This is a genomic window from Aquabacterium sp. (assembly GCF_034003525.1).
Taxonomy (GTDB): Bacteria; Pseudomonadota; Gammaproteobacteria; order Burkholderiales; family Burkholderiaceae_C; genus Aquabacterium.
In genome coordinates, this window is the sequence record NZ_JAVEYN010000013.1 from 56248 (window position 1) to 97522 (window position 41275).

The 41275-nt window shown below is 67.1% G+C and carries 35 protein-coding genes and 1 pseudogene (1 of these 36 cut by a window edge); 16 read left to right on the forward strand and 20 right to left on the reverse strand.

Annotated features, from left to right (window positions below; genetic code table 11):
- From RBT42_RS09545 to RBT42_RS09590, 10 genes are all read right to left on the reverse strand, one after another.
- On the reverse strand, positions 1-267 hold the beginning of the coding sequence (locus tag RBT42_RS09545; protein ID WP_320364496.1) for an NADP-dependent isocitrate dehydrogenase. It extends 1974 nt beyond the left edge of the window; 267 of the gene's 2241 nt are visible here — the first part of the coding sequence; it begins with the start codon at positions 265-267; the stop codon falls past the left edge of the window.
- Between the two features lie 223 nt (positions 268-490).
- Entirely contained in the window at positions 491-3622 is a 3132-nt protein-coding gene (locus RBT42_RS09550) for a putative bifunctional diguanylate cyclase/phosphodiesterase (protein ID WP_320364497.1), read from the reverse strand.
- Position 3623: 1 nt separating this feature from the next.
- The gene (locus RBT42_RS09555; RefSeq protein ID WP_320364499.1) at positions 3624-4526 is read right to left on the reverse strand and encodes a patatin-like phospholipase family protein; all 903 of its coding nucleotides are present in this window, start codon (positions 4524-4526) and stop codon (positions 3624-3626) included.
- A 65-nt stretch (positions 4527-4591) separates the two neighbouring features.
- Positions 4592-4993, reverse strand: a complete 402-nt coding sequence (locus RBT42_RS09560) for a Na+/H+ antiporter subunit G (RefSeq protein WP_320364500.1) — start codon at positions 4991-4993, stop codon at positions 4592-4594.
- The gene (locus tag RBT42_RS09565) at positions 4990-5268 is read right to left on the reverse strand and encodes a K+/H+ antiporter subunit F (RefSeq protein ID WP_320364501.1); all 279 of its coding nucleotides are present in this window, start codon (positions 5266-5268) and stop codon (positions 4990-4992) included. Before RBT42_RS09565 ends, RBT42_RS09560 begins: the two co-directional genes overlap by 4 nt.
- Positions 5265-5756: a Na+/H+ antiporter subunit E gene (locus RBT42_RS09570; RefSeq protein ID WP_320364503.1), complete on the reverse strand. Its 492-nt coding sequence runs from the start codon at positions 5754-5756 to the stop codon at positions 5265-5267. The genes RBT42_RS09565 and RBT42_RS09570 overlap by 4 nt, the downstream gene beginning before the upstream one ends.
- The gene (locus tag RBT42_RS09575) at positions 5753-7474 is read right to left on the reverse strand and encodes a monovalent cation/H+ antiporter subunit D (RefSeq protein WP_320364505.1); all 1722 of its coding nucleotides are present in this window, start codon (positions 7472-7474) and stop codon (positions 5753-5755) included. The genes RBT42_RS09570 and RBT42_RS09575 overlap by 4 nt, the downstream gene beginning before the upstream one ends.
- Positions 7471-7815 carry a Na+/H+ antiporter subunit C gene (locus RBT42_RS09580; RefSeq protein WP_320364507.1) on the reverse strand — a complete coding sequence of 115 codons (345 nt, stop codon included), beginning with the start codon at positions 7813-7815 and terminating at the stop codon, positions 7471-7473. Before RBT42_RS09580 ends, RBT42_RS09575 begins: the two co-directional genes overlap by 4 nt.
- Positions 7815-10790 (reverse strand): monovalent cation/H+ antiporter subunit A, encoded by a 2976-nt coding sequence (locus RBT42_RS09585; protein ID WP_320364563.1) that lies wholly within the window; start codon positions 10788-10790, stop codon positions 7815-7817. The genes RBT42_RS09580 and RBT42_RS09585 overlap by 1 nt, the downstream gene beginning before the upstream one ends.
- Before the next feature lie 67 nt (positions 10791-10857).
- Positions 10858-11349 carry an Lrp/AsnC family transcriptional regulator gene (locus RBT42_RS09590; RefSeq protein ID WP_320364509.1) on the reverse strand — a complete coding sequence of 164 codons (492 nt, stop codon included), beginning with the start codon at positions 11347-11349 and terminating at the stop codon, positions 10858-10860.
- Positions 11350-11461: 112 nt separating this feature from the next.
- Here RBT42_RS09590 and leuA point away from each other — a divergent pair, with 112 nt between their 5' ends.
- The 4 genes from leuA to RBT42_RS09610 all read left to right on the forward strand — a co-directional run bounded on the left by leuA (position 11462) and on the right by RBT42_RS09610 (position 18208).
- Positions 11462-13141 (forward strand): 2-isopropylmalate synthase, encoded by a 1680-nt coding sequence (leuA, locus tag RBT42_RS09595; RefSeq protein WP_320364511.1) that lies wholly within the window; start codon positions 11462-11464, stop codon positions 13139-13141.
- 12 nt (positions 13142-13153) lie between these two features.
- Positions 13154-13765, forward strand: coding sequence for a methyltransferase domain-containing protein (locus RBT42_RS09600; protein ID WP_320364513.1), 612 nt, complete (start codon positions 13154-13156; stop codon positions 13763-13765).
- A gap of 416 nt (positions 13766-14181) precedes the next feature.
- Positions 14182-15999: an ATP-binding protein gene (locus RBT42_RS09605; RefSeq protein ID WP_320364514.1), complete on the forward strand. Its 1818-nt coding sequence runs from the start codon at positions 14182-14184 to the stop codon at positions 15997-15999.
- A complete protein-coding gene (locus RBT42_RS09610; RefSeq protein ID WP_320364517.1) occupies positions 15992-18208 on the forward strand; it encodes a putative bifunctional diguanylate cyclase/phosphodiesterase in 2217 nt (738 codons plus the stop codon). Before RBT42_RS09605 ends, RBT42_RS09610 begins: the two co-directional genes overlap by 8 nt.
- Positions 18209-18238: 30 nt before the next feature.
- On the opposite strand, the gene RBT42_RS09615 is transcribed toward RBT42_RS09610, so the two are convergent.
- On the reverse strand, positions 18239-19849 hold the full coding sequence (locus RBT42_RS09615) for a methyl-accepting chemotaxis protein (RefSeq protein WP_320364519.1): 1611 nt from the start codon (positions 19847-19849) through the stop codon (positions 18239-18241).
- Between the two features lie 196 nt (positions 19850-20045).
- On the opposite strand from RBT42_RS09615, the gene RBT42_RS09620 reads away from it, so the two are divergent.
- Complete coding sequence (locus RBT42_RS09620; protein WP_320364521.1) at positions 20046-22622, forward strand: cation-translocating P-type ATPase; 2577 nt, start codon at positions 20046-20048, stop codon at positions 22620-22622.
- On the opposite strand, the gene RBT42_RS09625 is transcribed toward RBT42_RS09620, so the two are convergent.
- Both RBT42_RS09625 and RBT42_RS09630 read right to left on the reverse strand, forming a co-directional pair.
- Positions 22595-23866, reverse strand: coding sequence for a ferredoxin reductase family protein (locus RBT42_RS09625; protein WP_320364523.1), 1272 nt, complete (start codon positions 23864-23866; stop codon positions 22595-22597). The two genes, RBT42_RS09620 and RBT42_RS09625, sit on opposite strands and share 28 nt — an antisense overlap.
- Positions 23867-23878: 12 nt before the next feature.
- Positions 23879-24268 carry a PepSY domain-containing protein gene (locus RBT42_RS09630; RefSeq protein WP_320364525.1) on the reverse strand — a complete coding sequence of 130 codons (390 nt, stop codon included), beginning with the start codon at positions 24266-24268 and terminating at the stop codon, positions 23879-23881.
- 149 nt (positions 24269-24417) lie between these two features.
- On the opposite strand from RBT42_RS09630, the gene RBT42_RS09635 reads away from it, so the two are divergent.
- The 3 genes from RBT42_RS09635 to RBT42_RS09645 are packed head-to-tail and all read left to right on the forward strand — an operon-like array spanning position 24418 to position 27388.
- Complete coding sequence (locus tag RBT42_RS09635; RefSeq protein WP_320364528.1) at positions 24418-25077, forward strand: response regulator transcription factor; 660 nt, start codon at positions 24418-24420, stop codon at positions 25075-25077.
- Positions 25074-26441: an ATP-binding protein gene (locus tag RBT42_RS09640; RefSeq protein ID WP_320364529.1), complete on the forward strand. Its 1368-nt coding sequence runs from the start codon at positions 25074-25076 to the stop codon at positions 26439-26441. Before RBT42_RS09635 ends, RBT42_RS09640 begins: the two co-directional genes overlap by 4 nt.
- 56 nt (positions 26442-26497) lie before the next feature.
- Positions 26498-27388: an endonuclease/exonuclease/phosphatase family protein gene (locus RBT42_RS09645; RefSeq protein ID WP_320364531.1), complete on the forward strand. Its 891-nt coding sequence runs from the start codon at positions 26498-26500 to the stop codon at positions 27386-27388.
- A 56-nt stretch (positions 27389-27444) separates the two neighbouring features.
- On the opposite strand, the gene RBT42_RS09650 is transcribed toward RBT42_RS09645, so the two are convergent.
- Complete coding sequence (locus RBT42_RS09650; protein ID WP_320364533.1) at positions 27445-27897, reverse strand: HPP family protein; 453 nt, start codon at positions 27895-27897, stop codon at positions 27445-27447.
- A gap of 46 nt (positions 27898-27943) precedes the next feature.
- Between RBT42_RS09650 and RBT42_RS09655 the strand changes: the two genes are divergently transcribed.
- Positions 27944-28594, forward strand: a complete 651-nt coding sequence (locus tag RBT42_RS09655) for a TetR/AcrR family transcriptional regulator (RefSeq protein WP_320364535.1) — start codon at positions 27944-27946, stop codon at positions 28592-28594.
- Positions 28595-28730: 136 nt separating this feature from the next.
- On the opposite strand, the gene infA is transcribed toward RBT42_RS09655, so the two are convergent.
- Positions 28731-28997, reverse strand: coding sequence for a translation initiation factor IF-1 (infA, locus tag RBT42_RS09660; protein WP_320364537.1), 267 nt, complete (start codon positions 28995-28997; stop codon positions 28731-28733).
- Between the two features lie 850 nt (positions 28998-29847).
- Here infA and RBT42_RS09665 point away from each other — a divergent pair.
- From RBT42_RS09665 to RBT42_RS16505, 3 genes are all read left to right on the forward strand, one after another.
- Positions 29848-30060 (forward strand): cold-shock protein, encoded by a 213-nt coding sequence (locus RBT42_RS09665; RefSeq protein ID WP_320364539.1) that lies wholly within the window; start codon positions 29848-29850, stop codon positions 30058-30060.
- Between the two features lie 98 nt (positions 30061-30158).
- A complete protein-coding gene (locus tag RBT42_RS09670; RefSeq protein ID WP_320364541.1) occupies positions 30159-31172 on the forward strand; it encodes a trypsin-like peptidase domain-containing protein in 1014 nt (337 codons plus the stop codon).
- Positions 31173-31280: 108 nt separating this feature from the next.
- Positions 31281-31922 carry a DUF4124 domain-containing protein gene (locus tag RBT42_RS16505; protein WP_413785880.1) on the forward strand — a complete coding sequence of 214 codons (642 nt, stop codon included), beginning with the start codon at positions 31281-31283 and terminating at the stop codon, positions 31920-31922.
- Here RBT42_RS16505 and RBT42_RS09675 read toward each other — a convergent pair.
- Together RBT42_RS09675 and metE are read right to left on the reverse strand one after the other, a co-directional pair.
- Positions 31834-32745, reverse strand: coding sequence for a bifunctional GNAT family N-acetyltransferase/nucleoside diphosphate kinase regulator (locus RBT42_RS09675; RefSeq protein ID WP_320364543.1), 912 nt, complete (start codon positions 32743-32745; stop codon positions 31834-31836). The two genes, RBT42_RS16505 and RBT42_RS09675, sit on opposite strands and share 89 nt — an antisense overlap.
- Positions 32746-32979: 234 nt before the next feature.
- Positions 32980-35271 (reverse strand): 5-methyltetrahydropteroyltriglutamate--homocysteine S-methyltransferase, encoded by a 2292-nt coding sequence (metE, locus tag RBT42_RS09680; RefSeq protein ID WP_320364545.1) that lies wholly within the window; start codon positions 35269-35271, stop codon positions 32980-32982.
- Between the two features lie 105 nt (positions 35272-35376).
- On the opposite strand from metE, the gene RBT42_RS09685 reads away from it, so the two are divergent.
- The 3 genes from RBT42_RS09685 (at position 35377) to RBT42_RS09695 (ending at position 39004) form a co-directional block, all read left to right on the forward strand.
- Complete coding sequence (locus tag RBT42_RS09685) at positions 35377-36270, forward strand: LysR family transcriptional regulator (protein WP_320364547.1); 894 nt, start codon at positions 35377-35379, stop codon at positions 36268-36270.
- Positions 36271-36308: 38 nt separating this feature from the next.
- Positions 36309-36773 carry a nickel-responsive transcriptional regulator NikR gene (gene nikR / locus RBT42_RS09690; RefSeq protein WP_320364550.1) on the forward strand — a complete coding sequence of 155 codons (465 nt, stop codon included), beginning with the start codon at positions 36309-36311 and terminating at the stop codon, positions 36771-36773.
- A gap of 119 nt (positions 36774-36892) precedes the next feature.
- Positions 36893-39004, forward strand: coding sequence for a TonB-dependent receptor (locus tag RBT42_RS09695; protein ID WP_320364552.1), 2112 nt, complete (start codon positions 36893-36895; stop codon positions 39002-39004).
- A 69-nt stretch (positions 39005-39073) separates the two neighbouring features.
- Here RBT42_RS09695 and RBT42_RS09700 read toward each other — a convergent pair.
- The 3 genes and pseudogenes from RBT42_RS09700 to RBT42_RS09710 all read right to left on the reverse strand — a co-directional run.
- Positions 39074-39486, reverse strand: a pseudogene (locus RBT42_RS09700) (DDE-type integrase/transposase/recombinase); the annotation flags it as partial.
- A gap of 346 nt (positions 39487-39832) precedes the next feature.
- Positions 39833-40498, reverse strand: a complete 666-nt coding sequence (locus tag RBT42_RS09705) for a LysR substrate-binding domain-containing protein (RefSeq protein ID WP_320364554.1) — start codon at positions 40496-40498, stop codon at positions 39833-39835.
- 54 nt (positions 40499-40552) lie between these two features.
- Positions 40553-40759, reverse strand: a complete 207-nt coding sequence (locus RBT42_RS09710; protein WP_320364556.1) for a LysR family transcriptional regulator — start codon at positions 40757-40759, stop codon at positions 40553-40555.
- A 110-nt stretch (positions 40760-40869) separates the two neighbouring features.
- On the opposite strand from RBT42_RS09710, the gene RBT42_RS09715 reads away from it, so the two are divergent.
- The coding region (locus RBT42_RS09715) for an acyl-CoA dehydrogenase family protein (RefSeq protein ID WP_320364558.1) at positions 40870-41275 on the forward strand (406 nt) is incomplete at its 3' end.

Sequence of the window (41275 nt, forward strand, 5' to 3'; positions counted from 1 at the left end):
GCTGATGTTGGGCAGCTTGATGATGTTGGTCTCGGGCTGCAGGGTCAGGCGGCCGAGCTCGGCCAGGTTGTCGGGCACGCGCTGGGCTTCGGTCAGGAAGTCGGGGAACTCGCCCAGGATGCGGGCAGCCACCGAGATGTCGCTGGTGGTGACGTTGATGCCGGCCGGGGCGGCAAAGGTGCGGACGATCGGCAAGAAGGAACTCGTCGCCAGCAGCGGCGCCTCGTCGGTCAGGGTGTAGATGATGGTGGGCTGCTGGGTACTCATATCTTGCTTTCCGGATAGGGACAAAGGAAATGCCGCCGGCTGGATCGCAGCAACGGCGGGCATCACAGGGCCATGGTTTTGGCAAAGGCGTAACGATATCGCTACTTGAGGCAGATTGCCCGTTTCAGATCAATAAGTCGACTGATGGCCTCGGCCGTTGCAGGGGCAAGCACGGGGCGTGCCTGCCCGGTGGCGGGCCGGACGGCGGCTGTGGGGAGCGCCGTCAGACCCGGGTCAGCAGGGCTTGGCAGGTCTCGGCCGGCACGGGACGGCCGATCAGGTAGCCCTGGGCCTCGTCGCAGCCGATCTTGGTCAGGGCCAGGCGTTGCGCCTCGGTTTCCACGCCCTCCGCGATCACGGTCAGCTGCAGGGTGTGCCCCAACTGGACGATGGCCTGGACGATGGAGGCGCCGTCGGCGTCGGTCAGCATGTCGTGCACGAAGGACTGGTCGATCTTGAGCTTGTCCACCGCCAGGCGCTTCAGGTAGGACAGGCTGGAGTAGCCCGTACCGAAATCGTCGATCGAGAGCTTGACCCCCAGGGCTTTGAGCCCCTGCAGGGTGGCGATGGTGCTGTCCACGTCCTGCAGCAGGATGGATTCGGTCAGCTCCAGCTCCAGTAGGTGGGCGGGCAGGCCGGAGGACTGCAGGGCGTCGCGCACCAGGGCCAGCACGTCGCCGCGCTTGAACTGCAGGGCCGAGAGGTTGACGGCCACCACCGGGGGCTGGGCCAGGGCATCGGCCCACAGGCGGCCCTGGCGGCAGGCCTCGCGCAGCACCCACTCGCCCATCGGGATGATGTGGCCGCTGCGCTCGGCCAGTGCGATGAACTGCCCCGGCGGCAGCAGGCCGGCTTCGGGGTGTTGCCAGCGCACCAGGGCTTCGACGCCGACGATGCGGCCGGTGCGCAGGTCGAGCTGGGGTTGGTAGTGCAGGCGGAACTCCTGACGGCGCACGGCCTGCGCCAGCGCCCCGGTCAGGCGGATCTGGTCGACCAGGCCCGCGTTCATCTCGTGCGAGAAGAAGCGGTAGGCGTTGCGTCCGGCCTCCTTGGCGCTGTTGACGGCGGTGTGGGCGTGGCGGAACAGGGTGTCGAAGTCGCCCCCGTCGGCGGGGAAGAGGGCGATGCCGATGGAGCAGGACGCGTTGAGCGCGTGCTCGCCCACCTGGAAAGGCTCGGCGAAGGCCTTGCTGACGGTGTCGGCCAGGCCGGCGATGCGGGCGAGGTCGTCCGGGCCGGTGAGCAGCACGACGAACTCGTCGCCGCTCATGCGGCTGATGGTGGCGCTGGGCGGCAGGCACTGGCGCAGGCGTTCGACACACAGCACCAGCACCTGGTCGCCCACCGCGTAGCCCAGGCTGTCGTTGATGTGCTTGAAATGGTCCAGGTCGAGGTAGAGCAGGGTCAGCGTGCGGTGCTCGCTGCGGGCCACGTTGGCGGCGTGCGCAAAGCGGTCGCCCAGCAGCAGGCGGTTGGGCAGGTGGGTCAGCGGGTCGTAGTGCGAGAGGAAGTCCACCCGGGCCTTGGCCTCGGCGTGTTCGGCGCGGGCGCGCAGCGCGCTGATGCCGTAGGCCAGATCGTTGGCCAGCTCCATCAGCAGGTTCAGCTCGTCGGTGTCGAAGGCATCGGGCTCGCGGGCGTACAGCGTCAGGGCACCCAGCACACGGGCATCGCAGATCAGGGGCAAGGCCACGCACGATTGCAGCGCCAACTCGGCCGCCTTGGCCGCCCAGGGCTGCATGCGTGGGTCGTGCGGGATGTCGGTCACCAGGCTGGGCTGGCCGGTGCGGATGGCCGTGCCCACCACGCCGCGCCCTCGGGCCGTGTCGGCCCAGCTGATGTTGACCTGCGCCAGGTAGCCGCTGCGGTCGCCACATTCGGCCGCCACGCGCACGCTGCGTTCCTCGTCCTGCTGGGCAAAGCCGACCCAGGCCAGGCTGTAGCCGCCGCGCTCCACGCTGAGGCGGCAGATCTCGTTGAGCAAAGTGGGCTCGTCCTGGGCGTGCACCAGGGCCATGTTGCAGTCGCTCAGCAGGCGCAGGTCGCGGTTGAGGCGCTGCAGCGCGCGCTCGGTCTGCTTGCTGTGGCTGACGTCCTGCATCGTGCCGATGATCTGGGGGGCCTGTCCCTGCTCGTCGAACAGGGGCTCACAGCGTTGGTGGATGAACTTCACGCGCCCGTCGCGGTGCTGCAGGCGGTAGGCGATCTCGCAGGGCGTGCGGCTGCGCAGGGCGGCCTGGAAGTCGCGGTCCACGCGCTCGCGGTCGTCGGGGTGGATGAGGGTGAGGATGGTCTCGCAACTGGGCACGAAGCGCGCCGGGTCCTGCTCGAAGATGCGGTAGACCTCGTGAGACCACTGCATGGCGTGAGTGCGCAGATCCAGCTCCCAGTGGCCCAACTGGGCCAGGCGCTGGGCTTCGAGCAGGCGGGTCTCGCTGCGGTGCAGTTCGGTCTGGGTGTGTTCGCGCTCGGCGCTCAGGTCCTGCAGCTTGCGCTGGGTGTCGATCAGGCGGGCCAGCAGCGAGCCTTCCGGGGCGTCCTGGGCTGAGCGCGTGGGCGTGAAGTGGCCCTGACCGATGCGGGCGATCTGGGCGTGCACATCGTCCACCGAGCCGCCCAGCACGCGGCGTAGCATCTGGGCCGCGCGAAACAGCATGGCCATCAGGATGAGGCCGCAGGCGATCAGGGCGCCGCGGGCGTACAGCGCACGGCGCTCGGCCTGGGCCACGGCCTGGTGGGTGCGCGCGCGCATCAGGGTGTTGACCCGGTCGATGGGCGCCAGGATGGCGGCTTTGGCGGCCAGGTAGCGCGCATCGTGCAGCATCTGCAGGGCCTGCGCACGGCGCGCCTCCGCGCCGGGGCCTTCGATGTCACACAGGGTCATGGCTTTGCGCTCGATCTGGGAGAGGCGGTCGGAGTGCGCCTTGGCATGGATCAGGATGTCGAGCTCTTCAGACGGGAAGCCGGCCTGGCGCATCAGCTCCATCAGGGGGATGCGCTCGGTGCTGTCGGGGCGAGGCGCCTGGCCATCGACCAGCACCAGGTCCCAGTAGATGCCGCTGTAGCCCTGCGGACGAGGGTGGAGCCCGTCGCGGATGTCGAGGATGCGCTGGTAATGCTGGCGCGCCTGGGGGTGCTGGCTGGCCACGTAGAGGCGGGCCATGCGGGTGAGGTCGTCCGAGGACTGGTGCAGTTCGTCGGCCAGCAGGAAGGCGCGCAGGCGGGCCTCGTTGGCGCCATCGATGGCCTTTTCTGCGTTCGTGTAGACCGCGAAGGCCACGATCATCGCGCTGAGCGTGGCCAGGGTGTAGCCGATCTGGCGTGCGAAGGAGCGGGGGGCGCGTGCGTGGGTCATCTCAGTTCAGCAGGTCGCGGATGAGGGGCAGCACGGCCTCGGCGGCCCGCTCGCCTTCGGCGATGGCGGACTCGGCGCGGTGAAAGTCCATGGCGGCGATGTGCGACAGGCGCGGCCGGATCATGGCGTCGGCGGGCTCGCCTGCCAGGCGGCTGTGGGTGATGCGCACCTGCATGATGTTCAGGCTGGTGGTGAGCACGTCCAGCATGGACGGGTGGTCGGCCTGGGAGGCGGGCACCTCGTCGCTGCGAAAGCGCGCCAGGATGGCGTCGAGCAGGCCGTTGTCGGCGCTCTCGGGCTCGGCCGGTGCATCGCCCTCGGGGACCTGGGCGCGGGTGCGCCGACCGATCAGGTCCCAGTTGAGATCCACCGCGATGACGATGTCAGCCCCCAGGGCCCGGCACAGCGAGACGGGCACCGGGTTGACCAGGCCGCCGTCCACCAGCAACTGGCCCTCGCGCACGGCCGGCGTGAAGAGGCCGGGCAGGGCGATGGAGGCGCGCACGGCGTCGATCACCGGGCCCTCGCGCAGCCAGAGCTCGCGGCCGCTGCGCAAGGCGGTGGCCACGCAGCCATAGGTCTTGGGCAGGTGCTGGATCTCGGGGCCGCTGTAGTGGCGGCGAAAGAAGTCCACCAGCTCCCCGCCTTCGATCAGGCCGCCGCCCATTTTCAGATCGAGCAGGCCGAGCACGGCCGGCCAGGTCAGGCCGCGCACCCAGGGCTCGAGGCGATCGAGCTCGCCAGCGGCATAGGCCGCGCCCACCAGCGCCCCGATCGAGGTGCCGCAGACGATGTCGGGCGAGATGCCTGCCCGCTCGAGCACCCGGATCACCCCGATGTGCGACCACCCGCGCGCCGAGCCACTGCCCAGTGCCAGGCCGATGCGGGGGCGCGAGGTGTTCATGGGGTGATCTGGGGTGGAAAGTTCACAATCTGACAAGCATGACACAAGACCCGCCGGCGTGGGGCTCAGTCGTGCGTCTGTTTGGACGCGCCGTCTGCCCCTGTGGGCGGCGGCAGGATGTGGCTGAGGGCCGGCGGGATATCGGGGCTGGGGGCGCCATGCGTGCGGCGGCGGAACAGCTCGGTGCGCGACAGCAAGATGGTGGTCACCGGCACCGTGATGGACAGCAAGATGATGATCAGCCAGGCGTGCAGGGCCAGCTGTTCACGGCGCGCCGAGAAGTACAGGATGGTGGCCAGGGTGACGCACCACGACGAGAAGCTGAAGGCCAGCGCGGGTGGGTGCATGCGCTGGAAGAAGTTCTGAAAACGCACGATGCCCACGGCCGCCGCGAGCGTGAAGAGGCCGCTGAGCATCAGCAGCAGCGCCACGATGACCTCGACCCAGCCAAACAGCTCGGGGTTCATTCGATCACCTCCCCGCGCAGCAGGAACTTGGCCATCGCCATCGAGCTGACGAAGCCGAACAGTGCGATCAGCAGCGCGGCTTCGAAGTACACCGAGCTGCGGTAGCGGATGGCCAGCACCATCAGCACCAGCATGCCGATGGTGTAGATCAGGTCCATGGCCAGCACGCGGTCTTGCGCCGAGGGGCCGCGGTACAGGCGCAGCAGGGCCAGCGCCATGGCCAGCACATAGCAGCCCAGGGTGAACACGATGGCGCCAAAGAGGAAGGGGCTCATTCGAAAATCTCCATCAGGGGGCGCTCGTAGCGGGCCTTGATCAGGCGGATCTCCTCGTCCGGATCGTCCAGGTCGAAGATGTGGACCAGCAGAGCGCTGCGGTCCAGGGCCATCTCCGACCAGATGGTGCCGGGGATCACGCACATGATGGCGGCGAGCACCGCCAGGCCGTTGGGGTCACGCAGGTCGAGCGGCACCGTGATGAAGCCGCCTTGCGGCTGCTTCGCGGGGGCGGCCAGGGTGCCGCGCAGCACTTTCCAGTTCCACACGATCACGTCCCAGCCCACCATCATGAACAGGCGAAAGGCCAGGCCCAGATGGCGGATGCGCACGGGGGTGGGGCGCAGCGAATGGGTCATCACCGGCACGATGGTGGCCACGACAGCCCCCAGGATCCATTGGCCCAGGCTGTAGTCGCGATTGAGTACCAGCCACATCGCCAGCAGGGCCAGGGACAGCAGCGGGGCGGGAAACAGGCGTCGCATCATGGCTGGACCGGGGCAGTCGGTGCCCGCAGGCGCTCGACGTTGGTGGGGGTGGCTTTGGGCTGAGCCGACAGCACGGCGTGGATGTAGCCCTGCGGCTGGTACAGCGCCTGGGCCGTGTCATGCGCGTAGCGCATCAGGGGCTCGGCGCGCACCGTGAAGAACACGCACAGGCCCATCAGCACGACCACCGGCAGGTACTCGACGCTGCTGAGCATGGGGGCGGCGCGCCCCACCGGCGCCCAGAAGAAGCGGATGCCGGTGCGCGACAGCGCAATCATCGCAAACAGGCCCGAGAGCACGACCAGGGTCAACAGCGTCCAAGTGATGTGGGCCAGTTCGCCGCCGGTGTCGGGCGTGCTCAACAGGGCCGAGAGCATCGCGAACTTGCCGATGAAGCCCGACAGCGGCGGCAGGCCGGCCACCAGCAGGGTGCAGCCGATGAAGGCCAGGCCCAGCAGGGCGATGGAGGCCGGCATGGGCCGCCCCACCAGCAGCTCTTCGTCGTCGTCGAGGTTGGCGCCTTGCTGCAATTCCAGATCGGCCAGGGCGAAGGGCAGGTGGTCTTCCTCGTCCTCCGGGCGTCGGTGGGCGCCGGGGTCGGCGCTGCGCGAGCGGTCCATCAGCTCGGTCAGCAGAAAGAAGGCGGCAATCGCGAAGGTGGACGTGGGCAGGTAGTACAGCGCACCGGCGGTCACCTCGGGGCGACCCAGGCCGATCATCGCCATCAGCGTGCCCGAGGACACGATGACGGCATAGCCGGCCAGGCGTGCCGGCCGCTGCGAGGCGAGCATGCCCAGGGCGCCAAAGGCCAGCGTGGCCATGCCGCCCCACACCAGCCAGGCGCTGCCAAAGCCGGCCGATTCGCCCGCCTGCGGCGAGAACCACAGCGTGGACAGGCGCAGCAGCACATAGATGCCCACCTTGGTGAGCAGCGCAAAGATGGCCCCCGAGGGCGCGCTGGCGCTGGAGTAGGCCGGCACCAGCCAGAAGTTGAGCGGCCACATCGCCGCCTTGGCCAGGAAGGCCACGCCCAGGATGGCGCAGCCCGCGTGCAGCAGCGGCCGGTCGATGGCGGACACCTGCGGGATCTTGGCGGCCAGGTCGGCCATGTTGAGCGTGCCGACCACGCCGTAAATCATGGCCGCACCGATCAGGAACAGCGAGGACGCCACCAGGTTGATGCTCAGGTAGTGCAGGCCGGCCTTCACCCGCGCCGGGCCCGAGCCGTGCAGCAGCAGGCCGTAGGACGCGGCCAGCATCACCTCGAAGAACACGAAGAGGTTGAACAGGTCGCCCGTGAGGAAGGCGCCGTTGAGCCCCATCAACTGGATCTGGAACAGCGGGTGAAAGTGCGCCCCCGCCTTGTGCCAGCGCGCCACCGCGAACAGCAGCGCCATCAGCCCGACCAGGCCGACGAGCAGCAGCATCAGGGCCGAGAGCCGGTCGAGCACCAGCACGATGCCGAAGGGCACGTCCCAGTTCGACGGCAGGTAGACGCTGTAGGTGCCTTGCACGTCGCCGCGCGCCGTCCACTGGAACAGCAGCACCGCCAAGATCAGGTTGAGCAACGTCGCCAGTAGGCTGACGCCGGTCTTGGCGCGCTGGCGACGCTCGCCCAGGAACAGCATCAGGCAGGCGGCCAGCAGCGGCAGCAGGATGGGGGCGATGCTCAGGTGCGGCATCAGCGCCTCGGTGAGCGGGTAGGGGGACCACCTCATTCGGCATCCCCCTGGCCGTCCACATGGTCATTGCCCCAGAAGCCCCGCTGCGCCAGCAGCACCACCAGGAACAGTGCCGTCATGGCAAAGCCGATGACGATGGCCGTCAGCACCAGGGCCTGCGGCATGGGGTCGGTGTAGTTCTGCAGGGTTTCGGGCACGCCGGGGATGAGCACGGGCTCGCTGTCCACGGCCAGGCGGCCGGTGCTGAAGATGAAGAGGTTGACCCCATAGCTCAGCAGGCACAGACCCATGATGACCTGGTAGGTCCGCGGGCGCAGCAGCAGCCACACGCCGCTGGCGGTCAGCACCCCGATGGCGATGGCCAGGACGATTTCCATCAGTGTTCTCCTTGGGCGCCGTCGGCGGCGATGGGGGGCGCCACAGGGATGCCGCTTGGCGCCGGCATGCTGCGTGGCCGCCGGTGACCGCGCACGGCCTGGTGGCCCAAGGCGGTGAGGATCAGCAGCGTGGCCCCCACCACCAGCGCGAAGACGCCGATGTCATAAAACAGCGCACTGGCCACATGGAAGTCGCCCACCAGCGGCAGGTGCACGTGGGCTGTGTGCGTGGTCAGGAAGGGGTAGCCCAGCGCGAAGGCGCCCAGGCCCGTGGCCGTGGCGATCAGCAGGCCGGTGGCGATCCAGCGCTGCGGGCGCAGGTGCATGTGCGCCTCCACCCACTGCGTGCCCGAGACGATGTACTGCAAGATGAAGGCGGTGGACAGCACCAGGCCGGCCACGAAACCGCCGCCCGGCGCATTGTGGCCACGCATGAACAGGTACACCGCCACGACGGCGGCCAGCGGCAGCACCAGGCGCACCAGCACGGCGGGCACCATCAGGTAGCCCTGGGCGGGGTCGGCCACCATGTGGGGGTTGATCAGGTCGGTGGCCAGGTCGGCGGGCAAGGCCTGCTGCTGCGGCGGCAGCACGGTGCTCTCTGGGGCTGGGCGGAAGCGGCGCAGCAGCGCGTACACCGTCAGCGCCACCACACCCAGCACGGTGATCTCGCCCAAGGTGTCAAAGCCGCGGAAGTCCACCAGCATCACGTTGACGACGTTGCGGCCACCGCCTTCGGGCAAGGCCCGCTCCAGGAAGAAGGGCGAGATGGTCTGCTCGAAGGGCCGCGTCATCAGGGCGTAGGACAGGGCGGCCATGCCCAGGCCGGACACCCCGGCCAGCGTCAGGTCGCGGGCGCGGCGGGTGCGCACCTTCAGGCGGCCCCACCAGTTGCGACGCGGCACCTGCTCTTCCAGCCGCTTGGGCAGCCAGCGCAGGCCCAGCAGGATCAGCACCGTGGTGACGGCCTCGACCGAGAGCTGCGTCAGCGCCAGGTCAGGCGCCGAAAACCAGGCGAAGGTCACCACCGTGACCAGGCCCGAGACGCTCATCAGCGCCAAGGCGGTGAGCCGGTGGTACTTGGCCTGCCAGACGGCGCCCAGCGACGCACCAATGCCCACTGCCCACAGCAGCGCGAACATGGGCGAGAAGGTCAGCGGCGCGCGCGTGCCCGTGCTCACCACCGGGCCCAAGCCATGCAGCCACAGCGTGGCGGTGGCGCTGGCCACAGTCACGCCCACCAACAGCAGCAGTTGCGGCTGCAGTCGGCGCGTGCCGAACAGGCGCAGCGCGCGTCGGCTCAGGGCCGTGAGCCAGGCCAGCACATCCTGGAAGATCTGCTTGCTGCGGATCTGGCTGAGCAGAGGGGTGCGTTGCAGGTGCCCGCCGTGCATGGGGCCGCGCAGCAGCCAGTAGAGCACGATGCCACCCGCCAGGGCCACGAAGCTCATCATCAGCGGCAGGTTGAAGCCGTGCCACACCGCCAGGTCGAAGGCTGGCAGGTGCCCGCCCACCACCGGGGCGGCGGCCGCGTTGAGGATGTCCTGCACCGCCCATTGCGGCGCCATGCCCACCAGCAGGCAGGCCAGCACCAGCACCTCGATGGGCACGCGCATCCAGTGCGGCGGCTCATGCGGGCGTTTGGGCAGGGTGGCGCAGGTGTCGGGGCCGAAGAACACATCGGCCGTGAAGCGCAACGAATAGACCACGCTGAACATGCCCGCCACCGTGGCCACGATGGGCAGCAGGCGCTCGAACAGCGGGGTGGCGGTGACGAACACCGCCTCGGTGAAGAACATCTCCTTGGAGATGAAGCCGTTGAGCAGCGGCACGCCCGCCATGGCCGCGCTGGCCACGCACGCCAGCGTGGCTGTGATGGGCATGGCCCGTCGCAGGCCGCTCAGGCGTCGGATGTCGCGCGTGCCGGTTTCGTGGTCGATGATGCCCACCGCCATGAACAGCGAGGCCTTGAAGGTGGCGTGGTTGAGGATGTGGAACACCGCCGCCACCGCGGCCAGCGGGCTGTTGAGCCCCAGCAGCGTGGTGATCAGGCCCAGGTGCGACAGGGTGGAATAGGCCAACAGGCCTTTGAGGTCGTGCTGGAAGATGGCCGCAAAGCCGCCGATCAGCAGCGTGGCCAGTCCGGCACTGGTCACCAGCCAGAACCACTCGTCGGTGCCGGCCAGCACCGGCCACAGGCGTGCCATCAGGAAGACGCCGGCCTTGACCATGGTGGCCGAGTGCAGGTAGGCCGACACCGGGGTGGGCGCCGCCATCGCGTGCGGCAGCCAGAAGTGGAAGGGGAACTGCGCGCTCTTGGTCAGCGCCCCCAGCAGCACCAGCACCAGCGTCACCGTGTAGAGCGGGTGGGTGCGCACCTGCACGCCGGAGGCCAGCACCACGTCAAGGTCATAGCTGCCCACGATGTGGCCCAGCACCAGCATGCCCGCCAGCAGGCACAGGCCGCCGGCTCCGGTCACCGTCAGCGCCATGCGGGCGCCGCGCCGGGCGTCACGGCGGTGGTGCCAGTAGCCGATCAGCAGGAAGGAGAACAGGCTGGTCAGCTCCCAGAACAGCACGATCTGGATCAGGTTGCCCGACAGCACCACCCCGCTCATCGCACCCATGAAGGCGAGCAGGAAGGAGAAGAAGCGCGGCACCGGGTCAGCGGGCGACATGTAGTAGCGCGCGTACAGCATCACCAGCGCGCCAATGCCCAGCACCAGCATCGAGAACATCCACGCATAGCCGTCCATGCGCAGCACGAAGTTCAGGCCCAGGCTGGGCAGCCAGTTGAACTCCTGACGGATCACGCCACCGGCGGCCACCTCGGGGAAGTAGAGCGCGGCCTGGACCGCACAGAAGAGCGCAATCACCCCCGCGAGGGTCGATTCGGCATTGCGCGCGTTCGCAGGCAGGAACGCCGCCAGGAGGCTGCCCACGAAGGGCAGGGCGACCAAGAGGAGCAGGGGCAGGGTCGTCATACCCGTTCGAGTTTAATCGGTATCAAATTTGTACCAATGTGATCGCGGGCGGGGGCATCTAGCCGGCCCCCACTGGCAAGGCGGTGCGGTCCACCACGCGGCGCAGCACGAAGCTGGTGTGCACCCCGGTCACGCCCGGGATGCTGGTGATCTTGTTGAGCAGCAGGTCCTGGTAGGCGTCCATGTCGGCCACCACCACCTTGAGCTGGTAGTCGGACTGCTGGCCGGTGATCAGCAGGCATTCGAGCACCTCGGGCAGGGCGGTGATGGCCTGCTCCAGGCTGGCGAAGCGCTCGGGCGTGTGCTGGTCCATCGAGATGCCGATCAGGGCCATCAGCGACAGGCCCAGCTTCTTGGCATCGAGCAGTGCCCGGTAGGCGCGGATCAGGCCGGCGTCCTCCAGCGCGCGCACGCGGCGCAGGCAAGGCGAGGGCGACAGGCCGATGCGGTCGGCCAGGTCCTGGTTGCTGATGCGGCCGTCTTCCTGCAAGACGGCCAGAATTTGCCGGTCGTAGCGGTCCAACTCAATGAGATTGCCAGTCGGATTCATGTTTGCGCAACTTTCTGCCAAATGGGTGCCAAATCATGGCACACAACGCAAGCACCTGCCAGCGCTTCTTTCCTAAAATTTGGGCATTGAGATTCACCACGAGATGCCCGCCATGTCTGCCTCCTCCAACGTCAAGTACCGCGCTTTTGCCCCGATCGCCCTCACCGATCGCCAGTGGCCCAACCGCGTGATCGACCGCGCGCCGATCTGGATGAGCACCGACCTGCGTGACGGCAACCAGGCCTTGTTCGAGCCCATGAACGTCGACAAGAAGATGCGCATGTTCCAGATGCTCTGCGACATCGGTTTCAAGGAGATCGAAGTGGGCTTCCCCTCGGCCTCGCAGACCGAGTTCGACTTCGTGCGCAGCCTCATCGAAGAAGACCGCATTCCTGAAGGCGTGAGCATCGAGGTGCTCACCCAGGCCCGCGAGCCCCACATCCGCCGCACCATCGAGTCGATCAAGGGCGCCAAGCAGGCCATCGTGCACTTCTACGCCGCCACCGTCGACAGCTTCCGCGAAACCGTGTTCAACATGGACCGCGCCGAGGTTTTGAAGATGACCGTGGCCGCTGTCGAGTTGATCAAGTCGCTCGCCGCCGAGATGCCCGAGACCCGCGTGATGCTCGAATTCAGCCCCGAGCACTTCTCGTCCACCGACCTCGACTTTGCCCGCGAGGTGTGCGATGCCGTGACCGCCACCTGGGGCGCCACGCCCGAGCGCAAGGTCATCCTCAACTTGCCCGCCACCGTCGAAGTGGCCTCGCCCAACATCTACGCCGACCAGATCGAGTGGATGCACCGCCACGTGGCCCGCCGCGACAGCGTGATCATCAGCTTGCACCCGCACAACGACCGCGGCACCGCCGTGGCCGCCGCCGAGTTGGGCTTGATGGCCGGCGCCGACCGCGTCGAAGGCTGCTTGTTTGGCAACGGCGAGCGCACCGGCAACGTCGACCTCGTCACCTTGGCGCTCAACATGCACACCCAGGGCGTCGAGCCCGGCTTGGACTTCGGCGACATCAACGCCGTTGCCCGCACCTACGAGTACTGCACCCAGCTCCCGATCCACCCACGCCAACCCTATGTGGGCGATCTCGTGTTCACGGCCTTCTCCGGCTCCCACCAGGATGCCATCAAGAAGGGGTTTGCTGCCCACAAGGCAGAAGAGCGTTGGGCGGTGCCCTATCTCCCCATCGACCCGGCCGATGTGGGCCGCGCCTACGACTCGGTCATCCGCGTCAACAGCCAGTCGGGCAAGGGCGGCATTGCCTACTTGATGGAGACCGAGCACGGCGTGGTCATGCCGCGTCGCATGCAGGTCGAATTCTCGGGCGTGGTGCAGCAGCACACCGACACGCACGGGGGCGAGGTGACGGCCGACGACATCTGGGGCTTGTTCGCCCAGACCTACGTCGAGCCGGTGACGCCCGTGCGCTACCGCGAACACCACCTCTATGAGAACGGCGAGGCCCAGGGCATCCGCCTCACGGTGGACATCGACGGCCAGACCCGCATCCTCAATGGTGAGGGCAACGGCCCGATCCAGGCGGCGGTGCACGCCTTCGCCAGTGCCGGCATCGCGGTCGAGGTGCGCAGCTACGAAGAGCGCTCGATGAAGAGCAGCAGCGTGGACGGTGGTGCCCAAGCCTGTGCCATCATCGAAGTGGCCGTCAATGGCAAGGAGCACTTCGGCGTGGGCATCGATGGCCACATCGTGACCGCCTCGCTCAAGGCCTTGGTCAGCAGCCTCAACCGCGCTGGCGTGGTGCCGATGCGCAACGCGGCCTGAGGGGAGCACCGCATGGCAGGCCCCACCGCCGATTTCTGGCAAGAGAAGTTTGACAAGAACGAGATCGCCTGGGACCGTGGGGCGACCAGTCCACAGTTGCTGGCCTGGCTGGACAGCAGCGCGCTGCAACCTTGCCGCATCCTGGTGCCGGGTTGCGGCAGTGGCTGGGAAGTGGCCGAACTGGCCCGTCGCGGCTTCGAGGTCGTGGGCCTGGACTACACCCAGGCCGCCGTGGACCTGACCCAGGCCCTGTGCGCCCAGCAAGGCGTGAAGGCCGAAGTGGTGCGCGCCGACGCGCTGACGTTTGAGCCCAGCGCCCCGTTTGACGCCATCTACGAGCAAACCTGCCTGTGCGCCATCCACCCGGACCATTGGCAGACCTACACCGCCCAACTGCACCGCTGGCTCAAGCCCGGCGGCCAGCTGTGGGTGCTGTTCATGCAGATGCTGCACCCGGCGGCCAGCCAGGAAGGTCGGGTCTATGGCCCGCCCTACCACTGCGACATCAATGCGATGCGCGCGCTGCTGCCCGCGTCACAGTGGGACTGGCCCAAGCCCCCTTACGTGATGGTGCCGCACCCCACGCTGCAGCACGAGCTGGCGCTGACCCTGACGCGTCGCTGACCTCGGCTTGAACGGGGGCTGAGTCGGCTCCCATGCGCTCGGCGGACTGGCGGCACACGCGGCGGTGGTCGCAGGGGTGGGTTTCCGTGTGATGCCCAGGCGGGGGCTCAGAGTAGGATAGCGAGGCCATCCTGCCAGATTTCCTGACAACGAGCTTGGGCCGCACCCATGTCGACGCCATCCCCCGATCCGCACCCTGTGCCGGCGCCCGACGAGGTGACGCCGGGTGACTGGCTTTTCGAGCATGCCCCGCTGCCACAGACCTGTGCGCGCGTCGCCCCGGATGGGTCGCTGTCCGCATGGCGCGGCAATGTGGCCTGGCACCATCTGTTTGCCAGTGCGTCCCCTGGCTCGAGCCCTGGGTGCATGCCGGCTTTGTCCAGAACCTGATCAGCCAGGGCCCCTCGGAGGGGGCGATGGCCGAGCCTCAGGTGCTGGAAATGGCCCTGACCGACCGAGCAGGCCGGGTGCGCCAGATGCTGGTGGCCGGGCGCGTGCTGCGCATCGCGGGCCAGATGCAACTGCTGGCCAGCTACCAGGATGTCACGGCTCAGCGCGCTGCTGCGCAGGCCTCGATCGGTGAATACCGTGAGATGGTCGAAAGTGCGAACGACACCATCTTGCTGGTCGAGCACAACCGCATCATCGAGTGCAATCCGGCCGCGACCTTGCTGTTCGGCCGCTCGCGAGCCGACCTCATCGGCCAGCACCCCGGCGACCTGTCTCCGGCCTGCCAGGAAGGAGGGATCCCTTCCATGGAGCTGGCCCAGCGGCGCATTGCCGATGCGCTGTCAGGCGTGCGACGCCGCTTTCTGTGGCGCCACCTGCGTCCCGATGGCAGCGAGTTCACAGCCGAGGTCGTGCTCAATCCCGCCCACAATCTGACGGATGACCGCGGGCAGCCACACCAGGGTCGCTTCGTGTCTATCATGCGCGATGTGACCGAGCGGCTGCAGGCCGAGCAGGCGCTCAAGGACAGTGCCGAGCGCTTTCAGCGTTTGTTCGAGCTCGCCCCGGTGCCGCTGGCGCTGCTGGAGCCGCGCGGGCGGGTGCTGGCCGTCAACCGCCAGTGGACCCAGTTGCTGGGCTACACGCTCGACGAGGTGCCCGACATCCCGAGCTGGGTCGCGCTGGCCTACCCGGACGAGGCCTACCGTGCCATGGCCTTGTCCCTGTGGGAGCAGGCCTTGGGGGCGGTGATGGACGATGGGCGCGAAATGCAGCCCACCGAGGTGCAGGTGCGCTGCAAGGACGGGCAGATGCGCAACGTGCTGGTGGGTGGGGCCATGGTGGGCAAGGAGCTGATGACCAGCTTCGTGGACGTGACGCCGCAGCGCCGCGCCCAGGCGGAGCTGGAGGCGCTCAACGCCTCGCTGGAAACCCGTGTGCAGGAGCGCACCCAGGCCCTGCAGTCGGCGATCGATGACCTGCGGCGCACGCAGGAAGAGCTGGTGCGCTCCGAAAAACTGGCCGGCCTCGGGGCCCTGGTGGCCGGGGTGGCCCACGAGCTCAACACCCCCATCGGCAACGCCGTGATGGTCTCCAGCACCTTGCGCGACCTGCAGCAGGAGTTTGACAACAGCGTGGCCCAAGGCCTCAGGCGCAGCGCGCTGCAGCAGTTCCAGAGCCACTGGCGCGAGGCCACCGAGGTCATCGAGCGCAACCTGCTGCGCGCGGCCGAGCTCATTGCCAGCTTCAAGCAGGTGGCGGTGGACCAGTCCAGCTATCAGCGCCGGCCGTTCGAGCTGGGCGAGGTCTTGCACGAGTTGCACCTCACCCTCAGCCCCACGCTGCGCCGCAGCCAGGTCGAGCTCCTCGATGAGGCGCCGCCTGGCTTGCGCATGGACAGCTACCCCGGCCCGCTCACGCAGGTGCTGATGAACCTGGTCAACAACGCCGTGGTGCACGCCTTCGAGGGCTGGCCCCATCCGCACCAGGTGCGCATCCGCGCCGAGGCCCTGACCGCGCAGCGGGTGCGCCTGACCGTGACCGACAACGGCTGCGGGATTGAGCCTGCCCACCTGTCGCGCCTCTTCGATCCTTTTTTCACCACCAAGCTGGGGCGCGGCGGCTCCGGCCTGGGGCTGCACATCGTCTACACCCTGGTGACCGGCCTGCTGGGCGGCACGGTGCAGGTGAGCAGCCAGTCCGGTCAGGGGTGCACCGTCACCCTGGACCTGCCTTGCGAGGCCCCCCACGCCGCCTCTCCTTCCAACATGGTGCAACATGGTTGACGACGACGACCTGATCCTCATTGACGAGGACGACGCTCCCGCGAGCCCCGATGCCGGCGATGCGATGCAAGCCTGGCGCGTGCTGGTGGTCGACGACGACCACGATGTGCACCGCGCCACCGAGCTGGCCTTGCGTGGCCTGTCGGTGGAAGGCCGCCCCCTGAGCCTGGTGCATGCCTATTCGGCGGCCGAAGCGCGTGCCGCGGTCGAGGCCGTGCCCGACCTGGCTGTCATCCTGCTCGACGTGGTCATGGAAACCGAGGACGCCGGCCTGCAACTGGTGCGCCATGTGCGCCAGGACCTGCAGCGCGAGGCGGTACGCATCATCTTGCGCACCGGCCAGCCGGGCTACGCCCCCGAGCTCGACACCATCCGCGACTACGACATCAACGACTACAAGACCAAGTCGGAGCTGACGCGGGTGCGCCTGTTCACCAGCCTGACCACGGCGGTGCGCTCGTACCGGCAGATGCGGGCGCACGAAGAGATCCGTCGCGGCTTCGAGATGGTCATCCAGGCCAGCACCGCGCTGACCAAGATGCACGGCATGCAGATGTTCGCGCAAGGCGTCGTCAGCCAGCTGTGTGCCTTGTTGAACGTCGAGCCCACCGGTCTCATCTGCGCGCAAGATGGTCTGCATGGTGAGGACGAGCCGGCGCGCGTCATCGCGGCGGCGGGACGTTTCAGTCACCTCATCCACCGTCCCCTGGCGGAGCTGGAGTTGCCCACGGTGCAGGAGGCGCTGGCGAACTGCCTGGCCCAGCGTCGCAGCAGCTTCGAGCCCCACATGTTGCTGTACTTCTCCATGGAGAACGGGCGCGGGCTCGCCGCCTATGTGGACGTCCGGCGCGCGCTCAACGACATCGACCGCCAACTGCTGCAGGTCTTTTGCGCGAGCATGGCGGTGGGCTTCGAGAACGTGCTGCTCTACGACCGCCTGGTGGACCAGGCCTATGTGGACCCGCTGCTGCGCATTCCCAACCTGAACCGCCTGCTGGAGATGCTCGACGCGCGCCTGTTCGAGCGCGCCGACAGCACGCTGGCCTTGATCGACATCGACGACTTCTCGGCGCTCAACGACACGCTGGGCCATGAGTTCGGGGACGCCGTGTTGCAGGCGGTGGCGCACCGGCTGGGCCAGGGCCTGCCGCGCAGCCACCTGGCCCGGCTGGGGCCGGACATTTTCGGCGTGCTGGGGCCTACTGAAGAGGTGGCCGCCGGGCATCTGCAGCTGCTGCACGACGCGATACAGGTCCACGGCCAGCACGTGCGCGTGTCGGCCACCATGGGGCTGGTGCCGCTGGCCGATCGCATCGATGCCGGTGTGGCGGTGCTCAAGGATGCGCATGTGGCGCTGAAGCAGGCCAAAGTGCGCCAGCGCGGCAGTGCGGTTTACTTCTCGGCGACCATGGGCCAGGATGCGCGCGAGCGCATGCGCTTGCTGTCCGGCTTGCGCCAGGCCTTCGATGCCCAGCACATGTTCCTGGTCTACCAACCCAAGGTGTCGCTGCACGATGGTCGGCCCCAGGGGGTCGAGGCGCTGTTGCGCTGGCGCATGAGCGACGGCCAGCTGGTGCCGCCCGATCGTTTCATCCCGCTGGCCGAGCAGTCGGGCCTCATGGGCGCGCTGGGCACTTTCGTGCTGCGCAGCGCCTGTCAGCAGCTGGCGCGCTTGCGCGCGGCGGGTGAGCGTGAGCTGGTCATGGCCATCAATGTGTCGCAGGCGCAGTTGCGCGAGCCCGATTTCGTGGCCACGGTGCAGCACGCGATCGACGATGCCGGCGTGCCCGCCTCACATGTGGAGCTGGAGATCACCGAGTCCATGGCCGCAGACGACCTGGCGGTGATCCGGCCGCTGCTCGATGCCGTGCGCGCCATGGGGGTGAGCGTGGCGGTCGACGATTTCGGGACGGGCTTCTCGTCGCTGAGCGTGTTGCGCCACCTGCCGGCGCAGCGCCTCAAGATCGATCGCTGCTTCATCAACGAGCTCGACTACGACGACAGCATTGCCCGCATGGTGATCAGCCTGGGGCACAGCCTGGGGCACAGCCTGGGCATGCACATCACGGCCGAGGGCGTCGAGACCGAGTCGCAGCGCCAGGCCTTGTGTGAACTGGGCTGCGAAGAGGGGCAGGGCTGGCTGTTCGCCCGCCCGCTCGACGAGGCCGCTTTGCTGGCCTGGTTGACCGAGCGTCGCCTGGGGGCCTGACGGGGCCAGGCCCTGGCGGGGGGGGGGGGCTCAGTGGCCCTTGGCCTCGCGGCGCAGGGCCACGGCGTCCAGATCGGTCAGGGTGTGTTCGCCGCGCTGCAGGCGGAACAGGCGCATCGAGTGGCTCACGCCTTGCGCCTGCCCAGTCAGCGAGCGCGCCGTCGAGGCCAGCTCTTCCACCATGGCCGCGTTCTGCTGGGTGATCGAGTCCATGTGGGCCACGGCCTCGTTGATCTGGCCGATGCCCAGTTGCTGCTCGCGCGAGGCGCCGCTGATGGCATCGAGCACGCCGCTGACCTTTTGCACCGCGGCGATGGCCTCCTGCATGCGTGCGCGGGCCTCATCGGTGCGCTCACCGCCTTCGCGCACGCGGTCGGCCGACTCCTGGATGAGCTGCTTGATCTCGCGGGCGGCCTCGCTGGTGCGGTGGGCCAGCGAGCGCACTTCGGAGGCGACCACGGCAAAGCCACGTCCGGCCTCGCCAGCTCGGGCGGCTTCCACCGCCGCGTTGAGCGCGAGGATGTTGGTCTGGAAGGCCACGCCTTCGATCAGGTGAATGATCTCGCCAATGCGCGACGACGACTCGGCGATGCCGCCCATGGTCTCCGTCACGGCCAGCACTGCCTCGTTGCTGCGCTGCGTGATGTGCGAGGTTTCCTGCGCCAGCTGGGCGCCTTGCAGGGCCGCGTCGGCACTGTGTTGCACGGTGCCGTTGATCTCTTCCATCGAGGCGGCGGTCTGCTCTAGGCTGCTGGCCTGCGACTCGGTGCGCGAGGCCAGGTCCTGGTTGCCCGCGGCGATCTGGGTCACGGCGGCGCTGAGGTGCTCGACTTCCTGTCGCACGTCGGCCACCACGGTGCGCAGGTTCAGCGACATCTGCTGCAGCGCCTGCTGTAACTCGCCGACCGCCCCGCCGGCCCCGGTGCTGACCGTGTGCGACAGATCGCCGGAAGCCAGCCGGTTGGCGTCGACCACCAGGCGGCGCACGGGCAAGATCGTCAGAGTGCGGGTGGCCCAAAAGCCGCAGGCGCCTGCCAGCACGGCCAGCACGGCGGTGAGCGGTGCCGGGGCGCCCCACAAGGCTGCGCCGGCGGTGACCGCCGCGCCCAGGCCCTGCACCGCCAGCAGGCGCGTTCGCGTGCTGGCCTGAGTCAGGTGCCGCACACCGCCCAGCCAGCCGGTGCGGATCACCTGGCCCGCCTTCAGCACATGCTGCAGTCGGCCTTGCGCGGCCTCCTCGCGCATGAGGGCGTAGAGGGCATCCGCTCCCTGAATGGCTTCACGGCTGGGCTCGTGGCGCACCGACAGGTAACCGGTGATGCGATCGCCGTCCATCATCGGGGTGGCGCTCGCCAGCACCCAGTAGTGGTCGCCGTTCTTGCGGCGGTTCTTGACCACGCCTGACCAGGGACGGCCCGATTCGATCGTGGCCCACATGTCCCGGAACGCCTCGGCGGGCATGTCGGGGTGGCGCAGGATGTTGTGCGGCTGGCCCAGCAACTCCTCACGGCTGAAGCCGCTCACCTCGATGAAGGCCGGGTTGCAGTACGTGATGCGGCCTTTCAGGTCGGTCACGGACACCAGGGTGCGGCCGGGCGGGAACGGGTACTCGCGTTGGGTGATGGGCAGGTTCTGTCGCATGTCAAAGGAGGCGGAGTCAGGGGGTGTGCCGACATCCATCATTGAAATTGATTTGTATCAATTTTGATTGGGCCACACAAGACGGGCGAGCTTGTCACAAGGGGCGCTTTTGTGTTGACAAGTGCCGCATTGCCCCCCTTTCCCGCTCGGATAGGATGGCGATTGCCCCACTTTGCAGCTTGGCTTCATGGCGCCGATGTCCACTTTTGACGATGCAGGCTTGAGCGAGCAGGTCGCGGGCGAGCTTCTGCGCACGCACGGCCCCAACGAATTGCCTCAGGCCCGCCCCCGCTCGGTGTGGCGCATCGCAGCCGAGGTGGTGCGCGAGCCCATGCTGCAGCTGCTGATCGCCGCCGGGCTGATCTACCTGGTGCTGGGCGACGTCGCCGAGGCGCTGGCGCTGCTGGCCTTCGTGGTGCTGTCGCTGTCGATCAGCCTGGTGCAGGAGACGCGCACCGAGCGGGTGATGGAGGCCCTGCGTGACCTCAGCAGCCCGCGCGCGCTGGTGATCCGCGATGGGCGTCGCCGCCGCGTGGCCGGGCGCGAGGTGGTGCCGGGCGACCTGATCGTGCTGGCCGAGGGCGACCGCGTGCCCGCCGACGCCGTGCTGTGTGAGGCGCAGGAGCTGCACACCGACGAGTCGCTGTTGACCGGCGAGTCGGTGCCGGTGCGCAAGCAGGCCTGCCCTCCGGAAACCTGGCTCCAGGTGGGCGAATGCGCCCCCGGGGGCGACGACCTGCCCTGGGTGTACTCCGGGGCCCTGGTGGTGCGTGGGCAGGGGCTGGCGCAGGTGCGCCACACCGGCGCGCAGACCCAGATCGGGCGCATCGGACAGGCGCTCCGCCAGCTGGAAGCCACCCCGTCGGCGTTGCAACGCCAGACCCGTCAGTGGGTGCGGGCGTTTGCCGTGGTCGGCGTGGCCCTCAGCCTGGGCGTGGGCTTGCTGTACGCCTACGTGCGCGGAGACGTGCTGGCGGCGGTGCTGGCGGGCATCACCCTGGCCATGTCCATGCTGCCGCAGGAGTTCCCGCTGATCCTGACGGTGTTCATGGCGATGGGCGCCTGGCGGATCGCCCACCAACGTGTGCTGGTGCGCCGCGCCAGCGCCATCGAAACCCTGGGCTCAGCGACCGTGCTGTGCACCGACAAGACCGGCACCCTCACGCAAAACCGCATGACGGTGGCGGCGCTGCAGGTGGGGGATCAGGCCTGGACGGCGGGCCATCCGGTGCTGCCCGAGACCTTCCATGCGGTGCTGGAGTACGCCATTTTGGCCAGCCAGCGCGACCCGTTCGATCCGATGGAAAAGGCCTTCTGGGACCTGGCCGAGAGCCACCTGACCGAGCAGGATCGCGAGCACCTGCACCCGGACTGGACCTTGGCGCACGCCTACGCGCTGAGTCCCGACCTGCTGGCGATGTCGCACGTGTGGCAGCGACCCAGTCACCGCAGCCATGTGGTCGCCGCCAAGGGCGCCCCCGAGGCCGTGGCCGACCTGTGCCACCTGCCCGAGGCGCAGATCGCCGAGATCCGCCGTCAGGTGGAGACGCTGGCCGCGCGCGGCTTGCGCGTGCTGGGCGTGGCGCGGGGCGTGCTGCGCGGGCATGAGTCGGGGGCCGACTGGCCGCCCATCCAGCACGATCTGGACTTCGAGTTCCTGGGCCTGGTCGGCCTGATGGACCCGCTGCGGCCCTCGGTGGTGGACGCGGTGCAGATGTGCCGGCAAGCCGGCATCCGCGTCGCGATGATCACCGGCGACTACCCGGCCACCGCGCTGGCGATTGCCGCGCAGGCCGGTCTGGACACGGCCGGCGGGGCCTTGCGCGGTGAAGAGATCGCCGCCTTGTCCGACGAGGCCTTGCGCGAGCGCGTGCGCCACACCGCCGTGTTCGCGCGGGTCACGCCCGAGCAGAAGTGGCGCATCGTGCGCGCCTGCCAGGCCAATGGCGAGGTGGTGGCGATGACCGGCGACGGCGTCAACGACGCCCCCTCGCTGAAAGCGGCCGACATCGGCGTGGCCATGGGCGCGCGCGGCACCGACGTGGCCCGCGAGGCGGCCTCTCTGGTGCTGCTGGACGATGACTTTGGCGCCATCGCGCAGGCCGTGCGCCTGGGCCGGCGCATCAACGACAACCTGCGCAAGGGCATGGCCTTCGTGCTGGCCGTGCATGTGCCGATCGCAGGCCTGTCGCTGCTGCCGCTGCTGTTTGGCCTGCCGCTGCTGTTCGTGCCGGTGCACATCGCCTTCCTGGAGCTGATCATCGACCCGGTGTGCTCGGTGGTGTTCGAGGCCGAGCCGGAAGAGGGCGATGTGATGCAGCGCCCACCACGCCCGCCCGGCGCCCCCTTGTTAAGTGCCGACCTGCTGTGGGGCAGCATGCTGCAAGGCGGTTTGGTGATGGGGGTGATCGGCGGCTTTTACATGTGGCTGCTTTCGACTGCCACACCTGAAGCGGCCGCACGCGCGACGGCCTTTGTGGCGTTGGTGGGGGCGAACGTGGCCCTGATCGTGAGCAACCGCTCGGTGGGCAACCACCTGCTGGAAAGCCTGCGGCGGCCCAACCGCGCGCTGTGGACCATGCTGGGCGTGACCGCGGCCTTGCTGACCCTGGTGCTGGGTCTGCCGGCGCTGCGAGAACTGTTCCAGTTCCAGCCCTTGACGGCGGACCTGGCGGCCCAGGCGGCCGGTGTGGCCGTCGTCACGCTGGCGCTGCTGGAGGTGCTGAAGGCTGTGCGGCGATCTGTTCAGCGCAACTCGAAGGCCTCCTGGTGAATACGGCGCGGGCGCTGTCCCGTCGCCTGGAGGTCGGACACGATCGCGTCGCGCAGGCCGGCGGGGCCGCAATAGAACAGCTCCGCGTCGCGCAGCGGGAAGGGCGTCAGTTGGGCCAGCCGTGCCGCCGTCAGGCGACCGTCTTCGGCGCTGGCCACGATGTGCACCGTCAAGCCGGGGTGGCGTGCGGCGATGGCGGTCAGGCGCTCGGCGGCGAAGGCCTCGGCCCGCGTCGTCACCGCCCAGACCAGGGTGATCTCCTGCTGGTCGGCCTCGGTCAGGGCCTCGGCCCAGGCCAGGAAGGGCGTGATGCCGATGCCACCGGCCAGCCAGACCTGGCGACGCACCCGCTTGCGGAACACGAAGCGACCGTAAGGTCCTTCCACCCGCAGGTGCTGCCCCGGAGCCAGCCGCGTGGGCAGACGCCACGTCCAGCCGCCCAAGGCCTTGATGCCGAAGCGCAGTGTGCCGTCCGCACGCGGGGCACTGGCGATGGTGAAGGGGTGGGCCTCGCCCATGCCCGCATCCGGGGCCGACACGAAGGCGAACTGACCTGGGCGCCAGCGCAGGGGGCGACCGGCCGGGCGCACAGTCAGCTCAGTCACCGTGCCGTGCGGCTCGACGTGGGCGACCACAAAGTTGCGGGGACGCAGGAAGGGCACCACCAGCTGGGTGAACAGCCAGGCCGCGATCCCGGCCAGGCTCAAGGCGTTGAGGTAGAGAGCCAGCGTGCCATCGAGGCCCTCGGGCTGGTCAATGGCGAACTGGTGAAACGCGGCCACGGCGAACAGCAGGCCCGTGAAGCGGTGCGTGAAGCGCCACAGTGGCCAAGGCAGCTCCAGCCGCGTGAAGGGCACCCGCTTGAACCAGCTCAGCAGGATCAGGCCGATGAAGCCGTTGAGAGCGAACTCCCCCACGTCCGCGGCGATGTCCCCCAGCCGGGTTTCACGCACCACGTTGCCCAGCTCGGGCTCGAGCGTGTTGTGCCCGATCATCAGCGCCAGGGCGGCGATGCCCAGCCACTTGTGCACCCCGTACATCCGGTCGAGTCCGCCAAACAAGGGTTCGATCCAGGCGGGGCGGGTTGACAGCACCAAGGTCAGGCTCATCGCGGCGATGGAGGCCGACCCCAGGGCGATGCCCAGGGCCGTTTCCGTGCCGTAGGGGGCATAGGTCTGTGCGCCGAGCAGGCCCGCGTACAGCACGGCCAGCGTGGCCAGAAGGGGACCGGTCCAGCGCATCATGCCGCCCTTGACTTAATGCGAGCTGGCGGGGGCAGCGGCCGGCACGTTCAACGGCTTGCCAGCCTGGGGCTTGCCCATCTTCCCTGCGTGACCGCGGGCGGTGGGCAGGTAGCGCGCGGTGTCGGCGTCGGGGCGGAAGCGCACTTCCAGCTCCAGGATCGCGAGCGAGGCCGGGTCGATCTTGAGTTCGACCTGGTTGCCGTCGACATCGCGGCCACGGACTTCGTAGCAGCCATCGTCGATGCGCAGGCGCTCGGTCGTGATGCCGCGGTTGGTGACATGGGCGGTGACGCTCTCGCGAGATTGCCATTCGGCCATCGGGCGATGGCAATCGTCGCTGGCCAGTGCGGCACCCGAGGCGGTCATGGCGATCACGAAGGCGATGGGGAAGAGTGATTTCATGGTGTGGCTCCTATATCCTTGTTGATGAACGATGACGCAAGGATGCGCCGCCAAGCTGACCGCAACCTGAACGAGGCGTCACAGGCGTGTCAGCTTCCCGGCAGGTTCGTGGTGGCGTGAGTGCGCCGGGAAGGCGTGGGAAGGTGTGAATGCGGATCTTGCTGATTGAAGACGACGCCGTGCTGGGCGCCGCGGTGCGCGACCAGATCGCGGGCGATGGCCATTCGGTCGACTGGGTGCAGCGCCTGGACGCTGCCGATTCGGCAGTCGCGGGCGTGCCTTATGACCTGGTCCTGCTCGACCTGATGCTGCCCGACGGCCGGGGCCTGCCCTTCCTGAAGCGCCTGCGTGCGCGCGGCGAGGCCACGCCGGTCATCATCCTGACGGCGCTCGACCAGGTGTCCGACCGCATCGAAGGGCTCAATGCCGGCGCCGACGACTACCTGGTCAAGCCCTTTGACCTGGCCGAGCTGTCGGCCCGTATCGGCTCGGTCGCGCGCCGCTATGGCGGCAACCCCAATCCCCTCATCACCCATGGAGCCCTGCAGATCGACCTGGCCGCGCGCAGCATCCATCGTGATGGCGTGCCCGTGCAGCTGACGGCCCGCGAATGGGCGCTGCTGGAAGCCTTCCTGGCCCGGCCGGGGCAGCTGCTGTCCAAAGCGCAGCTGGAGGACAAGCTCTACACCTTCGATGCCGAGGTGGAGAGCAACACCATCGAGGTGCACATCAGCCGTCTGCGCAAGAAACTGGGCGCGGCCGTGATCGAGACCGAACGGGGGCTGGGCTATCGCCTGGGCTCGGCATGAGGATGCCGCGCAGCCTCCAGCAGCGCCTGGCCTTGTCGCTGGGAGTCTTGCTGACGGCGCTCTGGCTGGGGGCTGCGGTGGTGACTGCGGTGCTGACGCGCCAGGCCATGGAGGAGGTGTTTGACGCCGCGCTGCAGGAGACGGCGCAGCGCATCCTGCCGCTGGCCGTGGCCGACGTGCTGGCGCGCGAGGACGCCGATCCGACCCAGCGCCTGGCCCAGACCCGCGAGCACGACGAGATCCTCAGCTACGCCGTGCGCGATGCGCAAGGGCGGGTGCTGCTGCTCTCCCATGACGCCGACTTGGCCATCTTTCCGCCGTGGCGCGGTGCTGGTTTCAGCCAGTCCCCCACCCACCGCTTTTACAGCGAAGAGACGCTGCAAGGCTCGGTCCGGCTCACAGTGGCCGAGCCTCTCGCACATCGCTCAGGCGTGGGACGTGACATCCTGATGGGGCTGGCCTTGCCCCTGCTGGTGGTCCTGCCCGTGGCACTGCTGGCCATCGTGTTGGGCGTGCGTGCCAGCCTGGTGCCGCTGCGGCGCTTCCGTGATCGGCTGGCCGCGCGGGGCGCGCGTGACCTGTCACCCGTCCCGGTGGACGAGCTGCCGACCGAGGTGGCCCCCGTGGCCGACACCCTGAACGAGCTGCTCGCGCGGCTGGCGGCGGCCTTCGAGGCCGAGCGCAGCTTTGCCGCCAATGCCGCCCACGAACTGCGCACCCCGTTGGCCGGCGCCATCGCGCAGGCGCAGCGCCTGCAAGCCGAAACGCGCGACGCGGCGGCCCAGGCCCGCGCTGCCGACATCGAGGCGACGCTCAAGCGCCTGACACGGTTGTCGGAGCGCCTGATGCAGCTGGCCCGCGCCGAAGGCGGGAGGCTGCGCCTGGCGTTCGCTTCGGACCTGCGCATGGTGGCACGCATCCTGACCGACGAGCTGGCCCGCCTGGCTGGCGCGGGACGGCTGACGCTGGCGCTGCCGCCCGAGCCGGTGATGTCCGACCTGGACCCGGACGTGTTCGCGATCCTTTTGCGCAATCTGGTCGAGAACGCGCTGCGACACGGGGCGGAGGGCGCGCCCATCCAGATCACGCTGACCCACGAGGGCGTGCTGACAGTCGCCAATGAAGGGCCGGTAGTGCCGGGCGACGTGCTGTCGCGCCTGGTGGACCGCTTCGAGCGTGCGGGCACGCAAGCCGAGGGCAGTGGCCTGGGGCTGGCCATCGTGCATGCGATTGCCCAGCGCATCGGTCGTGCACTGGTGCTCCACTCGCCCAGGCCGGGGCTGGCCACGGGCTTCGAGGCCTCGCTGGCGCTGCCCCTCACGGCATCGGGCCGGGCCGCTCAAGAGGGCGAGGCAGGCCGATGAGAGCGAACACATGGGCGGGCAAGGTCCAAGGCTATCTCGCTTCGAGGCTGCCCTGGATGTGGGCGGCCGCCGCGACGGGGCTGGCTCTGCCCTCCCTGGGGCACCTCGCATGGAGCGATGCGCTGATTTGGCTGGTCGATCTCGGCATCCACTGGCAATGGCAGTTTGCCTTGCTTGGGATGTCATTGGCCGCCCTTTACCTGGTGATGACGCGCACGCGGCTGGCTGGGGCCATGCTCCTTGTCACGGCGGTGGCGACGGCCCTCAACTTTGGCCCCCTCTCTCTGGGCAGGCTGGACCATGGGGGTGCCGGGCCCGGTCTGCTGGTGGCCAGCTTCAACGTGCACTTCGACAACCCGGCCTCACCTGGCTTGGAGGCCTGGGTGCAGGCCGAGCAGCCCGACCTGCTGGCGCTGTTCGAGGTCACCTCACGGCACGCACCGCTGCTGGCACGCTTGAAGGCCCTTTACCCCTACGAGATCACTCAATTGCAAGACGACCCGTTTGGCGTGGCGCTGTTCTCGCGGCGGCCCCTTAGCGATGCCACCGTCACCCGTCACCAGGGCTCGACGCCCTACGTGGCGGCCACGTTCGGGACGGGCCGTGAACAGACCCTGGTTCGCGCGATTCACCCCATGCCGCCGATCTCCAGCGCTGACCGCGCCATGCGAGACGCGCTCATCCACGCCGTGTCGAGAACGCAAGGTGTGCCCACCATCATCGCCGGGGACTTCAATGCCAGCCCATGGACGCTGGCCATGCGCCAGCTCGCGGATCAAGGTGTCAAGCGTGCCACCACCCTGATGCCCACACATACGCTGTACGGTGGCTTGCCCATTGACCACATTCTGGCCACGGAGGCCCATTGGCATGTGGCCGATGCAGGGGTTGCCGGAGCATTCGGCTCAGATCATCGCCTGGTGTGGGCCAAGCTCTTCAGGCGTTGAGCTGCCCGCATCGAGCGCAACCGATCCTGGCGCGTGCCAGAGCTGCAAAGACCGTATCAGAGCCAATAGCGTGGGTAGCGGTTCTGCCGTCCCAGGTTGTTCACGCACCAGGCTACCAGAACGATGATCAAGGAGCCGGCCAGCACTGGCGAGATCAAGTAGCTGATGGGCGCGTGCGCCGCCATCACGATGAGCGGGTCCGCGCCCGCAGGGGCGTGGACGGTGCGCGTCAGCTGCATCGCGGCCAGGGCCAACCCGACGGCCAACGCACCAGCCACCCAGCCACTGCCTAACCAGGCACCGACACACAGCCCGACCGCGGTGGAGATCAGGTGTCCACCAATGATGGAGCGGGGCTGGGCCAGGGGTGAGTCCGGCACACCAAAGGCCAGCACGCAACTGGCGCCAAATGGCGCCATCAACCACGGGATGCCTGACAGCACACTGAGTCCGCCCGTCAGGCCGATGGCCACGACCGCGCCCACGAAGGACCAGAGGATGAACACCATGGATGGGGCAGGTGGCGCGCCAGAACTTGGCAAATAGCGATGGAGCATGTCGGGCAATCGGTGGTTGAGAGACACCGAAGTATACCGATCGGTGTACATAGGTCAACCGATCTGTATACTCGTGTGCATGACAACCGCTGCTCACATCGCGCGCACTGCGCTGGATCTGTTTTATCGCCAGGGCTTCCATGCCGCGGGCGTGGATTTGTTGAGTCAGGCGGCTGGCGTGACGAAGCGAACGCTGTATCGTCATTTCCCGACCAAAGATGCCTTGATTGCGGCCGCGCTGGACTTGCGGCACGAGCAGTTCATGGGCGGCATGCAGGCCTTCGTGGAGGCGGCATCGGTGCCGCAGCGACCATTGGCTTACATCGAGTTCATCCAGCGGTGGGCAGCGAGTCATGACTTCCATGGCTGCGCCTTCATCAATGCCTCAGCCGAGTTCTCGCAAGTCACCTCTGCGCCACATGCGCAGGCCGCTCAGCACAAGAGCGACGTGCAGGGCTATGTGATGCAACTCTGCCAGGCGGCGGACGTGAAGCATCCTGAGTTGGTGGCCATGCAGCTCTTTCTGCTGGGCGAAGGCCTGATCGTCTCCAGTCAGGTCAATGGATACGATGCCTCGATCGGCGAGGCTGCCTTGGAGACTGCGAAGGCATGGCTTGCGAAGTCAATGGGGCGCAGCAAGCGGACGTGAATCAAGGTAGGGCGCTCGTGGTGTTGCCCTGCGTCCCTGCTCCGTCATGAGCGCACCCTGGCTCTGATTGCTGACGTGGCGTGTGCTCGTTGGGGCCGCGCCTCATCGAAGGCCTGCCGAGGCGGCAGGCTGTGGATCAGAAGCGGCGGCGCGGTGCGGCCGAAGGCGCTCCGCCGGAGCGTGGCTCCAGATGGCGGAACGTGATGCGGCCCTTGGTCAGGTCATAGGGTGACAGCTCCAGCGACACCTTATCGCCCGCCAGGATGCGGATGCGGTGCTTGCGCATCTTGCCGCCGGTATAGGCAATGAGGCTGTGGCCGTTGTCCAAGGTGATGCGAAAGCGCGAGTCAGGCAAAACTTCGTTGACCTGTCCACGCATTTCGATGAGTTCTTCTTTGGCCATATTGGTCTCCGTGTTCGGGATGAAAAAATAGACAAGCCCCACCTTGGCCCTCAAGCGGGCAATGAGGCGTGGCGGAGGTAGCTCAGACCTTGATCCAGCGCGTAGCGCGCGGCGGCCTGATCGTCTGAGAAAAGGGGAATGAAGCGGAAGACCCGATCATGAGACGCGGAGCCTTGGCCGCTGCGGATGGACAGCGAGGCGGCGTACTCGCCGGAATCCGTTTGTCGCGTGATTGGTGAGAGCACAAAGCGCCCCACCTGCTGGGTATCGTGTGAAGATTGAATCAATGAAAGATGGGCCCGCAGATCAAGGCGAAGCCAATGGGCATCAAGCAGAAGAGGCCGCACAAAGCCATGTGCTGTGCCGTGCTCGACAAGGGAGGAAGATTCTTGTCCCGAAGGCGGCTCCCATGAGGGGCGGATCAGGAGCGAGGAACCAGACGAAGCCTGCCTGGAATGCCACACCCGGGGCCAGATTGGGCGGGGGGCTAGGACGTTGCGATGCGTGGTGCGTGCAGAGCGTCAGGTGCTGCGGAGGAAAGCGAAACGGCAGCAATGTCGATCACTCTAACAGCGAACTGATTTTTGTGCTGGGTTTTTTCTGTGCTCGTCCCGGGTCACAGCTGGATGATGCGAGCGCATGAGCCCCCATCGCCAGAAATATAGGTGCACGTGCCCGGCGTTTAGGGGTAGGATGTGATGGCTGATTTGCACAAGACCGTCCGCTCTTAGGTCTTTCCGCTCGTGCCGGTGTTCTACCGGCCCCAGAGTCGAACCCCCCTTGAAGATTTTCTTGGCGTTTCTTCGCTAGGCGCAATCTCGCGCTCGGCAAACCGAAAGGAAAACTCGACATGACGACTCAAACCGGTACCGTGAAGTGGTTCAACGAAGGCAAGGGCTTCGGCTTCATCGCCCCTGATGACGGCGGCAAGGATCTCTTTGCCCACTTCAAGGAAATCCAAGGCGGCGGCTTCAAGACACTCAACGAAAACCAGCGCGTCGAGTTCGAAGTGACCCAAGGCCAAAAAGGCCCGCAGGCATCGAACATCCGCAGCCTGGGTTGATCCCTGCGGAACCATGGGTCTCAGGCAAGCCCTGACACCCAACGATGAAAGCGCGGCCAGTCCGCGCTTTTTTCTTGGCGGCACACGGGAGTCCCCACTTGAAGAACCTGCAAGAAGCCACGGAACGCATCTGCGAACTGAAGGGCAGCCTGGTCGCGCTCGATGCCCTGTTGCCGGCGGTCATCGACACACTGTCCGCCGCCGCGCTCGCCAAACTGACGGCGTCGTTCGACGCCCACGCCGAGGCCGCGCGCACGGTGATGCTGCATTCGGACATGTCCGAGGTGGTGCTGATGACGTTCGAGCGTGAGGTGGCGCGCAACCGGGCACTCCTGCAGCGCAGCCAGAGCCCTGGCCCTCACGCCCCGTGGACGGGCGCCGCCGATGCGCTGCTGCTGACCACCACGCAGATCACCACGTTCGTGGGGCCGGTGGTTCAGAGCTGCGCGAGCGGCTTCTTCTTTCGCCGCGGAGACCAGTTGTTCCTGGTGAGCAACCGGCACGTCTTTGCCGATGCCGACAGTTCGCACTTTCCGGATCGCATCGAGATCGGACTGCACACCCACGCGCAGGATCTGACCCGCCATGCCGTGGTCTCGCTGCCCTTGTACCAAGATGGCCTCAGCCAATGGCGCGAGGCGGTGGACAGTGGCGGCGCGGTCGACGTGGCCGTGATGGCGATCCCCGCCACCAGCCTGCCCGCAGGGTCCGTGCTGCTGGCGTTCGACGAATCCCACCTGGATGCCCGTGGGGAAGAGATCGTGATCGGCGACGCGTTGACGATCGCGGGCTTCCCCCTCGGCTTTCACGACACGGTGCACCACCTGGCCGTGGCGCGAAGTGCCTCCCTGGCCTCGGCTTATGGTGTGCGCTTTCAGCGCCAGGGCTGTTTCCTGACCGATGCGCGCACGCACCGCGGCAGCAGTGGCTCACCGGTCGTGCGGCGGCGCACCGGTGGCCATCAGGCAGCCTCTCCCAGTTGCTGGCAACTGCTGGGTGTGCATTCGACCCGCATGGACATGCGCGACCGCGACCACATCCAGGACGAATCGCTGGGGCTGAACTGCGCCTGGTATGCCGACGTTCTGCTCACGCTGACCGCGGGCGGCTGAGGGCGTGGCGGCGGGGCGAGCGCATCGCCGTGTCTGGGGCAGGGTCGATTGCATCAGGCCCGCGTGAGGGATAAAGTCGGTGCGGTTTGCTGTCCGTGAGGCATCGCCATGCGCCCCTTCCTTCACACCACCGTTCTTGCGGCCTCTTGTCTGCTGGCATCGGTCGCCGAGGCCGCCACGGTCTACCGCTGGGTGGACGACCGTGGGCAGGTTCATTACTCGGACGCGGTGCCAGAGCGATACCGAAGCCGGGCCCAGCCGGTACAGCCTCCCGCCGCTGAGCCCACGCCCGCGCAACGGAACGAGGCACTGGAGCGCGCTCAGGACGAGAAAGCCAAGGCTTTGGCACGCCCCATCAGCCCCGTGGGGGCGCCTGCGAGCGCGCCCCCCGCTTCGGCGGCGTCGGCGCCTGCCACGAAGCGCCCAGCCCAGGTGCCCAATGAACAAACGGACTGCGAGACTTGGCAGCGCCTGTACATGGAAAGCCTCGCCTGTTTCGGCCCCTACAGAACGGTGCGTGGTGGCGTCAAGCCGGAGGCGTTTGAGGTCTGCAATGTCGTGCCGGAGCCGCCCCCACCCGCTGTCGCATGCGCATTCCCTGAGCAGACACGGTGGGGACCATCCGACCCCCTGTGCCCGGTTCTGGCCTGGGTCTGTGAACCTACAGGTGGAAATGCCCCGCCGCCTCGGGCTGGTACAGCACCTTGTCGATCCGGATCTGGCGGGTGCGATGGCGCATCCGCCAGTTGAAGGCATCGCCCTCCTTGTAGCCCAGGATCGCCGTGCCCATGTCCGAGCACACCGAAAGTTTGCCGGCATGCTCGTCGGCATCTTCCGGGTACACCAGTGCCACTTCCACCGCCTCGTTGTCCACCTGCAGCAAGGCCTTGGAGTTCATCGTGATCACATCCTCCGCCACCTGCCGTGGATCGACAACGATGGCGCGCTCGAGTTCGTGCGCCAGCTCATAGATCTCGGAGTCCTGTTCGAGCTCAATCAGACTCCTGAGCCGGGCCTGGTCGATCTCGGTGATGAAGATGTTGGCGCTGTGTGCGGCCGGGCTGTCGCGCAAGAGCCGGAGGTAGCGCTCCGAGCTCATGACAAAGGACTTCATCGCCGGCGTCTCGCTGTCCAGCACGAAGCCGCTGCGCAGGAAGGCCTTGAGCGAGCGCTCGTTGTCTGCGTGGATTTTGGCGATGAGCTTGTCGGCCCGCATCTCAAAGAAGGCGAGCTTCATGCCTTCACGGATGGCGCTGGCGCCGAGCTTGCGGCCCCAGTTGTCGCGCTTGCCAATGACCAGGACCATCTCACAGTCCCGGCCCGTCTTGACGAGGCGCACGAACCCCACAGGCACATCGTGGCGGTCGCAGGCCATGAAGAAGCGGCCGCCCTGGTTGAACAGATGGGTCAGGATCGGCAACTGGACCCGATCGACCACCTGCTCAATGAAGCGGGAGACGTGGCGTGAGTCGCTCAGGTAGCAGGTCACGTCCTCGTCGGCCAACCAGTCCATGAGGGTCAGCGCGTCTGCCCGAGTGATCTCTGGGCACAGGGAAATGAAAGGCTTGTTCATCTTCACCACACTTGGTTGCAAGAATGAAAGCCCTTCATGGCCGTGGCCATGACGGTTCTTTCGGGGGAGCCGAAATTGTAGGAGGCTGGCGAGCCGTGGGCACGCAATGTCGCACTGAATCCGTGCGATGTGCGCCGAAGGGCGGCACGGCCAAGAACGGTTGACTGCTGGCGTGCTGTGATGGGCAAGCTGACCTGAACGACGAAGTGCAGGCCAGCTTGATGGAGCGGGCGCTCAGGCTGCCTGGCGCAGGGTCTTGGCTGCGGCAACCATGTGGGCCAGCGCGGGAATCACCTCAGACCACTGGCGCGTCTTGAGCCCACAGTCCGGATTCACCCACAGGCGTTCCGCCGGCACACGCTCCGCCGCCTTCTGCATCAGTTGCACGATGTGCGCCTGCGTTGGGATGTTGGGCGAGTGGATGTCGTACACGCCGGGCCCGATCTCGTTGGGATACTGGAAGTTCTCGAATGCGTCCAGCAACTCCATGTCCGAACGCGAGGTCTCGATGGTGATCACATCGGCATCCATGGCGGCAATGGCCTGGATGATGTCGTTGAACTCGGAGTAGCACATGTGTGTGTGGATCTGCGTTTCGTCGTCCACGCCATTGGCCGTGATGCGGAACGATTCCACCGCCCAGTCCAGATAGGTCTGCCACTGGGCCTTGCGCAGCGGCAGACCTTCGCGCAGGGCGGCCTCGTCGATCTGGATGATGCGCACGCCGGCCTTTTCCAGGTCCAGCACTTCTTCGCGGATGGCCAAGGCCAGCTGGTAGCAGGATGCCGAACGGGGCTGGTCGTCCCGCACGAAGGACCAGTTCAGGATGGTGACCGGGCCGGTCAACATGCCCTTCATCGGACGCTGGGTCAGCGACTGGGCGTAGCGGATCCATTCGACCGTCATGGCCTTGGGACGGCTGATGTCGCCAAAGAGGATGGGCGGCTTCACGCAGCGTGAACCGTAAGACTGCACCCAGCCGAACTGGCTGAAAGCGTAGCCTTCGAGCTGCTCGCCAAAGTACTCGACCATGTCGTTGCGCTCGGCTTCGCCGTGCACCAGCACATCCAGATCCAGCGCTTCCTGCTCCCGCACGGCACGCTCGATCTCCTTGCGCATTGCGGCCTGGTAGCCGGCTTCGTCCAGGCGCCCCGCCTTGTACTCACTGCGCGCGTGGCGGATGTCGGCGGTCTGCGGGAAAGAGCCGATGGTGGTGGTCGGGTAGGCAGGCAGCTTCAAGCGCGCTGCCTGCTTGGGCGCACGCACGGCATACGGGCTCTTGCGCTCACCCATCTCCGGCGTGATGCTGAGCAGCGCAGCCTTGACCGCCGGGTTGTTCACGCGCGGTGAGGCGCGGCGGGCATTGATGGCCGCCTGGTTGACCGCCAGCACGGCCTTGACCGAGGCGCGACCGTTGTTCAGGGCGTTGGCCAACACGCGCAACTCGTCGAGTTTCTGCAGGGCGAAGGCCAGCCACGCCTTCACCTCGGCATCGAGTTGTTGCTCGCTGTCCAGGTCCACCGGCACATGCAGCAGGGAACACGATGGTGCGATCCACAGGCGATCACCCAGGCGCAGGGCAATCGGTTCGAGCCAGTCCAGCACGGCCGCAAGGTCCGTCTTCCAGATATTGCGGCCGTTGACGACCCCCAGCGACAGCACCTTGTGAGACGGCAGCAGGTTCAGCAGGGGCTGGACATCCTCACGCCCGTTGATGGCATCGATGTGCAGACCGGCCACAGGGAGGTTCACCGCCAGGTGCAGGTTTTCGGCCAAGGGGCCGAAATAGGTCGCCAGCAGGAGCTTGACCTTGGTGGCTTTGAGCTGGTGGTAGGCGGTGTTGAAGGCGTGCTTCCAGTCGGCATCGAGCTCGGTCACCAGGATGGGCTCGTCGATCTGCACCCATTCCACGCCTTGCGCGGCCAGCGTGTCCAGCAGCTCGGCGTACACCGGCAGGATGCGCTCCAGCAAGGCCAGCTTGTCGGAGGCGTCCTTGGCCTTGCCCAACGCCAGATACGTCACAGGGCCTACGATCACGGGCTTGGCCTGGAGCCCCAGTTGACGCGCTTCAGCCAGTTGCGTCAGCAGGCGCGAAGCGTCGAGCTGGAAGGTGGTGGCCGAGGTGAACTCCGGGACGATGTAGTGGTAGTTGGTGTCAAACCACTTGGTCATTTCGCCCGCGGCCACACCGCCACCGCAACAGCCGGCGTGCTCGGCGCTGTGTGCCGAGCGCCCACGGGCCACGCGGAAGTAGTTGTCCAGCGCATCTCCCTGGAAGCCTTGCACGCGCTCGGGCAGGTTGCCCAGGGTGAAGCTCAGGTCCAGCATCTGGTCGTAGAAAGAGAAGTCGCCCACGGGCACGAAGTCCAGCGCGGACTGGTGGCCCCAGTGGCGGCGACGCAGTTGCGCCCCCAACTCCTGGAGGGCGTCACGCGACGATTCGCCCTTCCAGTAGGACTCGAGTGCGAACTTCAGCTCGCGCTTGGCGCCGATGCGGGGAAAGCCCAGGTTGTGTGTGATGGCCATGATCAATTCGGGGGGTGGGTTCAACAATGGCCGCAAGGTTAAGGATGCAGGAGCATGAAGTAAAATGGTATTAATTCAACAAACCATGAGATTTACTCATTCATCATGTTGGAACGCATGCACCTGGCCATCGTCCAGGAGGTTGAAAAGCAAGGCTCGCTGACAGCCGCTGCCGAGGTGCTGTGCGTCACACAGTCGGCCCTCAGCCACTCGATGAAGAAACTGGAGCAGCAACTCGGCACCGACATCTGGTTGCGCGAAGGCCGCAGCCTGCGACTGACGCAGGCGGGGCAGTACGTGCTGGCCGTGGCCAATCGGGTGCTGCCGCAGCTGACCTTGGCCGAAGAGCGTCTGCGTCAGTTCGCGCAGGGAGAGCGCGGCACCTTGCGCATCGGCATGGAGTGCCACCCGTGCTACCAATGGCTGCTCAAGATCGTCTCGCCCTATCTGGCCGCCTGGCCCGATGTTGATGTGGACGTGAAGCAGAAGTTCCAGTTTGGCGGCATCGGCGCGCTGTTTGGCTACGAGATCGACATGCTGGTGACCCCGGACCCGCTGTACAAGCCCGGTCTGCACTTCGAGCCGGTGTTCGACTACGAACAGGTGCTGGTGGTCAGCACCAACCACGCCTTGGCGGGGGCCAACCAGGTCAATCCCAGACACTTGGCGAACGAGGTGCTGATCACCTACCCGGTACCCACCGATCGGCTGGATATCTACACCCAGTTCCTGATGCCGGCCGGCATCGCGCCCAAGCGCCACAAGGCCATCGAAACCACGGACATCATGCTGCAGATGGTGGCCAGCCAGCGAGGCGTGGCCGCCTTGCCGCGCTGGCTGGTGCAGGAGTACGCGCAGAGGATGAACGTGGTGCCGGTGCGACTGGGTGCCAAGGGCATCGCCAAGCAGATTCACCTCGGCATCCGCGAGGCCGACACCGAGATCGATTACGTCAAGGCCTTCGTCGAGTTGGCCCGTCGCTCGGCCCACCTGGCTTGAGCCGCAGGCCATCCCCCACCCTTGTTCAGGCGACACACATGGAACGCTTCACCATCTCCATCGATGACCATCTGGCCCAGGAGTTCGATTCCTGGATCGCCCAGCGAGGCTACGCCAACCGCTCCGAGGCTTTCCGCGACATGGTTCGGGCCGAGATGGATCGCCATCGCGTGCGAACGATGCCCGAGGGGCCCTGCGTCGCGTGCCTGTCCTATGTGTACAACCACCATGAGCGCGACCTGGGTGAGCGCATCACCCGTTTGCAACACGCTCACCATGATCTGACCTTGTCCACCATGCACGCTCACCTGGACCATGAGCATTGCATCGAGACGGTGCTGCTGAAAGGGCCGACCTCGGCTGTGCAACGGTTTGCCGACGCTTTGTGCGCGGAGAAAGGCGTGCTGCACGGCAAGTTGAACCTCATCGGCGTCGACGTGCATGAGCACCACCGCCACGAGGCCGGCGGCCAGCGGCACACCCACGTCAAGCCGATCGCCTGAATCGGCTGCCGGTCGATTCGGCCGGACACCGCCCCCGCAGATACGCCAAGTGGCGTATGGGGGTCTTGAGTCCACGCGAGTATGATGACTTTCAAATTCCTCATACACCAGGGCCACCCATGCCGTACTCCGTTCGTCGCCTGAACTGCCTGATCGCTCTCACGCTGGCGCTCCTGGCCCTCCAGCCTTGTCATGCCGAAGGCGCCTCCGAGGCAGAGCCCGATGCGGTGCTCCCGCTCGTCGCGGTCACCGGCAACTACAGCAATGCCGTCGGCAGCAGCGAGGCTGCCAGCGCTGGCGTGGTCAACCGCAAGCTCATGGAGAACCGCCCCACCTTGCGCCCGGCCGAGGTGCTGGAGTTCGTGCCTGGGCTGATCGTCTCGCAGCACAGCGGCGATGGCAAGGCCAACCAGTACTATCTGCGCGGCTTCAACCTCGATCACGGCACCGACTTTGCCACCTTCGTGGATGGCATGCCCGCCAACATGCCCACCCATGCGCACGGACAGGGCTACACCGACCTGAACTGGCTGATCCCTGAGTTGGTGGAGCGCATCCACTACCGCAAGGGGCCGTACTACGCTGACGAGGGGGACTTCGCCTCGGCCGGCTCGGCGCGCATCCGCCTGGCCGACACGCTGGGCCAGGGGCAGGCCTCTCTCACCCTGGGCGCCAATGCGTATCAGCGCGCCTTGGTCGCCCACTCGACGGCCTTGTCAGCCGGTCACCTGCTGTATGCCGTCGAAGCGGCCCACAACAACGGCCCCTGGGACCACCCTCAACACTTCAAGCGCCTCAATGGCGTGCTGCGCTACAGCCTGAACGAGGGCGGTGTGCGCCAGTCGCTCACGGCCATGGCCTACACCGCCCAGTGGGACGCAACGGACCAGGTGCCGCAGCGCGCTGTCGATGCGGGCCTGATTGGGCGCTTTGGCGCCATCGACCCCTCCGACCACGGCCGCACGCAACGCAGCAGCCTGTCCTACCAACGTACTCAGGCGCTCCCGGATGGCGACTGGCAGTTCAACGCCTACGCGATTGCGTCGCGTCTGAACCTGTTCTCCAACTTCACCTACTACCTGGACGATCCGGTCCAGGGTGACCAGTTCGAGCAGGCCGAGCGCCGGCAGACCTACGGTGCCCACACGGCGCGCAGCTGGAATGTCGACTGGGGTGGCCTGGAGATGACGAACAAGGTCGGCGCGCAGGTCCGGCACGACCGCCTCGCCCCGGTGGGGCTGTACCGCGCAGAGGGTGGGGGGCGCACCGATGTGACCCAGGAAAGCCGGGTGCGCGAGACGGGTTGGGGCGTCTTCGCGGAAAACGACACCCGTTGGCTGCCGTGGCTGCGCTCGGTCGCGGGCCTGCGCAGCGATCGCTTCGACTTCGATGTGACGTCCTCTATCGCCGACAACAGCGGCCAGCGCCACGCGATGATCAACAGCCCCAAGCTCTCGCTGATCCTGGGGCCTTGGCACAAGACCGAATACTTCATCAACACCGGCTGGGGTTTTCACAGCAACGACGCACGCGGGGTGACGGCCCGCGTCACCGCTCGCATCAACCCGGACACCGGCGTGCGCGACGACACCTCGGCCGCCGTGCCGTTGGTGCGCACGCGTGGCAGTGAAATCGGTGTGCGCACCGAAATCATCCCGGGCCTGCAAAGTTCGCTGGCTTTGTGGCAACTCCAGCTTGGCTCGGAGTTGGTGTTCGTGGGGGATGCGGGCGAGACCGAAGCCAGCGGCGGCAGCCACCGCTACGGCATCGAGTTCAACAACCACTACGTGGCCTCGGACTGGCTCATGCTCGATGGCGACATTGCCTTCTCGCAAGCTCGCTTTGATCGGCCTCAGGGCGATGCCCCCAACGCGGGCCGCGACGTGCCGGGCTCGGTGCGCACCGTGGTGTCCCTGGGGGCGACGGTCACCCAGTGGGGGCCCTGGTTCGGTCAGTTCCAGATGCGCTACTTTGGCCCCCGCCCATTGATCGAAGACAATAGCCAGCACTCCAAGGGCACCACCCTGGCCTATTTGCGTGCTGGCTATCGACTCAATGCCCACACCAAGCTGTCGCTGGACATCTTCAACCTGTTCAACCGCAAAGCCAGCGACATCGACTATTACTATGTCTCGCGCCTGCCGGGCGAGCCGGCCGACGGTGTGGGCGGCATCCACAGCCACCCGGCTGAACCGCGCACCGCCCGTCTCACGCTGACGGTCAACTTCTGACGGGCGCTATGTGGGGCGCGACAGTCTCTCTGCGCACTGGCCTGAGGTGGTGCGATGACCCACAGGTGGTGCCGCGAGCACGAAGTCGGTGTGCATGGCGCATGCTCTGGCGCCAGCCCACGATGCGACGGCTGAACACGTCAATGACGAAGGCCACATAGACCCAACCCTGCCAGGTCTCGACGTAGGTGAAGTCCGAGACCCACAGCTGATTGGGTCGATCAGCACGGAACTGCCCGTTGACGCGATCAGGCGGGCATGGCGCCAATGCGCTGATGGGGCGATTCGCAAGACACGGCAGATCGACTCGACCCCAAGCTGCGCCCGGTGTTGATCGACGAAGGCCTTCAGGACTTGATGCGCTGGGCTTCTGCCGTCGAAATCCCATCACGAACACCTGCATCGACCTCATGCTGCTTGACCCAGGTATGCCGCGTCTGCGGCATGCAGCCGATCATGCCGGCAATGGACTCAATGGCTGCGCACTGCACCTGATTCTGACCGAGCTGGAAGTGCTGGGCGAGCGCGGGCACCGCCACATTGAAGGCCGAGGGGCACAAGACACCGGCCACCGTGCCGAGTCCCAGGATGATGAGCACCATCCATTTGTAGCGATCCCTGTAGCGTTGGGGCAGGGTGTCGTAGGTCGCGGCCGGACGGAGACGGGGCATCAGGGGGCAGGGTGCGAGCGGCTGGAAGCCGGGGGCGTCGAAATGTTCGCCATAGGCGTGCAAGGCGCCGATTACCTTGACGGCACCGTCCACGCGTCTGGCCTGCTTGACCTTGCCGCATCGCCACCAACCTTGCCGGCCGTTCCGGCCGGGGCCGTCAGACCGGCCTGTCTTGCTCGTACAGGGCTGCCTGCGCTTGCAGCCAGTCTTTCAGCTGCATCAGGGCACGTGGCGATCCTTTCTGCTCGGGCCACATCAGGTAGTAGTTCCGATCGCTGTGCTGCAGGTGGGGCGAAGCCAGGCGGAGCTGGCCGCTGTGCAGTTCGCGCTCCACCAAGGTCGTGGGCACCAGGGCCACGCCCAGGTCATGGGTGGCCGCCTCGATCAGCATCGACGTCAGCTCCATCCGCGGGCCGCTCATGTCGGCCTCGACCTGCACCCCGCGAGACTGGAACCAGTGACGCCACGCGTAGGGGCGCGTGCTTTGTTGCAGCAGCGGGCAGGTTTGCCAGTCCACTTCCTGGCTGCGTCGGGCGTCAGATCGGGCACGGTGTTGCGCATACAGGCCCGGTCCGATCACCGGCACCAGTTGCTCACGCATGAGCAAAATTCCCTCCGTGCCGGGCCACAGGCGCTCGGACACCCCGATCGCGGCGTCGAACGGGGCGTCATCGAGCAGGAAGGGGCGAGGGCGTGCCGTGAGGTTCAGCGTGATGCCGGGGTGGCGTGCCATGAAGTCCGACAGGCGGGGCAGCAACCACTTGGTTGCGAACGTGGGCACGACGCCCAGCTCCAGTGCCCCCCCGTCACCTCCGCCGGCCATCGCGTCCAGCGTGTCCCGTTCGATTTCATCGAGCCTCTGTGCGATCTTGCGGCTCTAGGCCTCGCCCGCGTCGGTCAGGGCAATGCCGCGACGCACGCGCTTGAACAGCTGGGTGCCCAGATAGTCTTCCAGCGCCGTGATCTGCTTGCACACGGCACTTTGCGTCACCGACAGCTCTTGCGCCGCCTTCGTATAGCTCTGATGTCGGGCGGCCGCTTCAAAAGCGGCAAGGGCCGTGGTCGAGGGGAGGCTGCGGCGCATGGTCAAAGGAGTGAGGGATTGGCACAAGTGGGTGCCAAATTATCGTTTGCCACGCAGCTTGCTGGTTCGTACATTGGCACCACGATCCCTACTTTTCAACGAAGACACCGATGCGCGCCTCCACCTCCCGCCCTGCTTTCCAATGGGATGACCCTCTGCTGCTGGACCAGCAACTGACCGAAGACGAACGCGCCGTGCGCGACGCAGCCCGCGCCTACTGCCAGGACAAGCTGGCCCCGCGCGTGCTGGAAGCCTTCCGCCACGAGAAGACCGACCCGTCCATCTTCCGTGAGATGGGCGAGCTGGGCCTGCTGGGCGTGACCATCCCGACCGAATACGGTGGCTCGGGCCTGAACTACGTGTCCTACGGCCTGGTGGCCCGTGAGGTTGAGCGCGTGGACTCGGGCTACCGCTCGATGATGAGCGTGCAGCACTCGCTGGTGATGGTGCCCATCAACGAATTCGGCACCGAAGCGACCAAGCGCAAGTACCTGCCCAAGCTGTGCACCGGCGAGT

What these genes read in the sequence shown, in the direction of transcription:
- RBT42_RS09655 (WP_320364535.1), top strand. Translation starts at nt 27,944, where the DNA reads ATGTCGGGCAATCGGTGGTTGAGAGACACCGAAGTATACCGATCGGTG.
- RBT42_RS09620 (WP_320364521.1), top strand. Translation starts at nt 20,046, where the DNA reads ATGTCCACTTTTGACGATGCAGGCTTGAGCGAGCAGGTCGCGGGCGAG.
- RBT42_RS09565 (WP_320364501.1), bottom strand. Translation starts at nt 5,268, where the DNA reads ATGAGCCCCTTCCTCTTTGGCGCCATCGTGTTCACCCTGGGCTGCTAT.
- RBT42_RS09675 (WP_320364543.1), bottom strand. Translation starts at nt 32,745, where the DNA reads ATGAACAAGCCTTTCATTTCCCTGTGCCCAGAGATCACTCGGGCAGAC.
- RBT42_RS09560 (WP_320364500.1), bottom strand. Translation starts at nt 4,993, where the DNA reads ATGAACCCCGAGCTGTTTGGCTGGGTCGAGGTCATCGTGGCGCTGCTG.
- RBT42_RS09550 (WP_320364497.1), bottom strand. Translation starts at nt 3,622, where the DNA reads ATGACCCACGCACGCGCCCCCCGCTCCTTCGCACGCCAGATCGGCTAC.
- RBT42_RS09570 (WP_320364503.1), bottom strand. Translation starts at nt 5,756, where the DNA reads ATGATGCGACGCCTGTTTCCCGCCCCGCTGCTGTCCCTGGCCCTGCTG.
- RBT42_RS09695 (WP_320364552.1), top strand. Translation starts at nt 36,893, where the DNA reads ATGCCGTACTCCGTTCGTCGCCTGAACTGCCTGATCGCTCTCACGCTG.
- RBT42_RS09640 (WP_320364529.1), top strand. Translation starts at nt 25,074, where the DNA reads ATGAGGATGCCGCGCAGCCTCCAGCAGCGCCTGGCCTTGTCGCTGGGA.
- RBT42_RS09710 (WP_320364556.1), bottom strand. Translation starts at nt 40,759, where the DNA reads ATGCGCCGCAGCCTCCCCTCGACCACGGCCCTTGCCGCTTTTGAAGCG.
- RBT42_RS09685 (WP_320364547.1), top strand. Translation starts at nt 35,377, where the DNA reads ATGTTGGAACGCATGCACCTGGCCATCGTCCAGGAGGTTGAAAAGCAA.
- RBT42_RS09625 (WP_320364523.1), bottom strand. Translation starts at nt 23,866, where the DNA reads ATGATGCGCTGGACCGGTCCCCTTCTGGCCACGCTGGCCGTGCTGTAC.
- RBT42_RS09610 (WP_320364517.1), top strand. Translation starts at nt 15,992, where the DNA reads ATGGTTGACGACGACGACCTGATCCTCATTGACGAGGACGACGCTCCC.
- RBT42_RS16505 (WP_413785880.1), top strand. Translation starts at nt 31,281, where the DNA reads ATGCGCCCCTTCCTTCACACCACCGTTCTTGCGGCCTCTTGTCTGCTG.
- RBT42_RS09635 (WP_320364528.1), top strand. Translation starts at nt 24,418, where the DNA reads ATGCGGATCTTGCTGATTGAAGACGACGCCGTGCTGGGCGCCGCGGTG.
- nikR (WP_320364550.1), top strand. Translation starts at nt 36,309, where the DNA reads ATGGAACGCTTCACCATCTCCATCGATGACCATCTGGCCCAGGAGTTC.
- RBT42_RS09600 (WP_320364513.1), top strand. Translation starts at nt 13,154, where the DNA reads ATGGCAGGCCCCACCGCCGATTTCTGGCAAGAGAAGTTTGACAAGAAC.
- RBT42_RS09575 (WP_320364505.1), bottom strand. Translation starts at nt 7,474, where the DNA reads ATGAGGTGGTCCCCCTACCCGCTCACCGAGGCGCTGATGCCGCACCTG.
- RBT42_RS09645 (WP_320364531.1), top strand. Translation starts at nt 26,498, where the DNA reads ATGTGGGCGGCCGCCGCGACGGGGCTGGCTCTGCCCTCCCTGGGGCAC.
- RBT42_RS09650 (WP_320364533.1), bottom strand. Translation starts at nt 27,897, where the DNA reads ATGGTGTTCATCCTCTGGTCCTTCGTGGGCGCGGTCGTGGCCATCGGC.
- RBT42_RS09615 (WP_320364519.1), bottom strand. Translation starts at nt 19,849, where the DNA reads ATGCGACAGAACCTGCCCATCACCCAACGCGAGTACCCGTTCCCGCCC.
- RBT42_RS09705 (WP_320364554.1), bottom strand. Translation starts at nt 40,498, where the DNA reads ATGGCCGGCGGAGGTGACGGGGGGGCACTGGAGCTGGGCGTCGTGCCC.
- RBT42_RS09590 (WP_320364509.1), bottom strand. Translation starts at nt 11,349, where the DNA reads ATGAATCCGACTGGCAATCTCATTGAGTTGGACCGCTACGACCGGCAA.
- leuA (WP_320364511.1), top strand. Translation starts at nt 11,462, where the DNA reads ATGTCTGCCTCCTCCAACGTCAAGTACCGCGCTTTTGCCCCGATCGCC.
- RBT42_RS09665 (WP_320364539.1), top strand. Translation starts at nt 29,848, where the DNA reads ATGACGACTCAAACCGGTACCGTGAAGTGGTTCAACGAAGGCAAGGGC.
- RBT42_RS09605 (WP_320364514.1), top strand. Translation starts at nt 14,182, where the DNA reads ATGGCCGAGCCTCAGGTGCTGGAAATGGCCCTGACCGACCGAGCAGGC.
- RBT42_RS09555 (WP_320364499.1), bottom strand. Translation starts at nt 4,526, where the DNA reads ATGAACACCTCGCGCCCCCGCATCGGCCTGGCACTGGGCAGTGGCTCG.
- infA (WP_320364537.1), bottom strand. Translation starts at nt 28,997, where the DNA reads ATGGCCAAAGAAGAACTCATCGAAATGCGTGGACAGGTCAACGAAGTT.
- RBT42_RS09580 (WP_320364507.1), bottom strand. Translation starts at nt 7,815, where the DNA reads ATGGAAATCGTCCTGGCCATCGCCATCGGGGTGCTGACCGCCAGCGGC.
- metE (WP_320364545.1), bottom strand. Translation starts at nt 35,271, where the DNA reads ATGGCCATCACACACAACCTGGGCTTTCCCCGCATCGGCGCCAAGCGC.
- RBT42_RS09630 (WP_320364525.1), bottom strand. Translation starts at nt 24,268, where the DNA reads ATGAAATCACTCTTCCCCATCGCCTTCGTGATCGCCATGACCGCCTCG.